53 protein-coding genes and 1 pseudogene (1 of these 54 cut by a window edge) are annotated in these 57,178 nt (G+C 65.3%); 26 read left to right on the top strand and 28 right to left on the bottom strand.

Translation table 11 applies throughout. The annotated features are described in order from the left end of the window. Together NG696_RS07750 and NG696_RS07745 are read right to left on the bottom strand one after the other, a co-directional pair. A protein-coding gene (locus NG696_RS07750) for a polysaccharide deacetylase family protein (protein WP_252567792.1) crosses the window boundary here: on the bottom strand, positions 1–54 show its start. The gene continues 906 nt to the left of window position 1, outside the view; 54 of the gene's 960 nt are visible here — the first part of the coding sequence; the start codon lies at positions 52–54; the stop codon falls past the left edge of the window. A gap of 52 nt (positions 55–106) precedes the next feature. Beyond that, on the bottom strand, positions 107–1,633 hold the full coding sequence (locus tag NG696_RS07745) for a purine-cytosine permease family protein (RefSeq protein ID WP_252575013.1): 1,527 nt from the start codon (positions 1,631–1,633) through the stop codon (positions 107–109). Positions 1,634–1,742: 109 nt separating this feature from the next. On the opposite strand from NG696_RS07745, the gene NG696_RS07740 reads away from it, so the two are divergent. Both NG696_RS07740 and NG696_RS07735 read left to right on the top strand, forming a co-directional pair. Continuing rightward, positions 1,743–3,299 (top strand): helix-turn-helix domain-containing protein, encoded by a 1,557-nt coding sequence (locus NG696_RS07740; protein WP_252575011.1) that lies wholly within the window; start codon positions 1,743–1,745, stop codon positions 3,297–3,299. Between the two features lie 160 nt (positions 3,300–3,459). Further along, the gene (locus NG696_RS07735) at positions 3,460–4,419 is read left to right on the top strand and encodes a DUF559 domain-containing protein (protein ID WP_252575010.1); all 960 of its coding nucleotides are present in this window, start codon (positions 3,460–3,462) and stop codon (positions 4,417–4,419) included. Positions 4,420–4,590: 171 nt separating this feature from the next. On the opposite strand, the gene purU (NG696_RS07730) is transcribed toward NG696_RS07735, so the two are convergent. Genes purU (NG696_RS07730) through glyA form a run of 7 tightly spaced genes read right to left on the bottom strand, consistent with a single transcriptional unit; the run spans position 4,591 to position 13,469 of the window. Then, a complete protein-coding gene (gene purU / locus NG696_RS07730; RefSeq protein WP_252575009.1) occupies positions 4,591–5,487 on the bottom strand; it encodes a formyltetrahydrofolate deformylase in 897 nt (298 codons plus the stop codon). A gap of 2 nt (positions 5,488–5,489) precedes the next feature. After that, the gene (locus NG696_RS07725; RefSeq protein WP_252567801.1) at positions 5,490–6,863 is read right to left on the bottom strand and encodes an L-serine ammonia-lyase; all 1,374 of its coding nucleotides are present in this window, start codon (positions 6,861–6,863) and stop codon (positions 5,490–5,492) included. Then, complete coding sequence (locus NG696_RS07720; RefSeq protein ID WP_252575008.1) at positions 6,864–7,499, bottom strand: sarcosine oxidase subunit gamma; 636 nt, start codon at positions 7,497–7,499, stop codon at positions 6,864–6,866. Further along, positions 7,492–10,440, bottom strand: a complete 2,949-nt coding sequence (locus tag NG696_RS07715) for a sarcosine oxidase subunit alpha family protein (RefSeq protein ID WP_252575007.1) — start codon at positions 10,438–10,440, stop codon at positions 7,492–7,494. Before NG696_RS07715 ends, NG696_RS07720 begins: the two co-directional genes overlap by 8 nt. Then, the gene (locus NG696_RS07710) at positions 10,437–10,856 is read right to left on the bottom strand and encodes a sarcosine oxidase subunit delta (RefSeq protein ID WP_252575006.1); all 420 of its coding nucleotides are present in this window, start codon (positions 10,854–10,856) and stop codon (positions 10,437–10,439) included. The genes NG696_RS07715 and NG696_RS07710 overlap by 4 nt, the downstream gene beginning before the upstream one ends. Positions 10,857–10,893: 37 nt before the next feature. Next, positions 10,894–12,114: a sarcosine oxidase subunit beta family protein gene (locus tag NG696_RS07705; protein ID WP_252575004.1), complete on the bottom strand. Its 1,221-nt coding sequence runs from the start codon at positions 12,112–12,114 to the stop codon at positions 10,894–10,896. Beyond that, positions 12,111–13,469, bottom strand: coding sequence for a serine hydroxymethyltransferase (gene glyA, locus NG696_RS07700; RefSeq protein WP_308291954.1), 1,359 nt, complete (start codon positions 13,467–13,469; stop codon positions 12,111–12,113). Before glyA ends, NG696_RS07705 begins: the two co-directional genes overlap by 4 nt. 175 nt (positions 13,470–13,644) lie before the next feature. Here glyA and NG696_RS07695 point away from each other — a divergent pair, with 175 nt between their 5' ends. Further along, on the top strand, positions 13,645–14,298 hold the full coding sequence (locus NG696_RS07695; RefSeq protein ID WP_252567809.1) for a GntR family transcriptional regulator: 654 nt from the start codon (positions 13,645–13,647) through the stop codon (positions 14,296–14,298). 164 nt (positions 14,299–14,462) lie between these two features. On the opposite strand, the gene hxlA is transcribed toward NG696_RS07695, so the two are convergent. After that, positions 14,463–15,086 (bottom strand): 3-hexulose-6-phosphate synthase, encoded by a 624-nt coding sequence (gene hxlA, locus NG696_RS07690; RefSeq protein ID WP_252567811.1) that lies wholly within the window; start codon positions 15,084–15,086, stop codon positions 14,463–14,465. Positions 15,087–15,148: 62 nt separating this feature from the next. Next, positions 15,149–15,751, bottom strand: coding sequence for a 6-phospho-3-hexuloisomerase (gene hxlB, locus NG696_RS07685; protein WP_252567813.1), 603 nt, complete (start codon positions 15,749–15,751; stop codon positions 15,149–15,151). Positions 15,752–15,886: 135 nt separating this feature from the next. Here hxlB and NG696_RS07680 point away from each other — a divergent pair, with 135 nt between their 5' ends. Together NG696_RS07680 and NG696_RS07675 are read left to right on the top strand one after the other, a co-directional pair. Further along, entirely contained in the window at positions 15,887–17,161 is a 1,275-nt protein-coding gene (locus tag NG696_RS07680; RefSeq protein WP_252567815.1) for a helix-turn-helix transcriptional regulator, read from the top strand. Positions 17,162–17,297: 136 nt separating this feature from the next. Continuing rightward, entirely contained in the window at positions 17,298–18,107 is an 810-nt protein-coding gene (locus NG696_RS07675) for an IclR family transcriptional regulator (RefSeq protein ID WP_252575003.1), read from the top strand. A 58-nt stretch (positions 18,108–18,165) separates the two neighbouring features. Here the strand turns inward: NG696_RS07675 and NG696_RS07670 are convergent, their stop codons facing one another. Both NG696_RS07670 and NG696_RS07665 read right to left on the bottom strand, forming a co-directional pair. Beyond that, positions 18,166–19,302 carry an aromatic ring-hydroxylating oxygenase subunit alpha gene (locus NG696_RS07670; RefSeq protein ID WP_252575001.1) on the bottom strand — a complete coding sequence of 379 codons (1,137 nt, stop codon included), beginning with the start codon at positions 19,300–19,302 and terminating at the stop codon, positions 18,166–18,168. Positions 19,303–19,352: 50 nt separating this feature from the next. Continuing rightward, the gene (locus NG696_RS07665) at positions 19,353–20,603 is read right to left on the bottom strand and encodes an NAD(P)/FAD-dependent oxidoreductase (RefSeq protein ID WP_252574999.1); all 1,251 of its coding nucleotides are present in this window, start codon (positions 20,601–20,603) and stop codon (positions 19,353–19,355) included. 234 nt (positions 20,604–20,837) lie between these two features. Here NG696_RS07665 and NG696_RS07660 point away from each other — a divergent pair, with 234 nt between their 5' ends. The 9 genes from NG696_RS07660 to NG696_RS07620 all read left to right on the top strand — a co-directional run bounded on the left by NG696_RS07660 (position 20,838) and on the right by NG696_RS07620 (position 34,772). Then, entirely contained in the window at positions 20,838–21,188 is a 351-nt protein-coding gene (locus tag NG696_RS07660; protein WP_160675681.1) for a bifunctional 3-phenylpropionate/cinnamic acid dioxygenase ferredoxin subunit, read from the top strand. Positions 21,189–21,298: 110 nt separating this feature from the next. Continuing rightward, complete coding sequence (gene purU / locus NG696_RS07655) at positions 21,299–22,198, top strand: formyltetrahydrofolate deformylase (RefSeq protein ID WP_252575081.1); 900 nt, start codon at positions 21,299–21,301, stop codon at positions 22,196–22,198. 66 nt (positions 22,199–22,264) lie between these two features. Next, the gene (locus NG696_RS07650) at positions 22,265–24,760 is read left to right on the top strand and encodes a GcvT family protein (RefSeq protein WP_252574997.1); all 2,496 of its coding nucleotides are present in this window, start codon (positions 22,265–22,267) and stop codon (positions 24,758–24,760) included. Between the two features lie 60 nt (positions 24,761–24,820). Continuing rightward, on the top strand, positions 24,821–26,518 hold the full coding sequence (gene betA, locus NG696_RS07645; protein ID WP_252574995.1) for a choline dehydrogenase: 1,698 nt from the start codon (positions 24,821–24,823) through the stop codon (positions 26,516–26,518). Positions 26,519–26,556: 38 nt separating this feature from the next. Further along, the gene (locus NG696_RS07640; protein ID WP_252575080.1) at positions 26,557–28,068 is read left to right on the top strand and encodes an aldehyde dehydrogenase family protein; all 1,512 of its coding nucleotides are present in this window, start codon (positions 26,557–26,559) and stop codon (positions 28,066–28,068) included. Then, positions 28,065–29,099 (top strand): quaternary amine ABC transporter ATP-binding protein, encoded by a 1,035-nt coding sequence (locus tag NG696_RS07635; RefSeq protein ID WP_252567827.1) that lies wholly within the window; start codon positions 28,065–28,067, stop codon positions 29,097–29,099. Before NG696_RS07640 ends, NG696_RS07635 begins: the two co-directional genes overlap by 4 nt. After that, positions 29,099–31,132: an ABC transporter permease gene (locus NG696_RS07630; protein ID WP_252574987.1), complete on the top strand. Its 2,034-nt coding sequence runs from the start codon at positions 29,099–29,101 to the stop codon at positions 31,130–31,132. Before NG696_RS07635 ends, NG696_RS07630 begins: the two co-directional genes overlap by 1 nt. A 75-nt stretch (positions 31,133–31,207) precedes the next feature. Further along, positions 31,208–32,185, top strand: coding sequence for an ABC transporter substrate-binding protein (locus tag NG696_RS07625; RefSeq protein ID WP_252567831.1), 978 nt, complete (start codon positions 31,208–31,210; stop codon positions 32,183–32,185). 430 nt (positions 32,186–32,615) lie between these two features. Beyond that, entirely contained in the window at positions 32,616–34,772 is a 2,157-nt protein-coding gene (locus NG696_RS07620; protein WP_252567833.1) for an amylo-alpha-1,6-glucosidase, read from the top strand. 78 nt (positions 34,773–34,850) lie between these two features. On the opposite strand, the gene NG696_RS07615 is transcribed toward NG696_RS07620, so the two are convergent. From NG696_RS07615 to NG696_RS07590, 6 genes and pseudogenes are all read right to left on the bottom strand, one after another. Continuing rightward, complete coding sequence (locus tag NG696_RS07615) at positions 34,851–35,360, bottom strand: aspartate/glutamate racemase family protein (protein WP_252575078.1); 510 nt, start codon at positions 35,358–35,360, stop codon at positions 34,851–34,853. Continuing rightward, positions 35,288–35,536, bottom strand: a complete 249-nt coding sequence (locus tag NG696_RS07610; protein ID WP_252574985.1) for a hypothetical protein — start codon at positions 35,534–35,536, stop codon at positions 35,288–35,290. The genes NG696_RS07615 and NG696_RS07610 overlap by 73 nt, the downstream gene beginning before the upstream one ends. Next, a complete protein-coding gene (locus NG696_RS07605; protein ID WP_252567836.1) occupies positions 35,526–35,723 on the bottom strand; it encodes a hypothetical protein in 198 nt (65 codons plus the stop codon). Before NG696_RS07605 ends, NG696_RS07610 begins: the two co-directional genes overlap by 11 nt. Before the next feature lie 112 nt (positions 35,724–35,835). Continuing rightward, a pseudogene (locus NG696_RS07600) lies at positions 35,836–38,170 on the bottom strand (FdhF/YdeP family oxidoreductase). Positions 38,171–38,278: 108 nt separating this feature from the next. After that, positions 38,279–38,899 (bottom strand): MBL fold metallo-hydrolase, encoded by a 621-nt coding sequence (locus tag NG696_RS07595; RefSeq protein WP_252574983.1) that lies wholly within the window; start codon positions 38,897–38,899, stop codon positions 38,279–38,281. Continuing rightward, positions 38,896–40,020 carry an S-(hydroxymethyl)mycothiol dehydrogenase gene (locus NG696_RS07590; protein ID WP_252574975.1) on the bottom strand — a complete coding sequence of 375 codons (1,125 nt, stop codon included), beginning with the start codon at positions 40,018–40,020 and terminating at the stop codon, positions 38,896–38,898. Before NG696_RS07590 ends, NG696_RS07595 begins: the two co-directional genes overlap by 4 nt. A 459-nt stretch (positions 40,021–40,479) precedes the next feature. Here NG696_RS07590 and NG696_RS07585 point away from each other — a divergent pair, with 459 nt between their 5' ends. The 3 genes from NG696_RS07585 to NG696_RS07575 all read left to right on the top strand — a co-directional run bounded on the left by NG696_RS07585 (position 40,480) and on the right by NG696_RS07575 (position 44,141). Beyond that, positions 40,480–41,838: an MFS transporter gene (locus tag NG696_RS07585; protein ID WP_252574974.1), complete on the top strand. Its 1,359-nt coding sequence runs from the start codon at positions 40,480–40,482 to the stop codon at positions 41,836–41,838. Positions 41,839–41,894: 56 nt separating this feature from the next. After that, complete coding sequence (locus NG696_RS07580; RefSeq protein ID WP_252574973.1) at positions 41,895–43,166, top strand: aminopeptidase P family protein; 1,272 nt, start codon at positions 41,895–41,897, stop codon at positions 43,164–43,166. 126 nt (positions 43,167–43,292) lie between these two features. Next, positions 43,293–44,141, top strand: coding sequence for an IclR family transcriptional regulator (locus NG696_RS07575; protein WP_252574972.1), 849 nt, complete (start codon positions 43,293–43,295; stop codon positions 44,139–44,141). Between the two features lie 157 nt (positions 44,142–44,298). On the opposite strand, the gene NG696_RS07570 is transcribed toward NG696_RS07575, so the two are convergent. The 6 genes from NG696_RS07570 to NG696_RS07545 all read right to left on the bottom strand — a co-directional run bounded on the left by NG696_RS07570 (position 44,299) and on the right by NG696_RS07545 (position 48,014). Next, positions 44,299–44,586, bottom strand: coding sequence for a hypothetical protein (locus NG696_RS07570; RefSeq protein WP_252567850.1), 288 nt, complete (start codon positions 44,584–44,586; stop codon positions 44,299–44,301). Further along, positions 44,573–45,316 (bottom strand): GAF and ANTAR domain-containing protein, encoded by a 744-nt coding sequence (locus tag NG696_RS07565; RefSeq protein ID WP_252574971.1) that lies wholly within the window; start codon positions 45,314–45,316, stop codon positions 44,573–44,575. The genes NG696_RS07570 and NG696_RS07565 overlap by 14 nt, the downstream gene beginning before the upstream one ends. Positions 45,317–45,456: 140 nt before the next feature. Next, a complete protein-coding gene (locus NG696_RS07560) occupies positions 45,457–46,239 on the bottom strand; it encodes a GAF and ANTAR domain-containing protein (protein ID WP_252567854.1) in 783 nt (260 codons plus the stop codon). Continuing rightward, a complete protein-coding gene (locus NG696_RS07555) occupies positions 46,223–46,483 on the bottom strand; it encodes a hypothetical protein (protein WP_252567856.1) in 261 nt (86 codons plus the stop codon). Before NG696_RS07555 ends, NG696_RS07560 begins: the two co-directional genes overlap by 17 nt. Continuing rightward, positions 46,480–47,205, bottom strand: a complete 726-nt coding sequence (locus tag NG696_RS07550; protein ID WP_252567858.1) for a GAF and ANTAR domain-containing protein — start codon at positions 47,203–47,205, stop codon at positions 46,480–46,482. Before NG696_RS07550 ends, NG696_RS07555 begins: the two co-directional genes overlap by 4 nt. A gap of 206 nt (positions 47,206–47,411) precedes the next feature. Continuing rightward, entirely contained in the window at positions 47,412–48,014 is a 603-nt protein-coding gene (locus NG696_RS07545; protein WP_252574970.1) for a GDSL-type esterase/lipase family protein, read from the bottom strand. Between the two features lie 451 nt (positions 48,015–48,465). Between NG696_RS07545 and NG696_RS07540 the strand changes: the two genes are divergently transcribed. The 3 genes from NG696_RS07540 (at position 48,466) to NG696_RS07530 (ending at position 51,135) form a co-directional block, all read left to right on the top strand. Further along, the gene (locus NG696_RS07540; protein WP_256472025.1) at positions 48,466–49,413 is read left to right on the top strand and encodes an alpha/beta hydrolase; all 948 of its coding nucleotides are present in this window, start codon (positions 48,466–48,468) and stop codon (positions 49,411–49,413) included. Positions 49,414–49,570: 157 nt separating this feature from the next. Continuing rightward, entirely contained in the window at positions 49,571–50,296 is a 726-nt protein-coding gene (locus tag NG696_RS07535; protein WP_374208693.1) for a FadR/GntR family transcriptional regulator, read from the top strand. Between the two features lie 71 nt (positions 50,297–50,367). Further along, positions 50,368–51,135, top strand: coding sequence for a glucosamine-6-phosphate deaminase (locus tag NG696_RS07530; protein ID WP_252574969.1), 768 nt, complete (start codon positions 50,368–50,370; stop codon positions 51,133–51,135). Positions 51,136–51,497: 362 nt separating this feature from the next. On the opposite strand, the gene NG696_RS07525 is transcribed toward NG696_RS07530, so the two are convergent. After that, a complete protein-coding gene (locus tag NG696_RS07525) occupies positions 51,498–52,196 on the bottom strand; it encodes a hypothetical protein (protein ID WP_252574968.1) in 699 nt (232 codons plus the stop codon). A gap of 240 nt (positions 52,197–52,436) precedes the next feature. Here NG696_RS07525 and NG696_RS07520 point away from each other — a divergent pair, with 240 nt between their 5' ends. The 6 genes from NG696_RS07520 to NG696_RS07495 all read left to right on the top strand — a co-directional run bounded on the left by NG696_RS07520 (position 52,437) and on the right by NG696_RS07495 (position 56,048). After that, positions 52,437–52,703, top strand: coding sequence for a cupredoxin domain-containing protein (locus NG696_RS07520; protein WP_252574967.1), 267 nt, complete (start codon positions 52,437–52,439; stop codon positions 52,701–52,703). Next, positions 52,700–53,179: a hypothetical protein gene (locus tag NG696_RS07515; protein WP_252574966.1), complete on the top strand. Its 480-nt coding sequence runs from the start codon at positions 52,700–52,702 to the stop codon at positions 53,177–53,179. The genes NG696_RS07520 and NG696_RS07515 overlap by 4 nt, the downstream gene beginning before the upstream one ends. 172 nt (positions 53,180–53,351) lie before the next feature. Continuing rightward, the gene (locus tag NG696_RS07510) at positions 53,352–54,116 is read left to right on the top strand and encodes a CHRD domain-containing protein (protein WP_252574965.1); all 765 of its coding nucleotides are present in this window, start codon (positions 53,352–53,354) and stop codon (positions 54,114–54,116) included. 24 nt (positions 54,117–54,140) lie between these two features. Then, positions 54,141–54,848, top strand: a complete 708-nt coding sequence (locus NG696_RS07505; protein ID WP_252574964.1) for a class F sortase — start codon at positions 54,141–54,143, stop codon at positions 54,846–54,848. 50 nt (positions 54,849–54,898) lie between these two features. Then, positions 54,899–55,543: a hypothetical protein gene (locus tag NG696_RS07500; RefSeq protein WP_252574963.1), complete on the top strand. Its 645-nt coding sequence runs from the start codon at positions 54,899–54,901 to the stop codon at positions 55,541–55,543. Between the two features lie 55 nt (positions 55,544–55,598). After that, on the top strand, positions 55,599–56,048 hold the full coding sequence (locus NG696_RS07495) for a cupredoxin domain-containing protein (RefSeq protein WP_252574962.1): 450 nt from the start codon (positions 55,599–55,601) through the stop codon (positions 56,046–56,048). A 16-nt stretch (positions 56,049–56,064) separates the two neighbouring features. On the opposite strand, the gene NG696_RS07490 is transcribed toward NG696_RS07495, so the two are convergent. Continuing rightward, positions 56,065–56,379: a sigma factor-like helix-turn-helix DNA-binding protein gene (locus NG696_RS07490; protein WP_252574961.1), complete on the bottom strand. Its 315-nt coding sequence runs from the start codon at positions 56,377–56,379 to the stop codon at positions 56,065–56,067. A 50-nt stretch (positions 56,380–56,429) separates the two neighbouring features. Beyond that, positions 56,430–57,178 (bottom strand): RNA polymerase sigma factor (locus NG696_RS07485; RefSeq protein WP_252574960.1); only part of this gene is annotated, 749 nt, incomplete at its 5' end.

Genomic DNA, 57,178 nt, shown 5'->3' with positions numbered 1-57,178 from the left:
ACCGTCAGGCCAGGTGATGGGATGGGCTGAATCCGCGAATGCTTCAAAGGTCATGTCTTGTTTCCTTGAGTTTCAGTGTCCGCCAGTAATTCAGGTCCGGGGCGTTTCAGAGACCGGCGGGGGCGTTGGTCTGGGCGTCGAATCCCAGGTCTGCGGACGCCGGGTGGGCGGCGGTGTCCGTTTGGTCGGCCTCGAGGTATTTGCGGTGGACCTTCGGCCCGAGGATGGCGTAGGTGCCGGCACTGGCAAGGCCGCCGGCAAGCCAGGACAGGTCCCAGCCGCCCAGAGCCACGGCAATGGGGCCCTGCATCGCCGGAACGAGTCCGTACATAAACAGCCAGGTGGCGAAGATGCCGACCAGGAGGGAGACGACACCTGCCCAGTTGACGCCGGGGAGGCGTTTGGTGCCGACGGCGTCGAAGAGCCTCTCCGGGTTGCCCGGCCAGCGCTTCTCGATCCAGAAGTAGTGGACCAGCATGACTCCGCCCCACGCGGCAACCCACGCCACGAGCCCGATGAGCCAGGCGTCGAGGACTGTTGCGAAGTCTTCCTGGAAGATGAAGAACACGACGGCGGCGAGGGAGAAGACGCCGACGAACAGGTTGAGTTTGCGGCGGCTGATGGTGATGTCCAGCGACTGCGTGGCGACCGAGAAGGTGTAGATGTTGAGGATGTTGGTGGCGATGGGGCCGTGCAGCACCATGAGCAGCACCGGCAGCGCGAGGACGCCGAAGTTCTGGACGATGAGCTTCCCGGGGTCGATTTCGCCGCTGTTGGTGGCCAGGCTTGCGCCGAGGATGCCCAGCCAGACAACGGGGATGAACTGGCCAAGGACCGACGCCATGTAGACCTTTTTCTTGGGAACTTGGGTGCTCACGAACCGGGAGTAGTCGGCGGCGTAGGTGAACCAGGTGATGCCCCAGCCGATGCCGATGGCGGTCATCACGGCGCTCATGGCCGCGATCCGTTCGGAGCCTTCCAGGATGTTGCCGGCGGGACCGGCGTACGTCCAGTTGATCTTCATGCCGAACCAGGCCACAGCGGACATGACGGCCAGGATGAGGATGGTGGGCGGCACGGTCCACTTTTCGAAGGCTGCGATGGCTTTGTAGCCGAACCAGGCGATGGCTACCTGCGCGGCCATGATGGCGGTGGCGACGCCAATCTTCCAGCCATAGTTGTGTGCTGTGGGATCCACCCATCCCAGCGTGCCGAAGAGTGCCATGACCAGGTCCAGGATGATCCATGTGTTAACCGCGCACCAGCCGATCACCAGGACCGCCTGGATGGCTGCCGGCAGGTAGTTGCCGCGGCGGCCGAAGGCTGCGCGGGCCAGGACCATGCCGGTGGCGCCGGTCTTCTGGCCGAGGAGCACAAAGCAGCCGAAGAGCAGCATGCCGATCAGGTTGCCCAGGACCAGGACGATGACGGTATCCGCGAAACCCAGCCCCAAGTGGATTCCGAGGGCACCCAGTACCCAGTTGATGGGCGCCAGGTTGGCGCCGGCCCAGATCCAGAACTGTCCGGAGACCTTGTGTGTCCGCTGGGATTCGGGGATCGGCTGGAGCCAGGCTTCGCAATCTTCAAGTGCAGGTTGCTGTCCTGCTCCTGCGGTTGAGGGTTTTTGTTGCATTGGGGCCTCTTCGTTGAGGGGATGGGGATTCCTCAAGATTATGTGTCCCAGGCCACATGCACCACATACAATGTGTCTTGAAGTTTATGAGAAAACACGACGGAGTGTCATGCCAATACGCCTGCAGGATGTTTTGAAACATTCCACCCTCACGCCCGCGGATCCGGTGATCCGCGCAGCGGCGGCCATTGCGGCCCAGACGCAGCTGCGCTGGATTCACTCCAGTGAGGTTTTGGACATTGCCCCGCTACTTGGCGGCGGTGAACTGTTGCTGACCGGCGGCCAGGCTCTTGCGTTGGCAACGGACAAACGGCGCGCGGACTACATCTGGGAGCTGGCAGAACGCGGCGTGGCCGCGCTGGCCATAGAGACTGGCACGGAGCTGGCCTCGATACCGTCGTCGATGGTGGCAGCAGCTGAAACGGCCGGCCTTCCGCTGATAGAGCTTCGCAAGGTGGTGCCCTTTGTAGGCGTGATGGAAGCGATCAACTCGCTGCTAGTGAGCGAGACAGCTGCCCACTTGCAGCAGGCTGACCGGGCCAGCCATGCCATGGCGGTGGAGCTGGCCCATGGCGGCAGTCTTGACCGGATCCTGGCTGTCCTGGCGGACGCTACCGGCGCGGAAGTTGTGCTGACGTCCATCGCGGGCGCCCCGCTAGCCAGCGCGCTGCCGGCTGATCATGCGGGGGAGCCGGAACCCACAGCGTCCATCGAGGCCGCGCCGGATCGTGCGCGAATCATCCAGGTTGACGTGTCCGTGCGTGGCATCCCTTCAGCCCGCCTTACCATTCACGCCCTGGCAGGAGCCGACGTGAACCTGGCGAGGATCGCGGGCAACCGCTCGGTGGACATTCTGGCGTTGGCCCTGCTGCAGCGCATGCCCCCCGGCCTGAAGGAGATGGCGGGTGCGGCGCTGATCCGCGCCGTCGATTCCGGAGCTCAAAACTGGCGGCTCCAGCAGCTCGCTCCGGCGGCCGGGATCCCATTGGCCGCGCAGCTGGTGGCTGTTGTGGTTCGTTCCCCCGGCTCACGGCAACCCCGGATGGCTGTGGAGCACCTGCTGGAGCGGGTGGGGCATCAGAGTGCAAGCTACGCCGACAACGCGGAACTCTTGGCGCTGACCGTGCTCCGCCCCGGGAAGACGCAGGAAGACCGGGACGCAATTCTGGCCGGACTGCAGTCGCTGGCGTTGCCAGAGGGAACTGTCAGCGCCGTCGGTCCGGTGGCCACCGGAATCTCCGCCGCGCCATGGTCACTGACGGAAGCCCGGCTGACTCTGGACCTTGCCGCCGGCGCTGAGCCGCTCAAGGCCGGGCCGCTCAGAGCCGGGCCGGGGAAGTCCGGAGTTGTCCTCGACGCCGACGCTTTCGCGGTGGAGCGGCTCGCTTTCCATACGCTGGATGAAACCCAGCGCACGGACTATGTCAGCCAGCAGCTCGGCGCCCTCCTCGTCCACGATGCCCAACGAAATTCCGCGCTGGTTGAGACACTGCGGGTCTGGCTGGATTCCGGCTGCAACACGGCGCAGGCTGCGCGTGACCTTCACCTGGAGCGGCAGTCGATGCATCAGCGGCTGCAGCGGATCTTCTCACTCTGCGGCGGCGATCCCCGCGGAACGGGCCGTCTGGCAGCGCTGCACCTGGCAACCCGGCTGGCAGCGCTGTAGCCGGCCCCGAACGACCCTCTCTCACTTAATGTGGGTTTTCCGGCGATCCTCTCTCACTTCCTGCAGCTTTTCGGCAAACCCTCTCGCACTTGCCCCGGGGCCAGCGCCCGCCTGTGGATAACTTCTGCAGCATCTCACCGTTTCGGGTCACAATGCCTTCATGCGAAAGCAAGATTTTCTGCCCCAGCCGTTAGCGGCTGGTCCGTTTACCTTCGGCTCAGCCCTGGCCTCCGGCGACACCCTGAACCGGCTTCGCCGCAAGGATGTAGTTAACGTGGGCCGCGGTCTCTACCGCCCGGCGGACTGGGACTTTGATCTGGAAGGCGCCGCCAGGGCTCTATCGGCTGCTTCGCACGGAGCCTGGATCTCACACGTCACCGCGGCCCGGCTTCGGTGCCAGCTGCTGCCGCCGTGGCTTGCCGATTCCACAGAGCTTCATCTGAGCAAGCCGCGTTCACTGCCAGCGGTCCGCCGGAAGGGAGTGTCCGGCCATACCGTCCTGGCGCTGGAAGACGAGATCGAACTTATCGACGGCATCCGCATGAGCACATGGTCCCGAACTTGGCTCGATTTGGCACGAATCCTGCCGCTCAAGGACCTGGTGAGCATGGGTGACGATCTTATCCGCATCCCGCGCGTGGACTTCGAGGGCAGGACGCAGCCTTACGACACGGTGGCGGGGCTGCGCATACTGGCGGCCCGCCACCCAAATCTCCAAGGCATCGTCCGGGCCCGTGAAGCGCTGGATCTGATGCGTGTGGGTGCCGATTCAGCCCCCGAGTCGCTGCTTCGGTTGGCTATCGCCGACGCCGGGCTGCCCCAGCCCGAACTCCAAGTGCCATTGCGCGCCGGAGACGCGCGATCGCCGTCGGCCGATCTCGCCTACCGTCACCGCCGGCTCGCCATCCAGTACGACGGCGGACATCACCTTGGTGACGCACAGATCCTCAGCGACAGGAGACGGGATAAGGCGTTCGAATCAGCCGGCTGGACGGTTTTGGTTTTCGATCAGAGCGATCTTGCCGACGATTTCCAGCAATCAGTCGTGAAGATCAAGAAGGGGCTCCGCAAGGGCTGGCTTGACCACCCGCAAGCCGCTGGTTTTGCCAGCAGCGACTGAGCGTCCGCGGAAACGCGCGTCGAGACGACGTCGGCCCTTAAGACCGTGACGCTCCCTCACCACGGTGAGAGAGCGTCACGGTAAAACCCGCATTAAGTGAGAGAGGATCGCCTGAAAACCCGCATTAAGTGAGAGAGCGTCGGGGGTGGGGGCGTCCTAGGGGGTGGGGGGTTAGCGGAGCACTACCGTTCTGTTGCCCTGCAGGATCACGCGGCCTTCGCAGTGCCAGCGCACGGCGTTGCTAAGGGCCTTGCATTCGGTGTCGCGGCCGGCGGCAACCAGGTCCTCGGGCCCGTACGTGTGGTCCACTTCCACCGTCTGCTGCGAGATGATCGGCCCCTCGTCCAGCTCGGCATTCACGTAATGCGCGGTGGCGCCAACGGTCTTCACGCCGCGCGCGTAGGCCTGGTGATAGGGCTTGGCGCCCTTGAAGCTGGGCAGGAACGAGTGGTGGATGTTGATCGCCCGGCCATCCAACCGCCGGGTGAGTTCGTCGCTGAGCACCTGCATGTACCGGGCCAGAATCACGAGTTCCACGTCGAATTCGTCCACGAGTTCCAGGAGCCGGGCCTCGGCGGCCGGCTTGGTTTCGGCGGTGACGGGCACGTGGAAGAACGGGATGCCGTGCCATTCCACCAGGCCCTGGTGGTCCGTGTGGTTGGAGACCACCGCCGCGATCTCCACCGGAAGCTCGCCGGTTCTGGCACGGAACAGCAGGTCGTTGAGGCAGTGGCCGAACTTGGACACCATGATCAGCACGCGGCGCTTGGCACCGAGCCGCTCCAGCCGCCAACTCATCCCGAAGCGTTCCGCCACGGGGCCAAAAGCGGCCCGCAACGTGTCCGCGGTGGAGGCATCGCCGTCGGACGCGAAGTGCACGCGCATAAAAAAGTGCGCCTCCGACCGTTCGCCGAACTGCTTGCTGTCCACGATGTCGCAGCCGTGCTCCAGCAGGAAGCCGGACACGGCGTGGACAATCCCGGGCTGCTCCGCGCAATCCAAAGTCAAGACGTGTTCCACTGTGGTGAAGGGCTGGGGGAGGGACGTTTCAGTCTGGATGGCAGTCATGGCTAGCACTCGATGACGTTGACGGCGAGGCCCCCGCGGGAGGTCTCCTTGTATTTGGTTTTCATGTCCGCTCCTGTCTCACGCATGGTTTTGATGGCTTTGTCGAGGGATACTTTGTGGCTGCCGTCCCCGTGGAGGCACAGTCGCGCGGCGTTGATGGCTTTCACGCTGGCGATGGCGTTCCGTTCGATGCAGGGGATCTGCACCAGGCCGCCTACCGGATCGCAGGTCAGGCCGAGGTTGTGTTCGATCCCGACTTCGGCGGCGTTTTCCACCTGCTCGGGCGTGCCGCCGAGGACCTCGCACAGGCCCGCGGCCGCCATGGAACAGGCAGAGCCCACCTCGCCCTGGCAGCCGACCTCGGCGCCGGAGATGGAGGCGTTGATCTTGAAAAGAATCCCGACGGCGGCCGCTGTCAGCAGAAAGCGTATGACACCGTCGTCGTCGGCTCCGGGAACAAACTTCACGTAGTAGTGCAGGACGGCAGGCACGATTCCCGCCGCGCCGTTGGTGGGGGCCGTGACGATACGCCCGCCGGCGGCGTTTTCCTCGTTGACGGCGAGGGCGAACAGGTTCACCCATTCCATCGCGCGGAAGGGGTCGGTGACGCCCGTGTCCGCGGTCAGGGTCTGGAATAACGACGGCGCCCGGCGCCTCACGTTCAGACCACCGGGAAGGATCCCTTCCGCCGCGCAGCCGTTGTCCACGCATTCGCGCATCACCGCCCAGAGTGCCAGCAGCTTTTCGCGGAGTTCCGCCTCGCTGCGCCACACCAGCTCGTTGGCCAGCATCACATCGGAGATGGACATGCCCTCGCGCTTGCAGATCGCCAGGAGCTCGTCGGCGGTCGTGAAGGGGTAGGGGAGGACGGTGGCATCAGCCACCACCCGGTCGCCGGCGTCGGCGTCCCCGTCCACCACAAAGCCGCCGCCGATGGAGTAGAAGCTCCGTTCGCTCAGGACGGTCCCGGCGTGGTCGAGGGCCCGGAAGGTCATGCCGTTGGGGTGCGCCGGGAGGGACTTGCGCCGGTGCAGCACCACGTCCTCGTCCCAGTTGAAGTCCACGCGGTGGTGCCCGCCGATCATGAGTTCGGCGTCCAGGGCTGCCGCGGCCACCTGGTCGTCCGCCGTGGCGGTGTCCACGGTTTCCGGGTCCAGTCCTTTGAAGCCCAGGACCACGGCCTTGTCCGAGCCGTGGCCCCGGCCCGTGGCACCGAGCGAACCGAACAACTCAGCCTGGACGCGTTTGGTGGCGCTGAGGTGGCCGTCGCCCTTGAGCCCGTCCGCGAAGAGCTTCGCCGCCCGCATCGGGCCGACCGTGTGTGAGGACGACGGCCCGATGCCGACGGAGAACAGGTCCAGGACGCTGAGCGCCATTTAGGGGACCTCTGGCGAGGCGTACTCGCGCATTGCATCGAGGAGCCAGCGGCCCAGGAAGTCCGCGAACGAGGCCCGGGGGAAGAGCCGGAAGCTCTCCTCCCCGGTCTTCTGCAGGACCACCGGGATGTTGCCGATCTCCGTGGACAGGGCGGTTCCCGGGGTGAAGCTGCGCGGGTGCAGGTCCAGGGCGCAGCCCTTTTCCAGGACGGCACGGGAGCGGGGGCCGGAAAGCTCGAACGTGGTGCGGTTCGCGGAGAGGTCCACCACCTGGCCCGGCGCCTCGCCCAGCGCAGCCACGAGGGAGCCGATGAGGTCACCGCCGAGGGAGTCGTGGGACTGTTCCGGAGCAACTACCAGGAACTCGGAGGGTCCCAGCCAGAGGACGGTGACGCGGTCCGTGCCGCCCACGTCGCCGCAGCGTGCCGGCAGGCCGCCGGTAACGGCGGCGATCTGGGTCCCTTCCTCGGAGCGGGGGTCCACGCGGATCCCCGCCATGGTCTGGAACGGGCCTTCTTTCAGGACTACCGTCCCCGGGATGGAGCCGGCCTCCAGTTCTGCGGCCAGGTGGGAGGCGGGGCTGCGGCGGATGTCCCGGAGTCCATTGATGCCGTTGATTGCTGCTGTGTTAGCCATCTTTGCGGGTCCCTTCGGGGTCAAAAAGTACGGTTTCGGCGATAACAACGTCAACCTGGTGGTCGCCGGCGGCGGCCACCAGGGTCTCGCCGATGCGGTTGCGGCCATTTTTGATCAGGGCCAGCGCGAAGGATCTTCCCAGCGCGGCGCTGTGGTAGCTCGAGGTCACGAAGCCCTGCATGGGCACGGGGCCGTAGGCGGGGTTGGTGGGGATGCCCTTTTCCACGAGCTGGGTGCCTTCGGGCAGCCGGATTGTGCCGTCCACGGGCAGGACGCTGACCAGGTGCTTGCGGTCCGTGCGCTGGGCGTCGGCCCGGGCGTAGGAGCGTTTGCCGATGAAGTCCTTGGCCTTGGAGACCACCCATTCCATCCCCGCGTCCTGCGGGGTGACCGTGCCGTCGGTGTCCTGGCCAACGATCGGGTAGCCCTTCTCGGCGCGGAGCACGTGCATGGTTTCGGTGCCGTAGGGGGTGATGTTGAATTCGGCCCCGGCTGCGGCCACGGCTTCCCAGGTGTTCAGCCCGTACCAGGACGGCACGTTGATCTCGTAGGCCAGCTCGCCGGAGAAGGAGATCCGGCAAATCCGCGCCTGGACTCCGGAGGCGAGGGTGGTTTCGCGGAATGTCATGAACGGGAAGGCTTCTGCTTCCAGCCCGCCGTCCGCTGCCAGGTCCGGCGCCAGTCTCGCAATCACCGCCCGGGATTTGGGCCCGACGACGGCAATGGTGCTCCACTGTTCGGTCACCGAGGTGCAGTGCACGTCGAGTTCGGGCCATTCGGTCTGCAGCCATTCCTCCAGCCAGTCCAGCACCTTCGCGGCGCCGCCGGTGGTGGTGGTCATGAAGTACCGGTCCTCGTCCAGGCGCAGGGTCACGCCGTCGTCGAAAATCATGCCGTCCGCCATGCACATCACGCCGTAGCGGGCGGAACCCGGCGCGAGCTTCTTGAACGCGTTGGTGTAGATCCGGTTGAGGAACTCACCGGCGTCCTTGCCCCGGATTTCAATCTTGCCCAGGGTGGTGGCATCCATGAAACCGACGGATTCGCGGACGGCGGCGCACTCACGGAGCACGGCCTCGTCCATGTCCTCCCCGCCCTGCGGGTAGTACCAGGGACGCTTCCACTGCCCCACGTCCTCGAACAGTGCCCCCTGTGCGACGTGCCACGGGTGGATGGACGTTTTGCGGGCGGGGTCGAACAGTTCGCCGCGCTGGCGTCCGGCGAGTGCCGCGAAGGCCACCGGGGTGAACGGTGCCCGGTAGGTGGTGGTGCCGATGTCGCCGATGCCGCGGGAGGCTTCGCCGGCGGTCCGGAGCGCGGCGGCGATGACGCCGATCGCGTTGACCCCGGAGGTCTTGCCCTGGTCGTTGGCGGTGCTGATGGAGGTGTACCGCTTGATGTGCTCCACGGACCGCATGCCGGCGCCGGTGGAGCGCAGGACGTCTGCCACGGACTGGTCCCGCTGGAAGTCCACAAAGTGGTGGTGCCAGTCGTCCGGCGTGCCGGCCTGGCCGGGGACCAGCCAGAGCTGCCGGGTGGGACCGGACGCCTTCGGCTCGCCAAGGACGGCCGGCTTAGTGTCGGATTCGAAACCCGCCGCAATGGCAGCCGCGGCGCCGGCGGAGATGCCCTCGGCCACGCAGTCCCCGAGGTCGAAGCTACCGCGGCCGGAGCCAACGGACTGCTGGTTCGGCACCACGGTGCTCGGCACGAACGCCGCCAGGTCCTCGTCCCAGCGCAGCTTGCCCTGCCGCTGCGAGTGGAGGTGGACCAGCGGGCTCCAGCCGCCGGAGACAGCCAGCAGGTCGCAGGCGATTTCCTCGATGCCGGAGGTGAGTTCGCCGTCGTCGTTAATGCTGCGGACGGTCACGCTCGTAACGCGGCCGTCGGGGCTGGTACCGGCGGCGGTGTCCGCCACGGCGCTGCCGATCAGCACCCGGGTGCCGGCTTCGACGGCGGCCTCAGCCACCTTCGTGAGCTGGGGACGGGCGTCGACGACGGCCGCCACGTTGACGCCGGCGGCGCGCAGGTCTGCGGCCAGGGCGTAGGCGCTGTCGTTGGTGGTGCTGATGACCACGCGTTGCCCGGCGGCGACGGCGTAGCGGTTGAGGTAGCTGCGGACGGCCGAGGCGAGCATGATGCCGGGGCGGTCGTTGTTCTCGAAAACCAGGGGCCGTTCGTGGGCGCCGGGCGCCAGGACCACCTGCTTGGCACGGACGTGCCAGATCCGCTGGCGGGAGACGCCGGGGGCGGCCGGGCTGGACAGGTGGTCGGTGCGGTTCTGGACCGCGATGACGTAGTTGGCGTCGTAGGCGCCGAAGGCAGAGGTCCGGTTCAGGACGGTGGATTCGGCGCCGGAAACCAGTTCCGCTTCCACGTCCGCCACCCATTCCAGGGCCGGTTTCCCTTCGATGGTCTCGGCCAGCCCGGGGGCGGTGGAGCCGGAGAGGATCGAGCCGCCGAGTTCGGGCTGGTCATCCATGAGGATGACGCGGGCGCCGGTGCGGACTGCCTCGCGGGCTGCGGCGAGGCCGGCGGGGCCGCCGCCGATCACCAGGACGTCGGTGTGGACGTACTTCTTGTCGTATTCCGCCCGGTCTTCCTCCGGGTCCAGCTTGCCCAGGCCGTTGAGCAGTTCTGCCTTCAGGCCGTCCACCAGGGTGACGGTGGTGGCGGGGAGCATGGACTCTGCAACGTCACCGGGGAAGCGCGGGGAGATCTTGACCATCGCGTTGGATTCCTCAACGCCTGCGGACATGATGCCGCGGGCGCGGTCCTCGTAGAGCGAGTTGCCGGCGGAGATGCGGCCGTTGGCGAGCAGGGCCGAGGCGAGTGTGTCGCCGGGGTGGCCCGTGAATTCCTCGCCGTCCACGGTGAAACGCCAGGAGATGGTGCGGTCGATGCGTCCGCCGGCTGTGAGGCGGGCGTTCTGGGAAGTCACTTGGTTGCTCCTTCCGGGGCGGTGGTGCTGGCTGTTGAAGCCGGAGCGATGCTGGTAGCAGAAATACTGGGCGCGGCGGTGCCGGTGGTGGTGCTGTCCGCGGCGAGGCTTGCCGTGCCCGATTCCGGGGCCGCCTTGACCGTCACGTCAGGCCGCGGCGTGCCCATCGGGTAGACGGCCTGGATGTCGTAGGTGACGGTGTCGCGGAGCATGTTGAACCACTGGCGGCAGCCGGTGCTGTGGAGCCAGCGCTCGGCAAAAATGCCTTTGGTGTTTTCACGGTAGAACAGGAACTGGGCCCATTCGCGGTCGTTCAGCTCGGTGGGGTTTTCGGGGTAGGCCACGTGGGCCTGGCCGCCGTAGTGGAATTCGGTCTCGTCGCGCGAGCCGCAGTTGGGGCAGGAGATGAGCAGCATGTGCGTCTTCTTTCTAAAGTGCAGTGATCGCTGGCGGCTAGTGGGCGACGGCGGCAGCGCCGTGTTCGTCGATCAGGGCACCGGTTTCGAAGCGTTCCAGCGCAAACGGCTTGTTCAGCTCGTGCGGCGTGCCCGTGGCGATGTTGTGGGCGAAGGTCAGGCCGGCGGCGGGGGTGCCCTTGAAGCCGCCGGTTCCCCAGCCACAGTTCACGAACATGTTCTCCACCGGCGTGTTGCCCACGATGGGCGAGGCGTCCAGCGTGGTGTCCACGATGCCGCCCCAGGTCCGGAGCACGTGCGCCCGGGCAAAGATGGGGAAAAGTTCGACGGCGGCAGCCATCTGGTGCTCGATGACGTGGAAGGAGCCGCGCTGGCCGTAGCCGTTGTAGGAGTCCACGCCGGCGCCCATCACCAGTTCACCCTTGTGGGCCTGCGAAACGTAGACGTGCACGTGGTTGGACATGACCACGGTGGGGTGGACCGGTTCGTGCAGTTCGGAGACCAGTGCCTGGAGCGGGTGGGACTGGATGGGGAGCCGGAAGCCGGCCATTTCCGCCAGGACGGAGCTGTGCCCGGCGGCGCAGAGGCCCACCTTTTCGGTGTTGATGGTGCCGCGGTTGGTCTTGACGCCGGTGACACGGTTGCCGTCTTTGACGAAGCCGGTGACTTCACAGTTCTGGATGATGTCCACGCCGAGTTCGTCGCATTTGCGGGCGAAGGCCCAGGCCACGTGGTCGTGCTTGGCGATGCCGGCCCGCGGCTGGTAAGTGGCACCCATGACGGGGTAGCGGATGTTGTCATTGATGTTCAGGATGGGGCAGAGTTCCTTGACCTGCTGCGGGTCCAGCCATTCCGCGTCCACACCGTTGAGCTTGTTCGCTCCGACGCGCCGCATGCTCTCGCGGACGTCACCGAGGGTATGGGCGAGGTTCATGACGCCGCGCTGGCTGAACAGGAAGTCGTACTCGAGCTCCTCCGGCAGGATCTCCCAGAGCTTGAGGGCGTGCTCGTAGATGGCCGCACTCTCGTCCCAGAGATAGTTGGAACGGATGATGGTGGTGTTCCGGGCCATGTTGCCGCCGGCCAGCCAACCCTTTTCCAGGACGGCGATGTTGGTCATCCCATGGTTCTTGGCCAGGAAGTAGGCGGTAGCCAGCCCGTGCCCGCCGCCGCCAACAATCACGGCGTCGTAGCTTTTCTTGGGGTCAGGGTTGCGCCAAAGGAATTCCGGGTGTTCCGGGAGCTGGTGGCTGCTCACTGGGCTGCTCCAATCATGTCTGCATCGAGTTCGGTGAAGGCGGCGATCTCGGCGCCGCTGCCGTCCTGGGAGAGGTGCGCGTAAAGCGGGAACTGGTCGGCCAGGGCTGTGACCCGGGCGCGCAGTTCGACGGCGGTCTCGTCGCTGAGTGCGGCATCGCTGGCAGCGGCGATGAGCGCGGAAGCGATGATGTCCGCGACTTCGGTGAATTCGGCGGCGCCGAATCCGCGGGTGGCGAGTGCGGGTGTGCCGATCCGGAGGCCGGAGGACACCATCGGCGGGCGGGGGTCGAACGGTACGGCGTTGCGGTTGACGGTAATGCCGATCCGGTGCAGGGCGTCTTCGGCCTGCTGGCCGTCCAGTTCGGAGTGGCGGAGGTCCACCAGGACCAGGTGTACGTCGGTGCCGCCGTTGACCACGGAGATGCCCGCGGCGGCGACGTCCGCCTGCAGGAGCCTTTCGGCCAGCAGCTTGGAGCCCTGCAGGACGCGTTCCTGGCGTTCCTTGAATTCGGGGCTGCCGGCGAGTTTGAAGGCCACGGCCTTGGCCGCGATCACGTGCTCCAGCGGGCCGCCCTGCTGGCCGGGGAACACGGCGCTGTTGATCTTCTTGGCGTACTGCTCCTTGGCGAGGATGACTCCGCCGCGCGGGCCGCCGAGGGTCTTGTGTGTAGTGGTGGTGACGACGTCGGCGTACGGCACCGGGTTCGGGTGCAGCCCTGCGGCGACGAGGCCGGCGAAGTGGGCCATGTCCACCATCAGGTAGGCGTCCACGAGGTCCGCGATCCGGCGGAACTCGGCGAAGTCGAGCTGGCGGGAGTAGGCGGACCAGCCGGCCACGATCAGCTTGGGCCGGTGCTCCAGGGCCAGGGCCTCGACCTCAGCCATGTCCACCCGAAGGTCGTTTTCACGCACGTGGTACGGGATGACGTTGTAGAGCTTGCCGGAGAAATTGATCTTCATGCCGTGGGTCAGGTGGCCGCCGTGGGCCAGGCTCAGGCCCATGATGGTATCGCCCGGGTTCAGCAGGGCAAACATCGCCGCGGCGTTGGCCTGCGCGCCGGAGTGCGGCTGAACGTTGGCGAATTCCGCACCGAACAAGGCCTTGACCCGGTCGATGGCCAACTGCTCGATGACATCCACGTGCTCGCAGCCACCGTAGTAGCGCTTGCCCGGATAGCCCTCGGCGTACTTGTTGGTGAGGACAGAGCCCTGCGCCTCCATGACTGACGCCGGAGCGAAATTCTCCGACGCAATCATTTCCAGGGTGGACTGCTGGCGGCCCAGCTCATTGGCGATGGCCTGCTGGACCTCGGGATCGACTGCGGAAAGTCGCTCGTTCAACTGCTCAACCACGGATGCTCCTTTGAAATACCACTGTTGTTATGACTGATATATCAGTGTGAGGTCAATGGTATGGTTGAGGTCACACGAGAGTCAATAGCTGGAAGCAAAGTGGCACGAAGCTTCCGTTTGAAGTCGGAGACTCAGTAGCGAAGAACGGAGCGGCGCCTTGAATGCACTTCCTGTAATGCCTCTCGCCGAGGCTGAAGCGCCGTCCCAGGCGGAGGCCGCCTACCGGCAGCTGCGCGACAAACTGATCATGCTGGAGATCCGGCCCGGTGAACCCATTAATGACGGGCAGCTGGCGGCAGAGCTAGGTTTCGGCCGCACGCCCGTGCGCGAGGCGATCAAGCGGCTTGAGGTGGACCATTTGGTGGTTTCCTATCCTCGCCGGGGGACCTTTGCCACCAATGTGGACTTCACGGAGCTCGCCGATGTCTCGGAGATCCGGGAGCTGCTGGAGCCGCTGGCTGCGCGCCGGGCCGCCAAGAGGGCAAGCGAGTCCATGCGCCGTGAACTACTGCAGGTGGCCGATGCCATCGCGGACCTGGATCCCAGCGCGGGGGAGTCCCGCGACCTTATGCGCTACGACCTGACCGTGCACCGGCTGATCTACAAGGCGGCCGCCAACCCGCACCTGGAAGACACTCTGATCCGCTACGACAACCTGGCCACGCGCATCTGGTGCCTGGTCCTGGACAAGGTTCCCTCGGTCAGCGGCCACATCACCGAGCACGTGGAGTTGCTCAAGGCGGTGGCCGCGGGGGACGCCGACAAGGCCGGCGAGCTGGCCCTGCACCACGTCACCAGCTTTGAGGAAACCATCCGCAAGGTTCTCTAAGCCGAACCCCCGAACGCTCTCTCACTTTCTACATCTAAAACCGAAACGCTCTCTCACGCGCGTGAGAGAGCGTTTCGTAAATTGCTGCAGGAAGTGAGAGAGCGTCCGGAAAGGTCGGCGGTTGAGCTTGTCGAAACCCGGCAGGCTCAACCACCGGCAGCCAATCAGATGATTGCGGCCCGCAGCTCCTTGGCCGCGAGGGCGGGATCGTCGGCGCTGTAGATGGAGCCGCCGACGACGGCCACATCCGCGCCGGCGCGCTGCACGGCTTCAATGGTGGAGATGTTCACTCCGCCAGCAACAGAGAACGGCACCCGCGCTTCCTCCCCGGCGCTGAGCAGCACGTTCAGGTTGTAGCCCGGTTTGGCCTGCTCGTCCAGGCCGGCATGGAACTCGACGAACTTGGCTCCCAGGGCGCGTGCCTCCTTGGCGCGGGTCACTTTGTCCGCCACGCCGATCAGGTCCACCACGATGCCCTTGTTGTGGGCCTTCGCGGCCTTGACCGCGCCGGCGATGGTGGAGTCGTCGGCGCCGCCGAGGACGGACACCAGGTCCGCGCCGGCGCTGAAGGCGATCTCGGCTTCCAGTTCGCCGGCGTCCATGGTCTTCAGGTCTGCAAACACGATCTTGTCCGGGTGGGCCGCCTTGACGGCGGTCACTGCGGACAGGCCGGCGTTTTTCACCAGCGGCGTTCCTAGTTCGATGATGTCAACGTATTCGGCGACTTTGCCCGCCAGTTCGAGGGCGGCTTCGACGGTCAGGACATCCATGGCTACTTGCAGTTTCACGTGTGCTCTTCTTTCGGGTTGGGGTGGTTTCGGTGGTGATGGGATGGTGGTCGATTCGCCGCTTATTCGAGATTCGCGTGGCGCTGCCAGAGGTCCTCCGCCGACGCCGCATCCTCGTCCCAGAGGCTTTGGAACACCGCTTCGGTGGTGGTGAACAGCACCTGCTCGAAGAGGCTGCCCGAATACTGCCGTGACACCGCCGAGCCGTGGTCCGTCTTGTGGGCCGCCGGGATAAGTACGACGGCGGCAGCTACGGCCGCGAGCGGGGAACCGGAGCTGGTGGTGTAGGCGGCCACACGGGCGCCTTGGGCAGCGGCGGTTTCCGCAGCCTTGACTACACCCGCGGTGGTGCCGGAGCCGGAGGCTGCGAGCAGCAGGTCACCTGCGCGGATGGCGGGCGCCGTGGTCTCGCCGACGACGTGGACCGTCAGCCCGAGGTGCATGAGCCGCATCGCCGCCATCTTAAGGACGAGGCCGCTGCGGCCGGCGCCGGTCACGAAGATCCTGTCGGCCAGCCTGAGCTCGGTCACGAGGGCTGCGACCTGTGCCGGATCAACGCGCTGGAACACCGCGTTGATCTCGTCCTGGACCAAAACGCGGTTGCAGTCAAAGGCTCGGGACGTACCGGTCAGGGCTGCTGGATCGGTGTCTGCGATGACGCTCATAGGCGTGTACCTCCTTGACGAATGTTGTGACTCATTCATCCTGACCCGTCCGTTGGACCGGTCCAACGCCATGATTGGACGGTCTTGCCTGCCCAAACGGGTAGTAAGAGCGGGCAACCCCCGTAAACTGGGCAGGTGGAAACGCCCAGTACAGGCTTGCTTGAAGCCATCGCCGCCCTGACGACCTCCCCGCTGGCCACCATCGCGCAGCGGCTGCGGGAGGCCACCCTGCCTTACGTGGGCAGCACCGCGCTGGTCATCTTCACCGAGGACTGCACGGGAAGGCCCCAGAAGAAGGCGGGCGACGAGTCCATCATCAGCAGGGTGTCCATCGCTGAACTGGACCACCTCCGGGCGTCAATGGCGGATGACAACCGCGACGGCGCCTGGCGCGGAGAAGCAACGCTCGGCGGCGAGCCACGCCCGGTCTTGGCCCTGTCCTCACCCAGCAACGCGCTGCTGGTCATCGCCGATCCGCAGCTCCTGCCGGACGCCGCTGACAGTGAGGAGGCAGAGCGCATACTCCGCTATCTCTGGACGCTGGCCGCTGGACGGATCCGGGAAAAGGTGGCTGATGCGCCGCCGTCGTACCTCATTGAATCCCGCGCGGCCTCGGCCGAACGCGTGAGGGTGACCGCCGAACTGGTGGACCGCCACTCCACCACCCTCGAAACCTTGCTCGCCGCGCTGAGGTCGCCGGCGCTGAGCGATGACGCGGCGCGGAAGTCCGCCACCGACGTCGCCGCCAAGGCACTCGTAGGGCTCCGCACGCTCAGCGACCGCACCACCGAACTCGTGGAGGAGCCTGTTGCCACCGCTTTCCAGCGCCTCCGCGAGGACCTGAAACCGCTCATGAACTTCAGCGGGATCGACGTCCAGTTCATCGAACCGCCGGTCAACGGCCGCGCACTGCCCGGCGAAGTGGCCCACGCGGCCCGGGCAATTGTCCGCGGCTTGGTCCTGGCCATGGTGGACCAGGCGGGAGTCCGCCGGATCCGCACGCAGTGGGATTGCGACGGCGAGAACCTCCTGGTCAACGTCCGCGACGACGGTGCCGGCGAACTGTCCGCGACGGCACCCGCCATGGCCCGGCTCGCCCAGCGCGTCGAAGCCCTGGACGGCAGCATGTCGGTGGATGTGATGCCCGGCTGGGGTGCCGACGTCGCTGTTTCCCTCCCGCTCGACCCGCCTACCCGGCCGCTGGCCGACGTCTCCGACTGGAAGCTGGGGGAGCGCGAACTGGAGGTCCTCCAACTGCTGGCCGCCGGCCAGCGCAACCGGGCCATCGCAGCGCACCTGCACATCAGCGAGAACACCGTGAAGTTCCACCTCCGCAACATCTACCGGAAGGTTGGCGCCTCGTCCCGCACCGAAGCGATCGCGATGGCCCACAGCAACGGCCTGCGCTGACGTCCGGCCGCGTAACGAAATACCGGCTCCGGCGCGTCTGGCGACATAGGATCGAAAGCGTGGAACTAACCGAGAGGACGCTACAGGCGGCCTCGCGGCGGGTAAGCAGGCCGCACACTACTTGAGAGTATGGATCATGGCTTCAGACAATGACCGCGAACCCGACGTCGATGCGGAAACCGGCCAGCACGGCGGCGTCCAGTCAGTGGACCGGGCCCTGGCGGTCCTGGAGATCCTGGCGCGGGACGGCCATGCCGGCGTGAGCGACATCGCCGAGGAGATGGGGATCCACAAGTCCACCGTATCCCGGCTGCTTGGTTCGCTGGTGAGCAGGGAAATGGTCCACCAGAACAGCGAGCGCGGAAAGTACCAGCTGGGCTTTGGCATCCTGAGGCTGGCAAGCTCCATCCCCGGGCGGCTCAGCCTGGTCCGCGAGGCCCGGCCCGTGCTGGAGAGCCTGGCGGAGGAATTCAAGGAGACGGTGAACCTCGCCGTCCTGCGCTCCAACTACGCCGTCAACGTGGACCAGGCCATGGGCCCGTCAACGCTGGCCACCTATGACTGGGTGGGCAGCCTGACGCCGCTCCACGCGACCTCGAGCGGGAAAGTCCTGCTGGCGGCCTTGTCCGCGGACGACCGGGACCGCGTCCTGAAGGAGACCGGGCTGTCGGCCCGGACCCCGCGGACCATCACCAACCGGCACAAGCTCGAAACCCAACTGCTCGACGTCGCCCGCGACGGCTACGGGGTGGTGCGGGAGGAGTTTGAGATAGGGCTCAACTCGATGGCCGTGCCCGTGTACAACCATTTGGGTGCGGTCATCGGTGCGGTCAGCATCTCCGGCCCGGCCTTCCGCTTTGACCCGGAAACGGCGCCGGGACTCCTTGAGGGGCTGAGACAGGCCGGACTGCAGATCAGCGCAAAGATGGGCTACTCCCGGCGGTAAAACTGATGGAGCCCGTCGAAACCAGGGTTTCGGCGGGCTCCATCAGTGGAAACAGGGCCTAACGGCCGGGCGTGACGTCCCCCACCTTCTGCTGTACCCAGTCGTGGAACGCGCCGATGTGGTGCTCGCTCGGGACCAGCACGCCACCCTTGGCATAGACCTTTGAGCCCATGGCTGGCTGGCAGCGCTCGCAGGCGTCGAAATCCTGCTCGTTGACTCGGTGGAAAAGTTCCACCGAGGCGCTGACATCCTTGCCGCTTTCCACAACGCTGGGAAGGTACAGCCAGTCGCATTCAACGATGGTGTGGTCAGCGGCCATGGGAAACATGCGGTGGATGATCACGTGGTCCGGAACCAGGTTTACGAAGACCGTCGGCTTGATGGTTACCGCGTAGTAGCGGCGGTCCTGGTCCTCCCCTACGCCCGGAATCCGGTCCAGACCTTCGGAGCCGTCGATGGTGAAGCCCTTGATGTCCTCGCCAAATTCGGCGCCGTGGCCCACGAAGTACTGGGCGGCCAGGCCGTCAGCAAATTCAGGCAGCACCTCCGTGAGTTCGGGGTGGATGGTGGCGCAGTGGTAGCACTCCATGAAGTTCTCGATGATGAGCTTCCAGTTGGCCTTGACGTCGTACTTAATGCGGCGGCCCAGGCTCAGATTGGCGATGTCATAGTCCTCCACCGCCCGCAGGTCCCCGAGCCGTTCCTCGATGGCGCCCATGACATCCGCTTCGAACGACGGCGGCTCGTCGGCAAGGCAGACCCACACATACCCGAGGTACTCGCGGATGTGGACCTTCACGAGACCGTACTCGTCCCGGTCGATGTCCGGCATCTTGGTCAGGTTGGGAGCCGCAATGAGCTTGCCTTCAAAGTCGTAGGTCCAGGCGTGGTAGGGGCACTGGAAGGAGCGCGCAGCTTCGCCTTGCTCCTCCATGCACAGCTTGACGCCGCGGTGCCGGCACACGTTGTAGAAGGCGCGGATGCCGCCCTTGCGGGTGCGGCTGATCAGCACGCTCTCCCGCCCGATCTGGACTGTCCGCCAGGCGCCGGGCTTGTCCAGGTCGGCCGAGCGGATGGCGCAGAACCACATCTGCTCGAAGATCCGCTCCTGCTCGGCGCGGAAGATCTCGTCGCTGACGTAGGCCTGGCCCGGGAGTGTGGGGATCAGGCTGGGCGTGAAGACTTCGGTGGTCATTCTTACTCCTCTGCGGTGACTGACGTCGGGGTTTGGAAGGTGTATCGGGATTAGGCGAAACTGGCGGATGCTGCCAGCGCAGGCTGGGCAGCGGTGGTCTGGGCTGGAGGGGCGTGGGTAGCTGCGGCTCGTGCGGCGTTCAGTTGCCGCCGCCACTTGGTGAAGAGGCGGGGCTGGTTGGCGCCAAGGACGGCTACAGGCTGGCCGCCGCGGTAATAGACGGCCAAGAAACTGTGAGCCGCGGGATCTCCGGCCTCAATGTCCACCCTGTCGGCGTCGTGGGCGTGACCGGCGAACTGGATCCTGACGTTGTACTGGTCGGACCAGAAATACGGCAGGTTCAGCGGCTGACGGGCGGCCCCGGGGTCCAGGAGCGCCGTAACGGCGAGCGCCGGGCGCTCCACGGCGCCGCTCCAGTGCTCCACGCGGCGGTACTTTCCGGACTCTTCGTCCAGCCATGCAGCACAGTCGCCGACGGCGACCACGCCCGGCACGTTGGTCCGGCCCATCGGATCGCACAGGACGCCGTCGCCGAGCTCGATGCCGGAGCCAGCAAGCCAGGCCGTGTTGGGCACGGCCCCGATGGCGACCAGCACGACGTCGGCTGGCACGTAGCGGCCGTCCGCGAGGCGCAGTCCAGTGACAACTCCCTCGCCGCTGTAATAGGACTCGATGGCCGCGTCACAAATCAGCTCCACCCCGTTAATTCCATGTAACGCGGCCAGGGTTCCCGCCATCTCCGCACCCAGAGGGCGGCCGAGCGGAACGGCGCCCGAGCAGACGACGGTGACTTCAACCCCGAGGGCGCAGGCGGTGGAGGCCACCTCGGCGCCGATGAAACCGGCGCCGATGATGACGAGCCTGGTCCCCGGCACCAGTTCGGGAGCCAGGTCCTGCGCGTCGTCCACGGTCCGCAGGGTATAGACGTTCGCCAGCCCGGCGAGTTCAGGCAGCGTCCGCGCGGATGACCCCGTGGCGATGACCACGCCGTCGGCCTTTATTTCCGTGCCGTCGTTGAGTGTTAACGTCCGGGTCTCGGCATCCAGGTTGCGGGCCGCTGATCCCAGCAGCCACTCGGCCTGGAGCGGATCTCCGCCTTCACGTTCTTCTGGCGTCTCCAGGAGAAGGTGTTCCGGACTGATTTTTCCCGCCAGGAAATCCTTGGACAGGGGCGGTCTGTCGTAGGGCCGCTGCGGTTCGTCACCGATCAGGATGAGCCTTCCGGCGAAGCCTTGGGCACGTGCGGCACGTGCGGCCGAGATTCCCGCCAAGGACGCCCCCACTATTGCCAGTGTCTGCATGGCCGCCTTCCCGTTGCACGAATGCAACAAATTGCGTATGACGCAACAACGTTCTGTATGCGAGACAGCGTGACGCAGACCATAAGGGGGTGTCAAGGGTTCGTTTTGTTAAGCGGGACCCCCTTGACAAGGCAGTGTGGCATGGATCACTCTGTTGCGTATTGTGATCGGCGTTGATGATGGCACAACCCGCTGGCCGGGCTGAGCCCGTCAACTGGGAAAGAGGTTTATCAGATGCACATCGCCTGCCCACTCACCGCATTGGCCCCCGGAGACGCAGTCCGTCTCGACACGTCCCCACCAATCGCTGTCTTCCACACAGAGGACGGCGAGCTCTTCGCCCTGGACGACACCTGCACCCATCAGGACGCGTCGCTCGCAGACGGGTGGGTGGAAGGCTGCGAGGTGGAATGCCCCCTTCACGCATCCAAATTCAATCTCCGCACGGGCGAAGTGGACGCCCCGCCGGCCAAGCTGCCGGTGCGAGTCCACAAGGTCTCCGTGGTGGACGGCCAGATCATGGTCGAGGAATCCAGCGAGGCACCCAATCTTCCACCGGGCCTGACCGTCAACGGCCACGTCTAGGCACCATCAGGCAGTACTCCATTTCAAGCTAAGAGGTGAAGTTCTTGACCCTACAACTGAGCTACGAGCTGCAGGAACGGACCCGTTCCGCGGCCCCCGTCGGGCAGAAACTGGCGGGATCCGGGCAGCAGGCGACGCCGTTCGTCCTCACCGTTGCCTGTCCCGAGCGCCGTGGGATCGTCCACGCCGTGTCCAGCTTCCTCGCGATGCGCGGCTTCGACATCGCCGAGCACCAGCAGTTCGACGACCACGTCAGCAATACCCTCTTCCTGCGCACCGCCTTCACCGGCACGCTGGCAGGAACTGCTGGCAATCGTGCCGGCAGCGCCGCCAGCACGGCCGATTCCCTGGCGGCCGACTTCGCGGAGATCGCCGGCGAGTTCGGTATGGCCTACAGCTTCCACGACGACAGGCCGCAGCGCATCCTGGTGATGGTCTCCAAGTTCGGCCACTGCCTCAATGACCTCATTTTCCGCTGGCGCGCCGGGAGCCTGGGGGCGGACATCGCCGCCGTCGTCTCCAACCATGAGGACCTGCGCCCGATGGCGGAAACAGCAGGGCTTCCCTTCGTTCACGTACCCGTAACGGCGTCCACCAAACCGCAGGCGGAGTCCCGGCTCCTGGAACTCGTGGACGAATACGACGCGGACCTTGTGGTGCTGGCCCGCTACATGCAGGTGCTCTCCGACGGCCTCTGCCGGGAACTCCACGGCCGGGCCATCAACATCCACCATTCTTTCCTGCCCGGATTCAAAGGGGCCAAGCCCTACCACCAGGCCTATGAACGCGGCGTGAAGGTGGTCGGGGCCACTGCCCACTACGTCACCGGCGACCTCGACGAAGGTCCCATCATCGAGCAGGAAGTCTTCCGGGTGGACCACGGCGTGGACCCGGATTCCCTGGTAACAGCAGGCCGTGACGCCGAAGCGATCGCCTTCTCCCGCGCGGTGAAGTGGCATTGCCAACACCGCGTCCTCCTCAACGGCTCCCGGACCGTCGTTTTCCGCTAGAGCCACACCGCCGGCCCCCAAGGGCCGCTTCCATGCACGCAGTAAGTCACGAACAGGAGCTTCCGTATGAGCGCTACACCCCGCGTCGTCATCATCGGCGCCGGCATTGTCGGTGCGAATCTGGCAGACGAGTTGGCCACCCGAGGCTGGACCAGCGTCACCGTACTGGATCAGGGACCGCTCAACCTCGCCGGCGGCTCCACGTCGCACGCGCCCGGCCTGGTGTTCCAGACCAACCCGTCCAAGACAATGACGCAGTTCGCCGCCTACACCGTGGACAAGCTCCTCTCCCTGAGCGACGAGGGTGTCTCCTGCTTCAACCAGGTGGGCGGCCTGGAGATCGCCACCACCCCCGAACGGCTTGAGGACCTCAAGCGGAAGCTCGGCTACGCAACCTCATGGGGCATCGAGGGCAGGATCATCGACCCCGACGAGTGCAGCAAGCACTATCCGCTGCTGAATCCCGACATGGCCCTCGGCGGCCTGTACGTCCCGTCCGACGGCCTCGCGTCCGCAGCCCGCGCCGTTCAGTTGCTCATCCGCAAGGCCACGGCTGCCGGCGTCACGTTCATCGGATCAACCCCGGTGACCGGGATCGAGCAGGCCGGCGGAAAGGTCACCGGTGTCCAGACTCCCGACGGCGTGGTCCCGGCGGACATCGTGGTCTCCTGCGCCGGCTTCTGGGGCCCCAAGATCGGCGCGATGGCTGGCATGGCCGTGCCGCTGCTGCCGCTGGCCCACCAGTATGTCAAGACCACGGCGGTGCCGGAACTCGTGGGCGCCAACCCCCTGGACCCCTCTAACGGCGCCCGCATGCCCATTCTCCGGCACCAGGACAAGGACCTCTATTTCCGTGAGCACGGAGACAGGATCGGAATCGGCTCCTATGCCCACCGGCCCATGCCCGTGGACCTGGACCGGCTGCCGGAGGTGGCGCCAGGGCAGATGTCCGAGCACCGCATGCCTTCCCGGCTCGAATTCACCGAGGAGGATTTCCTCCCCTGCTGGGAGGACAGCCGGCAGCTGCTGCCCGCCCTCCGCGGTGCGGAGATCGCCGACGGCTTCAACGGCATCTTCTCCTTCACTCCGGACGGCGGCCCGCTGATCGGCCAGGCGCCGGAGCTTGAGGGGTTCTACGTCGCGGAGGCGGTCTGGGTGACGCATTCGGCGGGCGTGGCCCGGGCGGTGGCTGAAATGCTCATCGAGGGCCAGTCCCGCATCCCGCTTCACGAGTGCGAAGTCTCGCGCTTCGAGGCCGCGCAGACCGCGGACAGCTACGTCAGTGAGACCTCACAGCAGAACTTCGTGGAGATCTACGACATCCTGCACCCCCTGCAGCCGCGCGAATCACCCCGGGACCTGCGCGTCAGCCCGTTCAACTGCCGGCAGAAGGAACTGGGAGCGTTCTTCCTCGAGGCCGGCGGCTGGGAGCGCCCGCACTGGTTCGAGGCCAACCGCCCGCTCCTTGACGAGCTGCCGGCTGAATGGAAGGCGCCAGAACGCGGCCCCTGGGCCGCAATGTTCAGCTCCCCCATTTCCGCCGCCGAGGCATGGAAGACGCGCACCGCCGTCGCGCTTTACGACATGACGGCACTCAAGCGGCTGGAAGTTTCGGGTCCCGGCGCCCTGGCCTTGCTGCAGCGGCTCAGCGCCGGGCAGGTCGACAAGAAGCCAGGCGCCGTTACCTACTGCCTTCTGTTGAACGACGACGGCGGCATCCGTAGCGATATCACGATCGCACGGCTCACGGAGACCACGTTCCAAGTAGGCGCCAACGGCAACATCGACTTCGACTACTTCACCCGGGAGGCCCGCAGGCAGACGGCTGATAACGTCAGCCAGTGGGTGCAGGTCCGCGACATTACGGGCTCCACGTGCTGTATCGGCCTCTGGGGTCCGCAGGCGCGGGAAGTTATTGCTAAGGTCAGCACCGATGATTTCACCAATGACGGTCTTCGTTACTTCCGTACCAAGCAGGTGCGGATCGGCGGCATCCCCGTGACGGCCATGCGGCTGTCCTATGTGGGCGAGCTGGGCTGGGAGCTTTACACCACCGCCGAACACGGTCTGAAGCTGTGGGACCTCCTCTTCGAGGCCGGCCAGGAACAGGGCATCATCGCCGCCGGCCGCGGCGCCTTCAACAGCCTCCGCCTGGAAAAGGGATACCGGCTCTGGGGGACGGACATGACGCCCGAACACGAGCCGTACCAGGCAGGCCTGGGCTTTTCGATCGCCAAGAACAAGGACTCCTTCGTGGGCGCCGAAGCCCTCGCCGAACGCCGCGCGCAACCGGCTGCCATGCAGCTGCGCTGCCTGACGGTCGACGACGGCACTTCGGTGGTGCTGGGCAAGGAACCCGTGTATTTCAAGGGCGAAGCCGCCGGTTACGTGACCAGCGCGGCCTACGGCTACACGGTGAAGCGGCCGATCGCCTACGCCTGGCTCCCGGCCAGCGCCTCCGAAGGCGATGGCGTGGAAATCGAATACTTCGGCACCCGGATCGCCGCAACCGTCACGGCGGAGCCGCTGGTGGACCCGGGCATGGAACGCCTGCGCGGCTGAACCGGACCATCCAGGCCCTTCAACACTCCTCCCAGACCACGCCCCAAGGAGATTTACCTGATGACGAACGAGAGCTACGACTACGTGATTGTCGGCGGCGGAAGCGCCGGATCCGTCCTGGCGGACAGGCTGAGCGCGGACGGGACGCACACCGTGCTGGTCCTTGAAGCCGGACGCAGCGACTACCCGTGGGACCTTTTCATCCAGATGCCGGCGGCCCTGACCTTCCCTAGTGGCAACAGGTTCTACGACTGGCAATACGAATCCGACCCCGAACCCCGCATGCACGGCCGCAGGATCGCCCACGCCCGCGGCAAGGTGCTGGGCGGCTCCAGCTCCATCAACGGCATGATATTCCAGCGCGGCAACCCCCTGGACTACGAACGCTGGGGAGCTGACGCCGGCATGGAAACCTGGGATTTCGCGCATTGCCTGCCCTACTTCAAGCGCATGGAAACCGCGCTCGCCGCAGCTCCGGACGATGAACTGCGCGGCCATGACGGACCCCTGGTCCTGGAGCGCGGGCCCGCCCGCAATCCCCTGTTCCAGGCCTTCTTCCGCGCCTCCGAGGAAGCGGGCCACAAGCGCACCGATGACGTCAACGGGTACCGGCAGGAGGGCTTCGGCCCGTTCGACCGAAACGTCCACAAGGGCCAGCGGCTCTCGGCGTCACGTGCCTATCTGCGCCCCAATAAGGGCCGGAAAAACCTGACGGTCCGCACCCGGGCGCTTGCGGCCAAGGTCAATTTCGACGGCACAACGGCCACAGGGGTCACCTACCGCCGGAACGGCCGGCTGCACACGGTCAACGCCAAGGAAGTGGTGCTGTGCGGCGGCGCGATCAATACGCCCCAGTTGCTGCAGCTCTCCGGCGTGGGGGATTCCGCGCTCCTGTTGTCGCTGGGCATCAAGCCCGTGGTGGACCTGCCGGGAGTCGGCGAAAACCTGCAGGACCACCTGGAAGTGTACGTCCAGCACTCCTGCACACAGCCCGTGTCCATGCAGCCGAACCTCAGCCTCTGGCGCTACCCGCTGATCGGACTCCAGTGGCTGCTCGGCCGCAAGGGCCCCGCAGCCACCAACCACTTCGAAGGAGGCGGGTTCGTCCGCTCCAACGAAGACGTCGCCTACCCCAACCTGATGTTCCACTTCCTGCCGGTGGCTGTGCGCTACGACGGCCAGAAAGCCGACGCCAAGCACGGGTATCAGGTCCACGTGGGCCCCATGTACTCCGACGCCAGAGGCAGCCTGAAGATCACGTCCACGGACCCCGCCGCGCACCCGTCCATGCAGTTCAACTACCTGTCCACGGACCAGGATCGGCGCGAATGGGTGGAGGCCATCCGGGTCACCCGCGACATCCTCTCCCAGCCGGCCCTCGCGCCCTACAGTGGCGGCGAACTCTCGCCCGGCCCCTCCGTCCAGACGGACGAGGAGATCCTCGACTGGGTGGCCCGGGATGCCGAAACGGCGCTCCACCCCTCCTGCACCGCCAAGATAGGCCCGGCCTCCGACCCCCTGGCGGTGGTGGATCCGCTCACCATGAAGGTCCACGGCACCTCGGGGCTCCGCGTGGCGGATGCCTCCGCTATGCCCTACGTGACGAACGGCAACATCTACGCCCCGGTAATGATGCTCGCCGAAAAGGCCGCGGACCTCATCCTGGGCCGTACGCCGCTGGCACCCGAGCACGCGGACTTCTACCGGCACGAATCCGCAGTGGCTCCCGAAGCCGCACCAAGCCTGGGTCGCTCATGAGCGGCGTTCAGCTTGCCGGGATCGACAGCCGGACCGTGATGGACCAGGATGCGGCGCCGGTACGCGGCCTCTTCGTGGACGGCCGGTGGAGCGAATCCGGCGCCGGGAAAACGCGGGTCATCACATGCCCGGCGGACGGTGAAAAAGTCGCCGAGGTCGCCGAATCCACGGCCGCCGATGCCGAGGCCGCGGTTGCCAGCGCCCGCAGGGCTTTCGACGGCGGCGCGTGGCCCGGCACCAGCGAGAAGGAACGCGGACAGGTTCTGCTCCGCACCGCCGAACTGCTGGAACGCGACAAGGCGCTCTACGCCCGGGCCGAAGCCCTCGACACAGGCAAACGCTACGTCGAAGCGGAATACGACATCGACGATATCGCCGCCTGCTTCAGGTACTACGGTGGCATCGCCGGAACGGACGCCGGCCGCGTGATCGATACCGGGATACCAGACACCATCAGCCGCGTGGTCCACGCCCCTGTGGGTGTGTGCGGGCTCATCACGCCATGGAACTACCCCCTCCTGCAGGCGTCCTGGAAGGTGGCCCCGGCCTTGTTGGCCGGCAATACCTTCGTCCTGAAACCCAGTGAGCTGACTCCCTCCACCTCCATCCTGCTGATGGATACGCTCCTTGAGGCCGGGCTGCCGGCCGGGGTCGCCAACCTCGTCACCGGCACCGGTCCCGACGTCGGCGCAGTCCTGAGCGAAAGCCCGGACGTTGACCTGGTCTCGTTCACCGGTGGCCTGGCCACCGGGATCAACATCATGAAGTCCGCGGCCAACACGGTGAAGCGGGTTGCCTTGGAACTGGGCGGGAAGAATCCGAACATCGTCTTCGCCGATGCCGACCGCGAGTCCGCCCTGGACAACGCCCTCACCGCGGTGTTCCTGCATTCGGGTCAGGTGTGCTCGGCCGGAACCAGACTCATCATCGAAGAATCGATCCACGACGAATTCGTGGCGGAACTGGTGCGACGTGCGCAGGCCATCCGGCTTGGCGGCCCCTTCGACGAGCTCGCGGAGACCGGCCCGCTGATCTCGGCTGCACACCGTGACAAGGTCCACGCCTACGTCCAGGCCGGCATTGACGAAGGAGCCACGCTTCTGTGCGGCGGCTATATCCCCGATACCGGTGCGATGGCACTCGGCAGCTACTACCCTCCCACCATCCTGGACGGTTGCCACACCTCCATGAACGCAGTCCAGGATGAGTCGTTCGGACCAGTCCTGACCGTGGAGACCTTCAGCACGGAGGAAGAATCCATCAAGCTGGCCAACGACACCGCCTACGGACTGGCCGGCGCCGTCTGGACAAACGACGGATCGCGGGCGCAGCGCGTGGCTGGTGCACTCCGCCACGGCACCGTGTGGATCAACGACTACCACCCCTACGTTCCCCAGGCAGAGTGGGGCGGATTCGGCAAGTCCGGAAACGGCCGCGAACTGGGGCTCCAAGGTCTGGCAGAGTACCGCGAAACCAAGCACATCTGGCAAAACATCAATCCCAAGCCCAGCCACTGGTTCGAGCCTCCACAGGCAGGAGTACAGCAATGAACAGCCCCGACATCTCAGTGCGCAACCTCTGGAAGGTCTTCGGACCCGGGGGCGATAAGATCCCCAACAATCCGGAGCTCTCGGCTCTCAACTCCGCGGAGCTGCTGGAACGCACCGGCTGCGTGGCAGCCGTCCGCGACCTGTGCTTCGACGTGGCCAAGGGCGAGGTCTTTGTGGTCATGGGACTTTCCGGATCCGGCAAATCCACCCTGATCCGCTGTCTGACCCGGTTGATCGAACCCACATCGGGGCAGGTCCTGGTGGACGGGAAGGACGTCCTGCAGGCAGGCGTCGCCGAGCTGCGCGAACTGCGCCGGCGGAAGATGTCCATGGTGTTCCAGCACTTCGGTCTCCTTCCCCACCGCACCGTGCTGGACAACGTCTCCTACGGGCTGCAGATCCGCGGGGCGGCCAAGAAAGAACGCTACGCCAGGGCGCGGGAAATCATCGAACTGGTTGGCCTGAAAGGCTATGAACAGCACTACCCCGACCAGCTTTCAGGGGGAATGCAGCAGCGCGTCGGCCTGGGCCGGGCCCTGGCCGGCGATCCGGACACCATCCTCTTCGACGAACCGTTCTCCGCGCTGGATCCGCTGATCCGCCGGGACATGCAGGCGGAAGTCATCCGGCTGCACAAGGAGATGGGCAAGACCATGGTGTTCGTGACCCATGACCTGTCCGAGGCGCTCAAGCTCGGGGACCGCATCCTGATCATGCGCAACGGCGAGATGGTCCAGTGCGGTACTGGGGACGACCTGGTGGGGTCCCCGGCGGACAAGTATATTGAGGATTTTGTGTCCGAGGTCCCACGCGCGGATGTCCTGACCCTGAAATGGATCACCCGGCCCGTGGCGGCCGGAACGCCGGGAGACGCGCCGGTCCTCAGTTCCCGGATGATCATCCGGGATGCCATAGCGGCGGTCATGCACTCCTCCTGCCCCGTCCTGGTGGAAGATGGCGGCAGGATTACGGGGCAGATCGACCGCGACAGCATCCTGTCGGTGCTGCAGCCCGCGGAAGCAGCGGCCTAATGTCTACCCTCGTCCGAGATCGGGCAACGGTGCAACCCACGCCCGTCCCCGTCCGTGAACCGCGCCGCAGGCCGAGCCGCCGCACCATCCTGCTGGGAGGCGCCGCCGTTGTCTGGATCCTGGGATTCCTTGTCCTGCGCGGAACCTCCACCCTGACCTTGCCCGCCTCAGAGCTGACGGACCTGCACCGGTCCCTGAACCAGTTCAACGCATGGGTAGCAGCGAACCGCGCAGACAACCCCGTCTTCCTGTACGTCTTCACGCCCTTGCGTGCCACCGTCGACGCCGTGGCCAACCTGTTCATCACCACCTTTGCCGCGACTTCCACGGGCCTGCGCCTGCCGGAGATCGGCTGGCTCGGAACCGTAGGCCTGCTGGGTTGGATCGCCTTCGCGATCGGCAACGCGCGGGTCGCGCTGCTGACTGTCGCCGTTTTTACGTTCTTCGGCCTCCAGGGCCTGTTCCTCGAAGCCACGTACACGTTCGCCCTGGTCCTCACGGCAGTGCTGCTGACCCTTCTGGTCGGGATCCCGCTCGGCGTTCTGGCCGGCGTCTACGGCCGGGTTGCCAAGGTGATCACGCCCGTGCTGGACTTTATGCAGACCCTGCCGACATTCGTGTACCTGGCCCCGCTCGCCCTGGTCTTCCTCATCGGCCCGGCGTCGGCCGTCATAGCCACCGTGATCTACGCTGCACCGCCCGTGATCCGGCTGACAGCACACGGCATCCGCGCCATCCCGGAGAACACCCGTGAAGCCTCCGATTCGCTGGGCACAACGGGCCTGCAGCGGCTGGTCACCCTGCAGCTTCCCATGGCCCGGCGGACCATCGTCATGGGAATCAACCAGAGCACCATGGCGGCTCTGTCCATGGTCACCATCGCGGCGCTGATCGCGGCGCCCGGGCTTGGCCAGGTGGTGGTACGGGCGCTGCAATCGCTCGACGTCGGCACAGCTGTCAACGCCGGGCTCTCCATCGTCCTGCTTGCGATCGTGCTGGACCGGGTCACCACCGCCGCCAGCCGCCGCGCAGACCCGGGGACGGCCCGGAACCGCAGGGTTTCCCGCAGGACCAGGTACATCCTCCTCGGCATCACCCTTGTGCTGGCAATGGCCATGGTGCAGTTCTCCCGGACCATGCTGTGGGCAGCAGCGTTCCCCAAGGATCTCAACATCGGTCCGGTCATCGTCCAAGCGGTGGCCTCAGCCAGCCAGTGGATGCAGAGCAACCTGTCGTTGTTCACGGTGTCCTTCCGGGAAGCCGTCACCACCGGAATCCTCAACCCGTTCCAGTCCTTGCTGACGGACACACCCTTCTACCTCCTCGTCGCCGTCATCGCCATTGCGGCCTACGCGCTGGGCGGATGGAAGCTCGCTGCCCTGACCACGGCGTGCCTGGGCGTGATCATCTACCTCGGCCTCTGGAGCGATTCCATGGTCACCCTTGCCGGAACCCTGGTGGCCACCGCAGTTGTCATGGTCCTGGGCGTCATCTTCGGGGTGGCCATGGGCCGGTCCGAGCGGGTGGACCAGATCATGCGGCCCCTACTTGATGCGGGCCAGACGATGCCCGCCTTTGTGTATCTTGTGCCGTTCCTTGGCCTCTTCGGAGCCACGCGCTTCACCGCGATCATCGCAGGCATCATCTATGCCGCCCCGGTGGCCATCAAGATCACGGCCGACGGCATCGCAGCGATTTCCCCCACCGTGGTCGAAGCCGCAGTTGCCAGCGGTTCAACGCCCTGGCAAGTCATTACCAAAGTCCAGCTTCCGATGGCCAGGCAGACGCTGGCCCTCGCTGCCAACCAGGGGCTGATCTACGTCCTGGCCATGGTGGTGGTTGGTGCACTTGTGGGCGCAGGCGGCCTCGGGTACGACGTCGTCGCCGGCTTTGTCCAAAGCGCGCTCTTCGGCAAGGGCCTCGCCGCGGGCCTTGCAATTGTCTTCCTCGGCATCCTGCTGGACAGGATGACCCAGGCTGCCGCAGCCACCCCGGTGCGGAAAATCCCCTCGCCCAAATCCCCATCAACCTAACCGCATGTAACCGTCCTGTGGCTGGCGCAGGGCATGGAGGACCCCCACGCATTCCCCCCAACAAGGAGACCAAAGATGAAAAAAGCTGGACTGCTGTTGAAACGAACTGTCCCGGCGGTGGCTGGAGCTGCTGCCGCAGCCCTACTACTGGCTGGTTGCGGCGGCGCCTCGGTGAACCAGGTGGCTGCTGCCACCGGTGCTGCCGAGGCGCCCTGCGGAAGTGTTAATGTCGCGATGAACGCTTGGGTGGGGTATACGGCCAATGCCGCTGTGTACAGCTATGTGGCGGAGAACAAGCTTGGCTGCACCGTGGTCCAGAAGGACCTTAACGAGCAGATCTCCTGGCAGGGCTTTGCCTCAGGCGAAGTGGACGTGGTGATCGAAAACTGGGGGCATGAGGATCTGGCCAAGCAATACATCACGGAGCAGAAAGTCGCTGTCGACGCCGGCCCTACCGGCAATGAAGGACATATCGGCTGGTACGTACCGCCGTGGATGGCAGAAAAGTACCCGGACATCACCGACAGCAAGAACCTGAACAAGTACGCTTCAATGTTCGCAACATCCGAATCCGGCGGAAAAGGCCAGCTCCTGGACGGCGACCCGGCCTTCGTCACCAATGACGAGGCGCTGGTCAAAAACCTCAACCTCGACTACAAGGTGGTCTTCTCTGGTTCGGAAGCGGCGCTGATCCAGTCGTTCCGGACGGCGGAGCAGAACAAGACGCCGTTGCTCGGCTACTTCTACGAGCCGCAGTGGTTCCTGTCCGAAGTTCCACTCAAGAAGGTCAATCTGCCGGAGTGGACCGAAGGCTGCGACGCCGAGCCCGAGAAGGTGGCCTGCGACTACCCGACCTACACGCTGAACAAGATCATTTCCAAGAAGTTCGAGGACAGCGGCTCACCTGCAGCCAAACTGGCCAAGGCCTTCAAATGGACCAACGAGGATCAAAACTCCGTGGCCACAGACATCCAGGGCGGTATGACGCCCGCGGCCGCGGCCAAGAAGTGGGTGGACGCGAATCAGCAGGTTGTAGATTCCTGGCTCAACTAAGCGCGACCGTACCGGGCCAGGAAAAGTCACCCACCCAGGGAGATCCGTGGGTGGGTGACTTGTTTCCCCCACGCGTCGGTTTCGCGTTGCAGGCGCTGGGTGATCAGTTCGACCCGGCGGGACATCCGGGTGCCGACCTGGAGCCGGTCGCCGGGCCAGCTGGAGGCCTCCCGGGAGTCTTCGAGGGCTCGGCCATCCCCAGTGCGCGGACAATATCTTCCTTGAACTGTTCCCTTCGAGTGTCGCGAAAGTAGTTCAGCATCGGCTCAAGGCATTGCAAGGCTTGGCTCAAGGCCCGGCCACGCGTCCACTCTGGCATCGCGGAGTAGCTAGGCGTAGCGTCATTCACACAGGCAGGCGGCGGCGTCGTCGGGTTGGATTTGTGGTCGGGCGCCGCCTCACCGGTGTCAAGCCTTTGAAGGAGTCGGCGATGGCCGGATGGAACGCGGATACAGCTGCCGGGCCATTGGGGTCCGGGACGGTCACGCTGGTGGAAGGTTCATCATTCTGTATTTCCTCGGCCAACGGAGACATCCATCCGGAACACCCGCACGGGGTTTTCCATGAGGACACCCGGATCCTGTCCCGCTGGAATCTGACCGTCAACGGCCAGTCCATCGAGCCCTTGGCGGCGGAGACGAAGGAGCCGTACCGCGCGCTGTTTGCCGGCCGCGTTCCGCGTTCGGACGGGTATGCGGACAGCCCGCTGATCGTGGAGCGGCTGCGCGAAGTGGGGGCGGGAATCCTGGAGGAGATCACCGTCAGGAACTACTCGGCCGACGCCGCTGAGTGCGTGGTGGAGTTGAGCGTTGAAGCGGATTTCGCGGATCTCTTCGAGGTCAAGGAGGCCCGGATCCAGCGGCACTGGGAGGAAAGCCGCGAGCCTGACGGTGACACGCTGACCATCCGGGCCGCCTGGCAGGACGTCCGGAAGGGAGTCGTTGTCAACGCAGGTGGCGCCGACATCGAAGCGGAGGCCCTGACCTACCGGACGGTCATCCCGCCGCACGGAGAGTGGAACACCTGGGTCAGCGTAGTGCCCAAGGTCGACGGCACGGGCCCCGCGGAGCCGTTCGCCCACTCTGCTGCCGGGGAACTGTCCCCCCGCGACCGGCGCCGGCAGGCCTGGGTGTCCAAGATTCCCGTGCTGCACATGGGCAACCGCTCCATCGAACGGACCCTCCGCCGCAGCTACGACGACCTCGGCGCCCTGCGGATTGAGGATCCGCAGCACCCGGACCGGATCGTCGTGGCTGCCGGTGCGCCCTGGTTCATGACCCTCTTCGGACGCGACTCGCTGTTTGCCTCCATCATGTCGATGCCCGTGGACCCGTCCCTCGCCCTGGGCACCGTGCAGACGCTGGCCGACCGCCAGGGCAGCGCGGTGGATCTGATGAGCGAGGAAGAGCCCGGCAAAATTCTGCACGAAGTCAGGCTCGACGTCTCCAGCGGGCTGGCGCTGGGCGGAAAATCCGCCTACTACGGCAGCGTCGACGCCACGCCGCTGTTCCTGATAGTCCTTGGCGAGGTGAGCCGCTGGGGTTTTGGCGCGGAGACCATTGCCGCACTGCTGCCCCATGCGGACCGGGCGATGGAATGGATCCGGACATACGGGGACCGCGACGGCGACGGCTTCGTCGAGTACGCGCGCCTCAACGAACGGGGCCTGATCAACCAGGGCTGGAAGGATTCGTGGGACGGCGTCAATTTCGCCGACGGCCGCATGGCCGAGGCACCGATCGCGTTGTGCGAGGTGCAGGGGTACGTCTACGGCGCGTACATGGCGAGGTCGTGGTTGGCATACGACGCCGGTGACGAGGCTTTGGCCTCTGACCTCCGGGACCGCGCGGCACGGCTGAAGAAGCAGTTCAACGAACAGTTCTGGATGCCCGAGCGCGGCTACTACGCCATCGCGCTGGACCGCGACAAGCGTCAGGTCGATGCGTGCGCGTCCAACATGGGCCACTGCCTGTGGAACGGCATCATCGACGAGGACAAGGCGCCGATGGTGGTGGAACGGCTAATGTCCCCGGAAATGTTCAGCGGCTGGGGAGTGCGGACCCTGGCAACCGACATGGGCGCCTACAATCCTGCGAGCTACCACAACGGCTCGGTCTGGCCGCACGACAATGCGGTCATCCAAGCCGGCCTCCTGCGCTACGGGTTCGTGGAAGAGGCACAGCGGATCTCCACGGCCCTGCTGGAGGCGGCCGAGTACTCGGAGGGGCGACTGCCTGAACTGTTCTGCGGCTTCGACCGGGAGCACTTCGCCGCGCCTGTGCCCTACCCCACCGCGTGCTCACCGCAGGCGTGGGCGGCCACCACACCAATCTTCCTGGTGACGAACCTGATGCGTTACAACCCGCACGTCTCCGAGGGTGGGCTGTGGATGGACCCCGTGCTGCCGGAATCCTACGGGGACCTCCACATCACCAACGCACCCATGGCCGGCGGCCGGATCACCATCGACGTTTCCGGCTCCGAGGCGACCATCCACGGATTGCCCGAGGGCATGGTGCTCCACAACGGAACACGGCCCTGGATGGCCGACCTGGTGCAGAACGCCAGGATGCACAAGAAGGACTAGGGACTGCAGGAGAGGCCCGGGATTGCGAGGACAGCCGCACCCGGTCCGGCAGGTGCGGCTGTCCTATGTTCTGCTGGGCTACTTTCGGCCGAGCGTCTCCAGCAGCAGCCCGCAGGCGCTCGGGACAGGCTGGATAATCTCCGCACGGGTGGTCTGCGCAAGCCGCAGGGCTGTGGCGCTGAGCGGTCCCCCGGCAATGATGAGGGCCTCGGCGCCGTCCAGCGCAGTTGATTCCCCGACGGCGGCCGCGAGCTCCCGGTACTGCTGCTCGGGGTCCGCTGCCAGCACCAGGGGTTCCGAAGCAGTCAGGCGCACTCCGGTGAAAAACTCGGACTTGCCGTGTGCCGCCACGAGTCTGGCGAGGGATGCGGCCAGCAGCGGCGTGCTCGCGGCCATCCCGAACCTCCGGTTGCCCCGTGATGCCGCGTGGATGGAGCCCTGGCCTATACCAAAGACGGGAACGGCGAGTTCCTCGCTGAGTTGCTCACGGCCGGGATCCCCGATGGCAGCCACGATTACCGCGGCCACCGTGCCGCCGCCGGCCCCACGAGGTAATCCAGTGCTGCACGCCGGACGTGCTGCCGGGATTCGGCCAGGGCGGTTGGGTCGGTGATCAGGGCTGGTCCGGCCGCCGCAGTGAGCCCGATGACTTCCAGGCCGTGGGGCGCGAGCCCGGCAGCGGCCAGGTCCGTCATCATGGCCGTCGTCCTGGCATTCGTGTTCAGGTTGATCAGCAGAACAGTGTGTGAAGTTTCAGTGCCCATAGATCGCAACCTCCTCCTCTGCGGCATCGGCACCTTCCTCGAGCGGCTTGCCGAAGGTCTCAGGCGGGAACTGGACGGTGATGGCCAGGATGCCGAACAGCACCGCGAGCGTGGTGAACATGCCGCCCAGTCCGGAGGCATCAGCGTTCTGCTCGAGGGCGTCGAAGAAAACGCCCAGAAGAATCATGAAGACGATCTGGCACCAAAAAGCGACGGCGACGCTCCGGACCTGCCGGAGTGTCGCCGTCGTTCCCGGCTCACGTATTCATTGGGAATGGGCCAGCCGCACGCGGTGGGAGCTATCCCGCCGGCGCCGCTCCTGCGGAGGCATCAGCAGCGTGCGGCACGAACCGGACGAACATCGCCTTGAAGCCGGGGGTGTTGGATTCCCTGGCCACGTTCTCCTTGTGGACCAGGGCATTGGCCTCGGGGAAGTACGCCGCAGCGCAGCCTTTCGCCGTCGGGTAAGCCACCAAACGGAACTTGTCCGCCTGTCGATCATGCCCCCGGAACGTGCTCACCACGTCCACCAGGTCCCGGTCCAGGAAACCGAGCTCGGCCAGGTCCTCGGGGTGTACCAGGATCACGCGGCGGCCGTCGGAGATTCCGCGGTATCTGTCGTCCAGGCCGTAGAAGGTGGTGTTGTACTGGTCGTGGCTGCGGATGGTCTGGAGTACCAGGTGGCCCTCGGGCGGGATCAGGTACTCCAGCGGGCTGACCGTGAAGCGGCCACGGCCGATGTCCGTCTTGAAGGACCGGGTATCCCGCGGGGGGTTGGGCAGCACAAAGCCGTTCCTGGTCCGGATCCGGGCGTTGAAGTCCTGGAAGCCCGGGATGACGCGGGAGATGTGGTTTCGGACCACGTCGTAGTTCCCGGCCATGGCCTTCCAGTCCACAAGGTGGTCCGGCCCGAAGGTGGCCTCGGCCATCCGGGCAATGATCACCGGCTCGGCGAGCAGGTGCTCTGACACCGGCTGCAGCCTGCCCTGGGTCGAGTGGACCACGGACATGGAATCCTCCACGGACAGGAACTGGGCACCCTTGGGATGCTTGTCGTCCTTGTCAGTCCGGCCCAGCGTGGGCAGGATGAGGGACGTGCGCCCGTGCACCACGTGGGACCGGTTCGGCTTGGTGGACACGTGCACCGTCAGGCCGATCCGCTGCATCCCGGCCTCCAGGGTCTCCGTATCCGAGCAGGCCAGCGAGAAGTTGCCGCCCATGGAGACGAAGACGTCCACGTCGTTCCGGTCGAAGGCTTCCATGGCTTCCACTGCGTCGTAGCCGTGGGGGCGGGGGGGAGGTGATCCCGAATTCCTTGTCCAGGGCTTCGAGCAGCCACTCCTTGGGCTTTTCCCAGATGCCCATGGTCCGGTCGCCCTGGACGTTGGAGTGGCCGCGGACCGGGCAGGCGCCCGCGCCGGGCTTGCCGAAGTTGCCCTGCAGGAGCAGGACGTTGACCATTTCCTTGATGGTGTCCACCGAGTGCGGCTGCTGCGTGACGCCCAGGGCCCAGCAGAAGATGGTGGCCTTGGACCGGATCAGCATCCCGGCCACGATTTCGATCTGTTCCCGGGACAGGCCTGTCGCCTTCTCGGTTTCCGCCCAGTCCAGCTCCCTTCGGGCGTCACGGTAGGCGTCGAACCCGTCGGTTTGCGCGTCAACAAAGGAACGGTCGACGACGGTGCCCGGGTTCCGGTCCTCCTCCGCCAGGAGCAGGTGGCCGAGGGCCTGGAACAGGGCCAGGTCACCGCCCACCTTGATCTGCAGGTACTCATCGGCCAGCGGCGTGCCGCCGCCGACCACTCCGGAGACGGTCTGGGGGTCCTTGAAGTTGAAGAGGCCTGCCTCCGGGAGCGGGTTGACGGCCACTACCTTGCCGCCGTTGTCCTTGCATTCCTTCAGGGCTGAGAGCATCCGGGGGTGGTTGGTGCCGGGGTTCTGCCCGACGACGAAGATGAGTTCGGAGTCGTGGATGTCCTCGAGCGACACGGTGCCCTTGCCGATGCCGATGGTCGGGTTCAGCGCCGAGCCGGAGGACTCATGGCACATGTTCGAACAGTCCGGCAGGTTGTTCGTGCCCAGGGCCCGCGCGAACAGCTGATACATAAACGCGGTCTCGTTCGCGGTGCGGCCGGAGGTGTAGAAGACGCACCGGTCCGGCGTGGAGTCCCGGATGTGTTCGCCAATGAGTTCGAAGGCTTCGGCCCAGGAGATCGGCGAGTAGTGGGTGTCGCCTTCGCGGATCACCACCGGTTCGCTGACCCGGCCCTGGTTGCCCAGCCAGTACTCCGTTTTCCCGGACAGCTCCGCGATGGAGTGCTTGGCCCAGAACTCGGCCCCGACTGTGCGGAGGGTGTTCTCTTCGGCCACGGCCTTGGCCCCGTTCTCGCAGAACTCGGCAGCTTTGCGCTTCGTGGCCGATTCCGGCCAGGCACAGCCGGGGCAGTCGAACCCGCCCTGCTGGTTCAGCCGCAACAGGGACTGCGCCGTCCGGGTCACCCCGGCCTGGGCCACGGCGCGTTCAAGGGCCACCATCACGGCCTTGACTCCGGCCGCTTCCGTTTTGGGTTTGTGGACTGCGAGGTTGTCCTCGTTGATGTCCGCGACGGGGGCTGGCTGCTTGCCGAACTTCATTGTTCCAACTTCCTTTGCGGCTCACGCCGTTCCTGTTCAAAACGCCCGTTGAGGCGCGCCAGCTGTCCGGGCGCGCCTCGTCGGGATTCTGCTGTTCAAGACCCTGCTTTACTGGGAGACCTTAGCCAGCGTTTCCTGTTCTGCACCAATGGTGGTGTTGTCGCCGTGGCCGGTCCGCACCACGGTCTCCCGCGGGAGGGTGAGCAGCCGTTCCCTGATGGAAGTCAGGATGGTCGGGTAGTCGCTGTAGGAGCGTCCCGTCGCTCCCGGGCCGCCGTTGAAGAGGGTGTCCCCGGTGAAGACCGTTCCTTCGCTTTCGAGGTAGAAGCAGGTGGAGCCGGGGGAGTGGCCGGGCGTGTGGATGGCCCGCAGGGTTGCGCCGCCCACCTCGAACACGTCGCCGTCGGCCAGCTCCCGGTCTGGTTCCGTATCGGGGTAGACCTGCTTCCAGAGGACCAGGTCCTCCGGGTTCAGGTAGATGGGCGCTCCCACGGCCTCCGCCACGGTACGTGCAGCCCCGATGTGGTCGTTGTGCGCATGCGTGAGCAGGATGGCCAGGACGTTCCGGCCCCGGACCTGGCCGATGATCGCCGCGGCGTCGTGCGGGGAGTCGATGATCACGCATTCTTCCTCGTTGCCCACGATCCAGACGTTGTTGTCCACGTCCCAGGTGCCGCCGTCGAGCGCAAAAGTGCCCGAGGTGACCAGGTTTTCGATGGTGACGCTCACGCGGTCTCCGTCGCGGACACGGCCCCAGCGGCCGGACGGATTTCTACGACCGAGCGCAGGACCTTGCCCTCGTGCATCTTGGCGAAGGCTTCCTCCACCTGGTCAATGGTGATGCGCTCGGTGACGAAGGCGTCCAGGTCCAGGTTGCCCTGCTTGTAGTGCGCCACCAGCATCGGGAAATCACGGGAGGGCAGGCAGTCGCCGTACCAGGACGACTTCAGCGAGCCACCCCGGCCGAAAACGTCCAGCAGGGGAAGCTCAAGCTTCATGTCCGGCGTCGGGACGCCCACCAGGACCACACGCCCGGCGAGGTCGCGGGCGTAGAACGCCTGCTTGTACGTTTCGGGACGGCCGACGGCGTCAATCACCACGTCGGCACCATGGCCGTTCGTGAGGGCCCGGATGGCCTCGACGGGGTCTTCCTTGCTGGAATCCACGCCGTGCGTGGCCCCGAGGGACCTGGCCATGGCCACCTTGTTGGCGTCGATGTCCACGGCGATGATCGTGGTGGCACCGGCCAGCTTGGCGCCCGCGATCGCGGCGATGCCCACCCCGCCGCAGCCGATTACGGCCACGGACTCGCCGCGCTTGACCTCACCGGTATTGATGGCGGCGCCAATGCCGGCCATCACACCGCAGCCGAGCAGCCCGACGGCGGCGGGATCGGCGTCGTCATCCACCTTGGTGCACTGCCCGGCGGCGACCAGGGTCTTCTCCGCGAAGGCGCCGATGCCCAGCGCGGGCGAGAGTTCCGTGCCGTCCTCAAGTGTCATCTTCTGCGTGGCGTTGTGGGTGTTGAAGCAGTACTGCGGCTGGCCCTTGGCGCATGCCCGGCATCCACCGCACACCGCACGCCAGTTCAGGATCACGCGGTCACCGGGAGACACCTCGGTGACGCCCGGTCCGACGGCGCTGACCACCCCCGTGGCCTCATGGCCCAGCAGGATGGGGAAATCGTCAGTGATGCCGCCCTGCTTGTAGTGCAGGTCCGTGTGGCAAACCCCGCAAGTGAGAATGTCCACCAACGCCTCCCCCGGACCGGGGTCCGGGACCAGGATGGTCTCCACCGATACCGGGGCATTCTTTTCCTTGGCGATGACCGCCTTGACTCTGTGAACCATTAGCTGGTGTTCCTTTCCTGAGTCCACGGACTCCTGGGCGACGGCGCTCCGGGCAATCCAGACGACCCGTCGGGTTCAAAAGGTTCTAACGCCGCAGCTCCGGGCCCTCAACCGCTGGCTGCTGAACTGAAGTTATTGCGTATTACACAACACGGTGCACATAGCGCGTAATCGAAAATATGTCAGCCGCCACGGAGGGTGTCAATAGAGCGCTCTTGGGCTGCGTTCGTCCGCTGTCCGGGTGAGGGCGTGGGCGCCTGCCAGTTGTCGCAACATGCTTTCATCCTACGCAACTGCTTGCGTCGTCCTCTCTTGCCGCGCGTCGCCGGGAAGCCAGACACTGCCCCCGCGGGGAGCTGTATGCCGTGATGCAAAATAACCATTGACTGTGTTCCTGATCACGCCTAGTCTGGTGCAACAGCGTTGCGCTGATTGCAACCCCAACAACTTGGTGGATACATGAGTAACGAAACTTCCTCTCCCGCTCGTGCGGGCGGCCGCAGCACCATGAGCGGCCAGAATTTTGAACCTGCTGACAACGTGGTCAGCAAAGAAACGCGCCGCAGAGTCATTGCGGCCAGCTTCATCGGCAATTTCGTCGAGTGGTTTGACTACGCCGTGTACGGCTATCTTGCCGTCACGATCGCGACAGTCTTTTTCCCTGAATCAGATCCCCAGACAGGGCTTCTGCTGACGTTCGCCCTGTTCGCAATCTCGTTCCTGGTGCGGCCCCTCGGAGGCTTCGTCTGGGGCCACATCGGTGACAGGGTGGGCCGGCGGACAGCGCTCTCCCTCTCGATCTTGATCATGTCAGGAGCAACCTTCTGTATAGCCCTCATTCCGGGCTATGCCACGATCGGCATCTGGGCTCCCATCCTGCTTCTGGTCATCCGGGTAGCGCAGGGTTTCTCCGCTTCTGGTGAATACGCAGGAGCTTCCGCCTTCTTGGTCGAGTACGCTCCCGCCAACAAGCGCGGCCTGTACGCCGCGGTTGTTCCCGCCAGTACGGCAGCGGGCCTGCTCCTCGGCTCCTTGATCGCAGGCCTGTTGACAGTCCTTCTCAGTTCCGAGGCCATGCAAAGCTGGGGTTGGCGCCTGCCGTTTCTGCTGGCCGCCCCGATGGGACTGATCGGCCGCTACATCCGGACCAAGCTCGAGGACACCCCGGTGTTCCGCGAGCTGGCGGCCGAGGACGAGGCCATCAAGGCGCCCGTGTCCAGCCTGTTCCGGAACCACTGGCGGCAGCTGCTGCAGGCCGTCGGAGCAGTGCTGCTCAACGCCGTCGGTTTCTACGTGATCCTCAGCTACATGCCCACCTATCTGTCCTCGGAACTGGGCCTCGGCCAAACTGAATCATTCCTGGCCACCACCATCGCACTGGTCACCTACATCGGCTTCATCTTCCTGACCGGGATGCTCTCGGACCGGTACGGACGCAAAAAGGTCCTGATCAGCGCATCCGTAGCCTTCATCGTGCTGACGGTACCCGCGTTCGCACTCCTGGGGACCGGGAACTTCCTGGTCATCGTCCTTGTCCAGATCCTGCTGGGAGCGATGCTCACCCTCAATGACGGAACACTTCCCAGCTTCCTGGCCGAGATGTTCCCCACCCGGGTCCGCTACAGCGGCTTCGCGGTCAGCTTCAACCTCTCCAACGCCCTGTTCGGCGGCACCGCCCCGTTCATGGCAACCCTCCTGATCGCTGCCACCGCAAGCGATCTTGCCCCGGCCTGGTACCTCGTCGGTGCCGCGGTCATCTCGTTGATCGCGGTCGCGCTCTCCAGGGAAACCTGCAAAGAGCCACTGCGCCACGAATAGCCAGACTTCTTCTTCTCATCTCACGTAACTGCACCACGGAAAGGCACCACCACACAATGATCACCACAGCTTCCGAGAACGCATCGTCGATCGCCGAACTGGAGCGGACCAAGGTCCTGAAGAACGGTAAGAAAGTCAGCCTGACCTTCTCCGATACCGAGTTCGAGCGCCGCCTGTCCGGTCTGCGCCGCATCATGGCCGAGAAGGACCTCGACGCCGTCGTCCTGACCAGCTACCACTCCATCAAGTACTACTCCGACTTCCTGTTCACCACCTTTGGCCGCTCCTACGCCATGGTGGTCACCAAGGATGACAACGTCACCGTCACCGCCAACATCGACGCAGGCATGCCCTGGCGCCGCAGCTTCGGCGACAACCTGGTCTACACGGACTGGCGCCGGGACAACTACATCTTCGCGATCCAGGAAGTCCTGCGGACCCGCGGCATCAACCCGCGCCGCCTCGGCGTCGAGGACGACTCGCTGCCGCTGGATAACCGCAACAAGATCCAGGCTGCCTTCTCCGGCGCCACCCTGGTGGACGTGGCACAGGCCGCCATGCGCCAGCGCATGATCAAGTCCGCCGAGGAAATCGAGGTCATCAAGCACGGTGCCCGGATCGGCGACCTCGGCGGCGAAGCCATCCGCAACGCCATCACGGCCGGCATCACCGAGTACGAGGTCGCCCTGATCGGCACCGAGGCCATGGTCCACGAGATCGCCAGGACGTTCCCGGACTCCGAAATCCGCGACACCTGGGTCTGGTTCCAGTCCGGCATCAACACCGACGGCGCCCACAACTGGGCCACCACCCGCAAGATCCAGGAACACGACATCTTGTCCCTGAACTGCTTCCCCATGACCTCCGGCTACTACACCGCCCTCGAGCGCACCCTGTTCTACGGCGAACCCGATGCCCGCTCCCTGGAACTCTGGAACATCAACGTGGAGGTACACAAACGCGGCCTTGAACTCATCAAGCCCGGCGCCGTCTGCAAGGACATCGCCGCGGAACTCAACGAGATCTACGTGGGCCACGGGCTGTTGGCGAACCGGACGTTCGGCTACGGACACTCGTTCGGTGTCCTCAGCCACTACTACGGCCGCGAAGCCGGGCTGGAGCTCCGCGAGGACATCGACACCGTGCTGGCACCGGGCATGGTGGTCTCCATGGAACCCATGATTACCGTCCTGGATGGCCAGCCGGGCGCCGGCGGCTACCGCGAACACGACATCCTGGTAGTGGGCGACGACGGCGCCGAAAACATCACCAGTTTCCCGTTCGGCCCCGAGCACAACATCATCGGAGCCTCCCAAACCGCTCCCTAGCCTCGCAAGCTCGGCCAGGGAACCCTGCGGTCGTGGGCCCAGGCTCAACCACCAGCCCCAGGGGAGCGGCGCCGTGTCGGACACGGCGCCGCTTTCCGGTGAGTATGCGCAATGATAGTGAGCATCATGACCACACCCGATTCCAACGACACCAACGACACCAACGGCAGCGACAGCAACGGCAAGGGCGACACCAAAGGCGCCTCAGTCATCGTCAACGCCATCGCCGTGCTGCGGACCTTCACCGCCGACGAACCGCTGCTCGGAGTCACCGAGATCGCCAACCGCGTCGGCCTGCACAAAAGCACCGTTTCCCGGATCCTGTCGACGTTCGAACAGGAACACCTTGTGGAACGCGATGCGGACACGCGCCGTTTCCGCCTCGGACTGGGCCTGATCGCGGTCGCCGGCCCGCTACTGGCCGAACTGGAGGAGCGGCGGGTCGCCTATCCCGTCCTGCGCGAACTTACGGAGCTGACCGGCGAAACCAGTGCCTTGATGATGTGGGAGGGCAACGAGTCGATCTGCGTGGAGCAGATTGCCAGCCGTCATCAGATCAAGCACACTGCGCCGCTGGGGGCCCGGTACAGCGACGCGTTGAGTTCCTCGGTTCAGGTGTTCCTCGGAATGCAACCGGAGGAGAGGGTGCGTGCCCTCCTGCGCAGCGGAGCCATTACCTACCCTGGGCTGGACGACGCCTCCCTCGAGGACTATCTGCTCCGCCTTAAAGACGACTCCCGCCGCGGGTGGGCCATCAACTACGGCGAGTCCTCCATGGATGAAGTCGGCGTCGCCGCCCCCGTGTACGATCACCGCGGCGACCTTGTGGCAGCAGTCCTCATCCCGGCCCCGCGGTTCCGCGTCTCCAAGGAGCGCCTGCAGAGCCTCGGCGAATCCTGCAGGGCAGCGGCGGACAAAGTCACCGCACGGCTGGGCGGCAACGCCCCTGGCACCATCAAACGCTCTCTCACTTAACGCAGGAAAATCACCAACGCTCTCTCACTTAACGCAGGAAAATCACCAACGCTCTCTCACTTGCCTCAAGAAAGCGAGAGGGCGTGCGGCTCAAAGCTGCATCAAGTGAGAGAGGGTTCGGCTAAAAGGGGCATTAAGTGAGAGAGCGTTTGGCCCGCTAGGAATCCTCGGGCCGGGCCGGATCCCCGGACCCCAGCTCGTCCGCAAAGGGCGCGCGCGGGCCGGGCTGGTCGGAGGAAAGCTCGTTGGCCGCCATGGCCAGGAGGTCCCGCTGCAGTTCGGGCAGGGAAAGAAGTCCCTGCATGTAGGCCTCCACTTCATACTCACCGACCGATCCGCCGATGCCGAAGTAGTAAAGCCACAGGTCACCCGTGCTGACTTGTGCTGCTGCCAATGCTGCCTGGAGCCGGCGGCGTTGCTCCGGTTCGCTGCTATCGAAGCCCATCACTACTGCCTCTACGCGGGTGGGAGGCCACACCTGCCAAGACAATGGCGCTGACTTCCTTAAGCATGCTGCGCGTCGCGCGGGCCTGCCGCATCAGCTGCTGCAGGGCGGCGTCCTCTGTGAGAGTTCGGCGCTCCATGAGTATTCCGCAGGCCCGGTTAATCAGATCCCTGCTGTGGAGAGCCGATTGAAGGCTCTCACTGATGCGTTCCGGAGTTTCGGCAGTCTGGATATGCGAGAGAAGGGTTGCCGCGGGTGAGGCAAAAAGCTCCACGAGGGCAGCGGTGGCATCCACAAAAGCGCCGGGGGTGGCGGCGTAGATCTTCATTGCACCTATGGCCTGCCCGTCGGCGATCAGCGGGGTGCTGATGACTGAGCGGATTGGCATGTCAACGACGGCGGCGCTCCAGTTTGGCCAGCGGGCTTCAGTTGCAACGTCATGGATGAGGATGCTCTGTTGGGTGGCCCAGGCTGTCAGGCAGGGCCCCTGGACCAGTTCGTACTGAAGGGCGTCAGCGCCTTCCACCACGCTGTCGGTAGACCCGGAACTGACCGGGCGGGCATGGGGATCAAGGATTGAGACACCTGCCCCAAGAGTCCCCGGGATGGAATCCCTAACGGCGCGGGCCAGATGCTGGACGGCGTGGTCCACTTTTTCTTCCGTGAGGAGCAGCCCCATAATCCTGCCCAAGGCAGTGGATAGTTCATCCAGGGGATACTTCTTGATCATGTTTTTGCCTCCGGCCATTCTGCGTGACCGGCCTCCGGCGGGCCGGATGAGCCTGTTTGTGAACCGTTCAGCGCTTCAGGTAAAGCCTAGCGTGCGTGGTGGGCTGCGCACCCGGACCTGCACGGATTCAGGCTGTTTGGCTATTCATCGTAGGTGGTGGGGAATTCCCGTTCGCCGCCAATTCCGGAAATGATGCCGGCGGCCACCTCCTTTAACTTGATATTGCGGTAACTGGAGGCCTTGACCAATATCTCGAATGCCGCATCGCGGTTGCACCGGTTCTGCGCCATGATGGCCCCAATGGCCGTGTCAATGACAGTGCGGGACTTCAGGGCGGCGGCGAGGTCGTCACGCGCGTCGCGCAACTGTGCGATGTTCAGGGCAAGGTCCAGCGCCTTGGCGGCGATGCCCGCCAGACCAACAGTCGCATCAATCCCGTGATGCGGGAAGCCATCCGTGTTGGGGGAGTAGAGGTTAATCACCGCCTGAGCAGGAGCATGCAGATGCATTGGTACTGCCAGGATGGAGCCGATGCCCATCTGGCGGGCAGCCTGGTTGTATTTCGGCCAACGGACATCGGCGTCCAGATCCGGGACATGGACCATCGATTCTGTCCGAAGGGCTGTCAGGCACGGTCCGCGGCCGAAGCTGTTTTGCAATTCGTCCAGGTTCCGGGCGAGGGCATCGCTGCTCGCCACAGCGACCGGCCGCTTCTGCCGGACTACCGTGATCCCGCAGGACAAGCGGTTCCCGGACTGTGACAGTTGCGTGGCAAAAATCGCGGCCGTGTCCGTCAGGAATTCACGGACGTCGGAGCTTGCCAGGACGAGGTCCTGCAGGTGGAGCACAAACTCGTGCAGGCCGGCGCCGGCGCGTCCAACGTTGCCGGATTCGGGTTCTCGGATATCAAAGTCCTGGGACATGTGCACTTCCCGGTCCGTCCGCCGTGGCGGTCTGGATGAGATCCATCTGCAGTGGGGCCAATTCCACCAGCTCGTGCAGATAGGCGTCCACCCCAAGCTGATCGACGTTTCCGCCGATCCCGTAATAGCAGGTCCATAGCCCGGGGAGGCTGATGTTCCCGCTCTGGAACTGGGCGGCCGCAAACTTGCGCTGGTCCGCCTCGAAGGCAGGCTGGGGGGTGCCCAATCCGCCGTCGTCCATCATTTCTCCCCGCCTCCGGTGACGACGGGGATATCTGACGCATGGCGCAGGATGTCCTCGGCGATGTCATGCAGCCGGCGGTTGCTGCTGCGGGAGGCAAGGTGCAGGAGCTTGACGGCGGTTTCATGGCTGCAGCGGTTCTGCACCATGATCAGGGCCACGCCCGAGTCCACAACGGCCCGGGATCGCAGCGCCGACCTCAAATGCTCCGGGTACGGGTCCGACGCGTGCACACGGATTGCCAGCCGCAGGATCCGGGACAGCGATGCAGCGTGCTCCTCAATGGCGGTAACCGTGTCCGGGGCAAACGTATTCAGCTGGGTTGAGTAGCAGTTTAGGGCGGAGCGGGAACCGTTGTCGGTGGGGACGGCCAGGATTGTCCGGATGCCTTCGTCTGCGACCGCCCCGGCATACCAGGCCCAACTCTCGTCCGCCTGAAGATCACGGATGAGGACCGTGCGCTGCTCCCGCAGCGCCGTAAGGCAGGGACCGTCGTCTAATGCGTACTGGCGTTCGTCCAGGTTCCGGGCCGTCTCCGTGCTGCTGGCTACCGTCGCTGGCCCGGTCTCCCGTTCCACCGTGATGGCACACAGCAGGGGCGTCTCCCCGCCCAGCAAGGACGTGGAAATCGCGGTCAGTCCCAGGAGGAATTCGGTGAAACCCGGACTCTCAAGAAGCAGGTCCTGTAATTGCTCCACCGTCGGCAGGGCATCATTCTCGGCCACGCGGCCTCAATTCCATGCATCGCCGGGGTCACACGACCCAGCTGGCGGCTGTGCGCTCTCTTCGCGCGCGGCCCGTATTATTCAACCCCGGACCTATTTGCCACCCCGAAATCTCCTACTACCGACACTACGCCCTTCCAGGGCGGCCGCCTGTGGTCCCGGTTGAGTATCAGTAGCCAGGGCCGGGAGCGCCCGCAGAAAGTGGGTCAGGGCGTGTTCGCCACGGCGGAAAGCAGTGGGCCCAGCCGTGCGGCCATCAGCCGGTAGCCCGTGTTGTCGGGATGGAGCGTATCCGGCATCAGTTCGGCGGCTTCGTCGGGAGTGAAGACGGCGGCGCCGTCAAGGCAGTGGAACCCGTGGTCGCCGCGTTCCCGCAGGACACGCACGACGGCGGCGGTTGCGTCCCGGTAGTCCCTCAAGGTCATCCCGACGGCGTTGGGCAATTCCTCCCGGGGCAGCGACAGCATGGGGGTGATGACGGCAATCGGCGCCAAGGGATGGGCTTTGCGGATGTTCGCCAGGAAACCCAGGACCTGGCTGGCGTAGCTGCGTTCGGAGAAAACGGCCGCGCTATAGGAGTTGATGCCCAGGCAGAGCGAGATGAAATCGGCCGACAGTTGCTGCAGCGTTGACTCCGAAGCGGGATCCAGCTGGCAATCGCCAGCGAATCCAAGCGAGGTGAGCTGCCAGCCATACCGGTTCGCCACCAGGGCAGGCCAGGTTTCCGACGGGCCGTCAGCCTGCCGGCAATGCGTCAGCGAGCTGCCGTACGTCAGCCAGCGTTTGTCGGACTCCGTCACCGATTCCACGCCCTCTCCTCGCAGCGATGCTTCCCGGATCCTTACCGTCCCAAACTGGGGGAGCCCTAGCTGGACCGAAGTCCCCTGCTTGAGGGTTCCCAAGGCGAGCTCGTAACTCACCCGGCCCGCTGCGGTGACCCGGTGGGCGAGCTTCCCATCCACCAGCACGTCAAAAGGCGAGCTGTCGGCTGTGCCTCCCGCTTCCAGGACCAGCGTTCCTGACGACGCCGTCCAGCTTGCCCGGATGCGGCGCCCATGGTTGCCCGGTCCTCGAGTCCGTCAGTGGCCGGGGATATCAGCAGGGCCGGATCGAGGCGCCGGAAGTGCTGCCAGCCTTCGGGGTCCGTGATGACCCCAAAAGGCCCCGGTCCAGTGCGCGTTGATGGAATTCACGGGCACAAATCTACCGGTTACCTGCTCGGCGACTTTGCCGGGAGGCACCACGCTGTAGGCTCGGCACATGGCTGATCTGCGGCGTCGGGCGTTTGTCTTTCGCACGTTGGTTGGTGCGGCTGCCGCGGCGGCCGTTGGAATTCTCGGCGCCGCGTGTTCGCCCGGCGCCGAGCGGGACGGTACCGCCGGTGGCGGTGCCAAGGGGGATGCAGTGAAGCGGCACAAGTACCAGTACGGCGAGGACGCCAGCCAATGGGGCGAGCTTTTCCTGCCGGAGCTGCCGGCCGGCGCCGAGCACCGCGGCGTGGTGGTGGTGATCCATGGCGGCTACTGGCGCTCGCAGTACGGCGCAGAGCTGGGGGAGCCCATCGCCAAGGACCTGGCCGCCCATGGCATGGCCGCCTGGAACCTTGAATACCGCCGGGCCGGAAACGGCGGCGGCTGGCCAAACACCTTCATTGACGTGCTGGCCGGTATCGACAAGCTGGGTGACCTCGCGGCCAAGCATGCCCTGAACCTGGGTCCGGTGGTGGCGCTGGGCCATTCAGCCGGCGGGCATCTGGCCGCCTGGGCTGCCGGCCGGGGGAAGCTTGCCCAGCTGGGAATGCCGGATGCTGACCGCCAGGTGCCCCGCACCTCAGATGCCTCCGCGGTGCACCTCACCGGAGTGGTCAGCCAGTCCGGCTTGCTCAACCTGGCCGAGGCGGAGAAGCTGAACCTCAGCAACGGTGCGGTGAGCAACCTCCTGGGCGGGTCGTCGTCGAAATATCCGCACCGCTACAGGTACGCTGACCCCATGACCGCCCTTCCGCTGGCCGTGCCGGTCATCGCTGTCCAGGGATCGGAGGACACCACCGTTCCCTTGGGTCAGTCCGAGTCCTATGTGAACGCCGGAACCACGGCAAACATGGAGACCCGGCTGATCAGGGTCCCCGGGGACCATTACGCCCTGATCGACCCCAAAACGCCTGGTTACCGGGCGTGCCGCGAGCTTGTTCGGTCCCTTTTGGGTTAGATTCGGCGCTCCTGGGTTAGATTCGGTCCCTCAGGGTTGGCACTGCTCAAAAAATACGTTCCCAATATCTAGACATTGGACGTCCCATCTCCTGTACCCTTGAGATGTAGGACAAGTCGCGACCCCTAAGCGCGGCAAGGAGGAGACCCACGTGGCCATCGCATCGCAAGAAGTATCGCCCGCCCGTTTCAGTGCGCAGCTCCGTTCGCATGCCCTGCAGACGCGGATCATGGACCTCATTCTGGACCGCGGCCTTGACGTCGGTGACGCGCTGCCCACCGAAAGTGAGCTCTCCGCCGAACTCGGCGTGGGCCGAAACACCGTCCGCGAGTCCCTGAAAGTACTGCAGGCACTGGGCGTCATCGAGATCCGGCATGGCTTTGGCATGTTCGTTGCACCCAACAACTTCAGCGCCCTGGTGTCCGGCCTGACGTTCCGCGGCCGGCTGTCTCTCCGCCACAAGGGCGAGGAAGCCATGGAGCTCATCGATGTCCGCCAGGCCCTCGAGTCCGGGCTGATCGGACCGGCCATTGACCTGCTCACCGACGAGCACGTGGCTGATCTGCGGGCCACCATGGAAGCCTTGGAGGACGCGGCCAAGAAGGGGGAGCCGCTGCATGAGCACGACGCCGAATTCCACCGCCGCCTGTACGCCCCCCTGAACAATGAGCTGCTGATCAACCTCATGGATGTGTTCTGGCAGGTTTACCGCAAGATCCACCTGGCCATCGGTACCGGCCCGGTCAACCTCGAGCAGCAGACGCAGGACCACTGGGACATCTTCGAGGCCGTGGCCAACAAGGACAAGGCTCTTGCGTCCGAACGCCTGCAGCGCCACTTTGACGGCATCCGCCTGAAACTCAAGGATGTCGCGGCCGCCTAGCCTGTTTTCCCTTCGCCGCCCACGCCTCGGGCGGACTTAGCCCTGCCTTTTTCGTAGAGAGTGCCCCTGTTGTGGAAATTTTCGTTGTGCCTACCGCCTCAGCCACCGGTTCCGTAGCCGCCGGGATCCTCGCTGCCGTCATCCGCAGCAAGCCCGACGCCGTCCTGGGCGTGGCCACGGGAGGATCGCCGCTGCCCATCTACGCGGCGCTCGCCAACCACCGGCCCGACATGTCCTCCGTCCGGGCCTTTGCCCTCGACGAGTACGTGGGCCTCCCCGCCGGACACCCCGAAAGCTACGCCGAAGTTGTCCGTCGCGAAGTGACGGAGCGGCTGCACCTGGATCCCGCCAACGTTGCCGTGCCGGACGGAAGCGCCACCGATCCCGAGGCTGCCGCCGCTGACTACGACGCCGCTATTGCCGGCGCCGGAGGCATTGATGTGCAGATCCTCGGCATCGGCCACAACGGCCACCTGGCCTTCAACGAGCCCGGCTCCGCCCTGGATTCGAGGACCCGCGTGGAAGTCCTCACCGAACGCACCCGCGAGGCGAACGCCCGCTACTTCAGCACGCCGGAAGAAGTGCCGCTCCGCTGCATCACGCAGGGTCTGGGCACCATCCTGGAAGCCCGCCATCTCCTGCTGGTGGTCAACGGCGCGGACAAGGCCGGCATCCTGGCCGCCGCCCTCAACGGGCCGGTCACTGCTGACTGCCCGGGGTCGGTCCTGCAGCTGCACCCGCACGTGACGGTGGTGGCTGACGAAGCCGCAGCCTCGCAGCTGGCGCAGGGGAGCGGGCAGGTCGCAGTGCGCGTGTCCGGGGCGGCCGCCAGCGTCTAGGTCGCGGCTGTTGGCCCTGGCATTCTTACTGCGGACCTGATGACTCAGGAGTGCGCCGTATAGGGCATTTTTGCGGGCGGGTCTTGCGGGAATCGACAGGCCCCGGAAACGCGGCGATCGTGATCCGGAGATCTTGGGTGGCGCTTGGGCCGGTGAAGGACCGGCTTACGGGCGGCGGGAAAGGGCTACTTCGCTCCCCACGGGCATCCGCTTCGAATTGCCCTCGCGAATCGATCCCGAACTGTGGTCTTTCGTCGATGAGTCCCGCGTCTTCTGCGCCCGACGCCCGCCTTCGTGCCTGAACTAAGTTGGTGTGAGTTTGGGGTTGGCCGCCCCCAGCTGCGGCCGGTCCGGTTAGGGTATCAGCGCAGGACGCCGCACACGGCCGGGTCCGTGGCTTCGGCCGGCAGGTCATCGGTCAGTTCGCTGCCACCTTCAGGATCACTGAAGTTGTAGGTCCCGTTCCCGTCGTAGTCCAGGCCGTGGATGACGAGGACGCCTTCACCTTCCCGGATGGAATCGGCGATCTGCTTGGCTGTGCCGAGACCGCCTGCACCGGGGTAGCCTGTGCCGGCGACATCGGTGAACTCGATGTTGTCCCGGCTGTAGTTATAGTTCCCGTCATGGGAGACCGGGAACCGGGCGACATCCAGGAAGCTGGCCGGGGTGGTATCCCCGGTTGTATTCAGCGAGACCACTACGGGCCCATAAGCAGGAATGCCTTCAACGGTGTTGATACGCCCGTCCCAGTTGGCATCCAAGGCGAGGGTGGGGCACTCGTTCAGGGCATCGTTGCCGTAGTGGATGTGCTGGGCATGGGGGGCGTCCGGGGTCAGGCCCTCAGCGTGGACCTCGATGTGTTCGATCTTCTGGTTTTTCACGACGGCGGTGGCGGTCCCGGAAGCGCCGGAACCGTTCAGCTCAGTCAGCACAGCGGTGAGCGTCACGGTCTTTTCCGCCGCTTTGCCGTTGTGGGCCAGGACAGGGCCTGCCCCCATCGAAACCGCGGTAAGTACCACTGCTGCCGCTCCGCCAAGAGCCAGCTTCGAATTTCTTTTCATCTTTTCGCTCCCTATCAAGGGGCCACCGAGGAGTTCGGCAGTCTTATGTGATTCGCGCCACAACTGCACGGGGATGGGTGGGGCCCCTCCCCCTTTCGTTTGTCGCCCGGTCTGTTGGGCAGGCTTCTGCCACATTCGGCAGTCCGTGGGGGTGGGGGTGACGAATAAGATACGGGGTAGGTTCCTGATGGGCGCGCCGTCCGGCGAGTGGAGGACACACCCCTTGTGAAGGGGTCTGTCATGAAAACCACTCGTATTTGGTTCGTAGCCGCGGTCGTGTCGCTGGCAACCATTACCGGATGCGCAGCACCGAGCGGGGATTCGTCCGCCCCGCCCGCTGCCAGTTCCGCTGCCCCGTCAGCTGAAGGGATCATCACCATTCGGGACTTCAAGTATGAGGTCCCGGGCGGCGCAACGGTGATCTTCCAGGCCCCGGACGCGGCCGGTGAGTACGGAATTATTTGCAGCTTCCATCCGCAGATGACCGGGACGCTGGTCGTGAAATGAACCGCCCGGAACTACATCCGGCCAAACGGACGCGCGCCTTGTGGGTGCTGCGGGTCGGTGGCGCGGCGGGCCTTCTGGTCAGTGCCGTGATCCATGTCCAGCTCGCCCCGGGCTATCAGCAGGCCGCGCCGGGCGGTATCGGGCAAGGCACCCTGTTTCTGATCCAGGCCGGCGCTGCGGTCCTGGCCGCGGTGTTTGTGCTGCTCAAGGGTTCACGGACGGCTTTCGCGGCCGCCGCCGCGGTGGCGCTGGCATCTTTCGCCGCGGTCATCCTGTACCGGTATGTCCAGGTACCCGCTATCGGGCCGCTGCCTTCGATGTATGAGCCGGTCTGGTACACCGCGAAGACCATAACAGCTATTGCCGAAGCTGCCGCCGGGGCCCTGGCGGTGGCCGGATACGCCCTGCTGCAGAAGAACCGGCCCGGCTCATGGTTAACGTCAAGGGGCCCCCACCGCGGAACTGGAGCTGCCTGAATACGGCGCGGGGTCACCGCTTCCGAAAGCCTGCTCCCCGCATCAGCCTGCGCAAAAATATGTGAACCCGGCCACACCGGCACCCATCCTTTCCGCGAGTTGTTGCGAAGTACTGGTGTCCCCTTCCCGGGGGCGCCAACATCACACGCGCGTGTATGAGGAGATTTTTCCAATGAATAAGACACTTCGCTTTATGGCAGTCCCCACCCTCGCTTTGGGCGCTCTTGCCCTGTCCGGTTCCCCTGCGATGGCAGCGGACCAGTCTTACCAGTCCACGCTGGGCCAGCTCAATGGCAGCGCAGGCTCGGGCACCATCACTGTTGATGTCAAGGGTAACCAGGCCCATGTTGTCCTGAACGTTTCGGGGATGCCCGCGACCTTCATGGACGCCCCGTATCCGCACGTCCAGCACATCCACGGCGGCAAACAGGGCACTTGCCCTGATCCTTCCGCCGATAAGGACGGTGACCAGGTCATCTCCACTACCGAAGGCGACCCGTTCTACGGCCCCATCGTCACCACACTCTCGACCAGCGGTGACACCAGCCCCGCAGCAGGCCTTGACCTCAAGGTCGGTGGCCAGGGCGCTGCTTACACCGTTGACCGCACGTTCGAACTGAACGCCGAGACCAAGGCCGCCCTGGAAGCAGGCACCGCGGTGGTGGTGGTGCACGGCCTTGACCCCGCCACCCTCAGCGCAGCAGGCCAGGCAGCCAAGTCCGACCTTGCACCGACCCTTCCGCTGGCCGCCACGTCCCCCGCGCTGTGCGGAACCTTGACGGCCGGGCAGATGAAAATGCCCGCAGGCGGCGCAGCAACCGGTGTCGCCACCGAGACCGGCACCGACACCGGAGCCCTCGCCATCGGTTCGGGCCTGGCCCTGATCGCCCTCGCCGGCGGCGCCTACGTGGTCCGCCGCCGCAACGCAGCAGCCTAAGCACCGGCTGATCGGATCAATACTGTGACAACCAAGAACCCCGGCCACCGCAGAGGCCCCCTGGCCTCCACGGCGGCCGGGGTTCTGCTCCTGCTGACCCTGGCCGGCTGCGCGGCCGGACCCGCCGACACCCCGGCTGCCGGAGCTGCTCCCTCCGCCTCGGTCTCATCCTCGGCGGCGCCCGCCGCTCCCGCGGTTCCGTCCCCCGCCGCGACAACCCCCGCACCTGCCGCCCCTGTGGCGGCCCCGCCCGCACGGCAGCTTCCCCCGGTAATGGCCGCTTCGGCTCCCGTCACCCTAAGCATTCCCTCGGTTGGTGTCCGGACGGACCTTCTCCACCTGGGGCTGGAAGAAAACGGCTCCCTGAAAGTACCGGAGGACACCGGGAGCGGAACACCTGGCAGCTGGTATGACGGCTCGCCCACCCCTGGGGAACGTGGCCCGTCAGTGATACTGGGCCATGTTAACGCCCTGGGCGGGAACAAGGGTGTGTTCGCTGACCTGCGCAAGCTCACCCCTGGCGCTGAGATCAACGTCTCCCGGGCTGACGGCAGCACCGCCGTGTTCACCGTTGACCGCGGCGCGCTCTACCCCAAAAACGAGTTCCCCACCGTCGAGGTCTACGGGAACACTCCCGGGTCCGAGCTGCGGCTGATCACCTGCGACGGCTACGACCCCGCCACCGGCCTCTTCGATGACAACTACGTCATCTACGCCACCCTCAAAGCCTGACAATCGGCCGCAAACCCGAACGACCGGGGCGGCCAGGACGGAAACAAGCGATGAAACAGCACAAGCCCTTGCTGGCCTCCCTGGCCCTGTCCGCCCTGCTGCTCTCGGGCTGCGCAACAGCGGCCGGATCCGTCACCGCCCCCTCGGACCTCTCAACGCCGGTCCCCACGGCAGTTTCGCCCGAGGCCGGGCACACCGACAGCCACGGTAGCGGCCACCACAACGACGGGTCGTCATCACCTGGCGCCACCACAGCCGCCGGGCCCAGCGATGCTGCCCTGATGGTCTGTGGGGACCAGCCAATGGACCGGCTCACCGCAATCCTGGACCTGGACATGGACCCACACACCATCAACAGCTGGGCCGACAGCACCTTTACCTGCACCTATCACCTGGAAGAAGGGGACCTGGAAATCTCCGTCCAGGAAGCGAAGGACCAGGCCACCGCGCTCACCTACTTTGACGCGAACCAAGCCCTCGCAAAGGACGCCAAACCGATCGAAGGACTGGCCAATCTCGGCTTCCCGGCTTATGAAACCGGCGACGGGTCGGCGGTGTTCCAAAAAGACAGCTTCGTCCTGCACGTGGACGCCACCGACCTGCCCGCCACCCTCGGACCGGACAGCATCACCCGCAACGCCCTGGCCTACCAACTCTCCACCACCATCCTCGCCTGCTGGATCGAACACCCCTGACCCGATGCTGCACAACAAAGGCACCCCACCGGCAGTTTCCATGAAAGGTTTATCCATGAAAACAAGCACCAGAACCGGCAGCGCGCTCGGACTCGCGGCAGCAGCAGTCGTGCTGGTTTTGTCCGGCTGCGGGAACCCCGGCACCTCCGGATCCGACACGACAGCCGCCCCCACACTGACGGAACAATTCCCGTCAGCTCCTGCCGCCACCACAGAACCGGCCCCCTCAACGTCCCGCACGGGTACAACACCGGCGGCGGCGCCGGCGGAAATCCTGATCAAGGGCTTCAAATACGAAGGTGCGGACACCGTGAGCCCCGGAGCAGAGATCACGGTCACCAACGAAGACATCGAAGCGCACACCATCACCGCTGACACCGGCAACGCGTTCGATGCCAACATCCAGGTCGGCACCGGCACCTTCACCGCCCCCACCGAACCGGGGACTTACACCTACCACTGCAACTTCCACGGCAACATGAAAGGCACCCTCACCGTGAAATAGGACCGCCACGGGGACTTCAGTCGGCGCCTGCCGGCCCCATGGAGTGGCGCAGGTTGCGGAAGCCGTCCCGGATGCGGGCCTTGACCGCGGGAAGGCTAAGGTTCAGGGCCGCGGCGACTTCCGCGTACGTCTGCCCGCCGAAGTAGGCCAAGGCGATCGCCTCCGACTGCCCTGCGCTGATGGTGGACAGGCTGGCCAGTGCGACCTGTGAAGCTTCCCGTCGACTTTTGGTTATTACTGCTCTGATAAGAGCGTGCAGGTTTGGTTTATCCTTCCCGATCGAGAAACTCGTCCCGTTTAGGGTTCCACGAACGGAACCTCCGCAACGCAAAAGGTGGGGAAGCTCTCCTCTGGTAGCACTAGCGCTTCGACAATGACGAATCAGTTGGAAGGCACGGGGATAGCTGGGTATCCCGTTTCTACTGGCGACAAGCCGGGGCAAAGGTATGTCTCACCAGGACCCAGTGTCGGCGGAACTCCCGCGCATTCCACTGCCGGTTCTCCACTGACCCCGGAGTTTCCGGCCGCATAGCTGATAACGAATTCACCTACGACTGTTTTGCCGGTCGCATCGTAGACGGGGCCGTTCATGACGCACAACAGCAGCACGTCCCGCTCACCAGTGCTAAGGTCCGCGGCCCCTTCGAGCAGTTCCTTGACCTGCCGTTCAGTGTCCATCCGCTCATCAGTCGCCGTGGAATGGTCCGGCACAAAAAACGAGTGTGGAAGCGTGCCCAGAACCTGCTCATACCTGCGAGTAGATCGGGCACTGTTTCGTGCCGCGTTCGTAGCCACGCCCAACAGCCACGGCAGCAGCGATTCCCGCTGCAAGGTCAAACCCTTGCGCTGCCGCCATGCTTCAAGAAACGTGACAGAGACCAGTTCTTCAGCATCGTGCCAGGACCCGGTACGGCTCAGACAGTAACGGAATACCGCATCCGAGTGCCGGTCGAACAACATTCCAAGTGCATCCGGATCATCTTCAGCGCACCTCTTCCACAGCTCAGTATCAAGTTCCCCCATTTGGTTCATACCTAGGTGCGTGGGTCGGTAATTGTTTGAGGGTTCCTCAGGTTTGAGCCGTAATGGCCCGAGGCCGGTTTCCTTGTCTTGGAAAGGTGCCGGCCTTT

This window comes from Pseudarthrobacter cellobiosi, from assembly GCF_023913755.1.
Taxonomy (GTDB): domain Bacteria; phylum Actinomycetota; class Actinomycetes; order Actinomycetales; family Micrococcaceae; genus Arthrobacter; species Arthrobacter cellobiosi.
Note: the sequence above shows the minus strand (reverse complement) of the source record. Positions and strands in the feature narration are given on the sequence as shown.

Bases quoted from the DNA above. Each gene is read 5' to 3' on its own strand.
- NG696_RS07745 (WP_252575013.1), bottom strand. From the start codon at position 1,633: ATGCAACAAAAACCCTCAACCGCAGGAGCAGGACAGCAACCTGCACTT.
- NG696_RS07740 (WP_252575011.1), top strand. From the start codon at position 1,743: ATGCCAATACGCCTGCAGGATGTTTTGAAACATTCCACCCTCACGCCC.
- NG696_RS07735 (WP_252575010.1), top strand. From the start codon at position 3,460: ATGCGAAAGCAAGATTTTCTGCCCCAGCCGTTAGCGGCTGGTCCGTTT.
- purU (WP_252575009.1), bottom strand. From the start codon at position 5,487: ATGACTGCCATCCAGACTGAAACGTCCCTCCCCCAGCCCTTCACCACA.
- NG696_RS07725 (WP_252567801.1), bottom strand. From the start codon at position 6,863: ATGGCGCTCAGCGTCCTGGACCTGTTCTCCGTCGGCATCGGGCCGTCG.
- NG696_RS07720 (WP_252575008.1), bottom strand. From the start codon at position 7,499: ATGGCTAACACAGCAGCAATCAACGGCATCAATGGACTCCGGGACATC.
- NG696_RS07710 (WP_252575006.1), bottom strand. From the start codon at position 10,856: ATGCTGCTCATCTCCTGCCCCAACTGCGGCTCGCGCGACGAGACCGAA.
- NG696_RS07695 (WP_252567809.1), top strand. From the start codon at position 13,645: ATGCCTCTCGCCGAGGCTGAAGCGCCGTCCCAGGCGGAGGCCGCCTAC.
- hxlB (WP_252567813.1), bottom strand. From the start codon at position 15,751: ATGAGCGTCATCGCAGACACCGATCCAGCAGCCCTGACCGGTACGTCC.
- NG696_RS07675 (WP_252575003.1), top strand. From the start codon at position 17,298: ATGGCTTCAGACAATGACCGCGAACCCGACGTCGATGCGGAAACCGGC.
- NG696_RS07670 (WP_252575001.1), bottom strand. From the start codon at position 19,302: ATGACCACCGAAGTCTTCACGCCCAGCCTGATCCCCACACTCCCGGGC.
- NG696_RS07665 (WP_252574999.1), bottom strand. From the start codon at position 20,603: ATGCAGACACTGGCAATAGTGGGGGCGTCCTTGGCGGGAATCTCGGCC.
- NG696_RS07660 (WP_160675681.1), top strand. From the start codon at position 20,838: ATGCACATCGCCTGCCCACTCACCGCATTGGCCCCCGGAGACGCAGTC.
- NG696_RS07650 (WP_252574997.1), top strand. From the start codon at position 22,265: ATGAGCGCTACACCCCGCGTCGTCATCATCGGCGCCGGCATTGTCGGT.
- betA (WP_252574995.1), top strand. From the start codon at position 24,821: ATGACGAACGAGAGCTACGACTACGTGATTGTCGGCGGCGGAAGCGCC.
- NG696_RS07640 (WP_252575080.1), top strand. From the start codon at position 26,557: ATGGACCAGGATGCGGCGCCGGTACGCGGCCTCTTCGTGGACGGCCGG.
- NG696_RS07635 (WP_252567827.1), top strand. From the start codon at position 28,065: ATGAACAGCCCCGACATCTCAGTGCGCAACCTCTGGAAGGTCTTCGGA.
- NG696_RS07630 (WP_252574987.1), top strand. From the start codon at position 29,099: ATGTCTACCCTCGTCCGAGATCGGGCAACGGTGCAACCCACGCCCGTC.
- NG696_RS07625 (WP_252567831.1), top strand. From the start codon at position 31,208: ATGAAAAAAGCTGGACTGCTGTTGAAACGAACTGTCCCGGCGGTGGCT.
- NG696_RS07620 (WP_252567833.1), top strand. From the start codon at position 32,616: ATGGCCGGATGGAACGCGGATACAGCTGCCGGGCCATTGGGGTCCGGG.
- NG696_RS07610 (WP_252574985.1), bottom strand. From the start codon at position 35,536: ATGGGCACTGAAACTTCACACACTGTTCTGCTGATCAACCTGAACACG.
- NG696_RS07605 (WP_252567836.1), bottom strand. From the start codon at position 35,723: ATGATTCTTCTGGGCGTTTTCTTCGACGCCCTCGAGCAGAACGCTGAT.
- NG696_RS07590 (WP_252574975.1), bottom strand. From the start codon at position 40,020: ATGGTTCACAGAGTCAAGGCGGTCATCGCCAAGGAAAAGAATGCCCCG.
- NG696_RS07585 (WP_252574974.1), top strand. From the start codon at position 40,480: ATGAGTAACGAAACTTCCTCTCCCGCTCGTGCGGGCGGCCGCAGCACC.
- NG696_RS07580 (WP_252574973.1), top strand. From the start codon at position 41,895: ATGATCACCACAGCTTCCGAGAACGCATCGTCGATCGCCGAACTGGAG.
- NG696_RS07575 (WP_252574972.1), top strand. From the start codon at position 43,293: ATGACCACACCCGATTCCAACGACACCAACGACACCAACGGCAGCGAC.
- NG696_RS07570 (WP_252567850.1), bottom strand. From the start codon at position 44,586: ATGGGCTTCGATAGCAGCGAACCGGAGCAACGCCGCCGGCTCCAGGCA.
- NG696_RS07565 (WP_252574971.1), bottom strand. From the start codon at position 45,316: ATGATCAAGAAGTATCCCCTGGATGAACTATCCACTGCCTTGGGCAGG.
- NG696_RS07560 (WP_252567854.1), bottom strand. From the start codon at position 46,239: ATGTCCCAGGACTTTGATATCCGAGAACCCGAATCCGGCAACGTTGGA.
- NG696_RS07555 (WP_252567856.1), bottom strand. From the start codon at position 46,483: ATGATGGACGACGGCGGATTGGGCACCCCCCAGCCTGCCTTCGAGGCG.
- NG696_RS07540 (WP_256472025.1), top strand. From the start codon at position 48,466: ATGGCTGATCTGCGGCGTCGGGCGTTTGTCTTTCGCACGTTGGTTGGT.
- NG696_RS07525 (WP_252574968.1), bottom strand. From the start codon at position 52,196: ATGAAAAGAAATTCGAAGCTGGCTCTTGGCGGAGCGGCAGCAGTGGTA.
- NG696_RS07520 (WP_252574967.1), top strand. From the start codon at position 52,437: ATGAAAACCACTCGTATTTGGTTCGTAGCCGCGGTCGTGTCGCTGGCA.
- NG696_RS07515 (WP_252574966.1), top strand. From the start codon at position 52,700: ATGAACCGCCCGGAACTACATCCGGCCAAACGGACGCGCGCCTTGTGG.
- NG696_RS07510 (WP_252574965.1), top strand. From the start codon at position 53,352: ATGAATAAGACACTTCGCTTTATGGCAGTCCCCACCCTCGCTTTGGGC.
- NG696_RS07500 (WP_252574963.1), top strand. From the start codon at position 54,899: ATGAAACAGCACAAGCCCTTGCTGGCCTCCCTGGCCCTGTCCGCCCTG.
- NG696_RS07495 (WP_252574962.1), top strand. From the start codon at position 55,599: ATGAAAACAAGCACCAGAACCGGCAGCGCGCTCGGACTCGCGGCAGCA.